Origin of the sequence: Bacillus sp. 522_BSPC (genome assembly GCF_001076885.1) — a bacterium.
GTDB lineage: Bacteria > Bacillota > Bacilli > Bacillales > Cytobacillaceae > Niallia > Niallia hominis.
Genome location: NZ_JVDT01000084.1, coordinates 57,672 through 112,880 on the forward strand (window position 1 = coordinate 57,672; position 55,209 = coordinate 112,880).

Annotated in this window: 44 protein-coding genes and 2 pseudogenes (1 of these 46 cut by a window edge); 45 read left to right on the forward strand and 1 reads right to left on the reverse strand. The window is 36.8% G+C overall.

Annotated features, from left to right (window positions below):
• The 33 genes and pseudogenes from rseP to ADJ83_RS06770 form a co-directional block, all read left to right on the forward strand.
• Window positions 1-601: the final stretch of an RIP metalloprotease RseP gene (gene rseP / locus ADJ83_RS06610; protein WP_031534548.1), read on the forward strand. 665 nt of this gene lie to the left of the window's left edge; only the last 601 of its 1,266 coding nucleotides appear in the window; its start codon lies off the left edge, out of view; its stop codon occupies window positions 599-601.
• Window positions 602-721: 120 nt separating this feature from the next.
• On the forward strand, window positions 722-2,428 hold the full coding sequence (locus ADJ83_RS06615; RefSeq protein WP_031534550.1) for a proline--tRNA ligase: 1,707 nt from the start codon (window positions 722-724) through the stop codon (window positions 2,426-2,428).
• Window positions 2,429-2,584: 156 nt separating this feature from the next.
• Window positions 2,585-5,503: pseudogene (locus tag ADJ83_RS06620) on the forward strand (PolC-type DNA polymerase III); the annotation flags it as partial.
• A 737-nt stretch (window positions 5,504-6,240) separates the two neighbouring features.
• Window positions 6,241-6,459 (forward strand): hypothetical protein, encoded by a 219-nt coding sequence (locus ADJ83_RS06625; protein ID WP_031534554.1) that lies wholly within the window; start codon window positions 6,241-6,243, stop codon window positions 6,457-6,459.
• Window positions 6,460-6,638: 179 nt separating this feature from the next.
• A pseudogene (locus ADJ83_RS06630) lies at window positions 6,639-8,042 on the forward strand (PolC-type DNA polymerase III); the annotation flags it as partial.
• A gap of 276 nt (window positions 8,043-8,318) precedes the next feature.
• The gene (gene rimP / locus ADJ83_RS06635) at window positions 8,319-8,792 is read left to right on the forward strand and encodes a ribosome maturation factor RimP (protein ID WP_192840931.1); all 474 of its coding nucleotides are present in this window, start codon (window positions 8,319-8,321) and stop codon (window positions 8,790-8,792) included.
• A 98-nt stretch (window positions 8,793-8,890) separates the two neighbouring features.
• A complete protein-coding gene (gene nusA / locus ADJ83_RS06640) occupies window positions 8,891-10,021 on the forward strand; it encodes a transcription termination factor NusA (protein ID WP_031534559.1) in 1,131 nt (376 codons plus the stop codon).
• Between the two features lie 15 nt (window positions 10,022-10,036).
• Window positions 10,037-10,321 carry an RNase P modulator RnpM gene (gene rnpM / locus ADJ83_RS06645; RefSeq protein ID WP_031534561.1) on the forward strand — a complete coding sequence of 95 codons (285 nt, stop codon included), beginning with the start codon at window positions 10,037-10,039 and terminating at the stop codon, window positions 10,319-10,321.
• Complete coding sequence (locus ADJ83_RS06650) at window positions 10,318-10,620, forward strand: YlxQ family RNA-binding protein (RefSeq protein WP_016201165.1); 303 nt, start codon at window positions 10,318-10,320, stop codon at window positions 10,618-10,620. Before rnpM ends, ADJ83_RS06650 begins: the two co-directional genes overlap by 4 nt.
• A gap of 19 nt (window positions 10,621-10,639) precedes the next feature.
• Window positions 10,640-12,811, forward strand: a complete 2,172-nt coding sequence (gene infB, locus ADJ83_RS06655; RefSeq protein ID WP_031534562.1) for a translation initiation factor IF-2 — start codon at window positions 10,640-10,642, stop codon at window positions 12,809-12,811.
• The gene (locus tag ADJ83_RS06660) at window positions 12,808-13,089 is read left to right on the forward strand and encodes a DUF503 domain-containing protein (RefSeq protein ID WP_031534563.1); all 282 of its coding nucleotides are present in this window, start codon (window positions 12,808-12,810) and stop codon (window positions 13,087-13,089) included. The genes infB and ADJ83_RS06660 overlap by 4 nt, the downstream gene beginning before the upstream one ends.
• Before the next feature lie 21 nt (window positions 13,090-13,110).
• Complete coding sequence (gene rbfA / locus ADJ83_RS06665) at window positions 13,111-13,476, forward strand: 30S ribosome-binding factor RbfA (protein ID WP_031534565.1); 366 nt, start codon at window positions 13,111-13,113, stop codon at window positions 13,474-13,476.
• A 317-nt stretch (window positions 13,477-13,793) separates the two neighbouring features.
• Entirely contained in the window at window positions 13,794-14,711 is a 918-nt protein-coding gene (truB, locus tag ADJ83_RS06670; RefSeq protein WP_031534567.1) for a tRNA pseudouridine(55) synthase TruB, read from the forward strand.
• Between the two features lie 78 nt (window positions 14,712-14,789).
• On the forward strand, window positions 14,790-15,737 hold the full coding sequence (gene ribF / locus ADJ83_RS06675) for a bifunctional riboflavin kinase/FAD synthetase (RefSeq protein ID WP_031534569.1): 948 nt from the start codon (window positions 14,790-14,792) through the stop codon (window positions 15,735-15,737).
• A 316-nt stretch (window positions 15,738-16,053) separates the two neighbouring features.
• A complete protein-coding gene (gene rpsO, locus ADJ83_RS06680) occupies window positions 16,054-16,323 on the forward strand; it encodes a 30S ribosomal protein S15 (RefSeq protein ID WP_016201171.1) in 270 nt (89 codons plus the stop codon).
• 229 nt (window positions 16,324-16,552) lie between these two features.
• Window positions 16,553-18,673 carry a polyribonucleotide nucleotidyltransferase gene (gene pnp / locus ADJ83_RS06685; protein ID WP_031534571.1) on the forward strand — a complete coding sequence of 707 codons (2,121 nt, stop codon included), beginning with the start codon at window positions 16,553-16,555 and terminating at the stop codon, window positions 18,671-18,673.
• Window positions 18,674-18,869: 196 nt separating this feature from the next.
• On the forward strand, window positions 18,870-19,826 hold the full coding sequence (locus tag ADJ83_RS06690) for a polysaccharide deacetylase family protein (protein ID WP_031534572.1): 957 nt from the start codon (window positions 18,870-18,872) through the stop codon (window positions 19,824-19,826).
• Window positions 19,827-20,170: 344 nt separating this feature from the next.
• A complete protein-coding gene (locus ADJ83_RS06695; protein ID WP_031534573.1) occupies window positions 20,171-21,409 on the forward strand; it encodes a M16 family metallopeptidase in 1,239 nt (412 codons plus the stop codon).
• Window positions 21,410-21,876: 467 nt separating this feature from the next.
• Complete coding sequence (gene dpaA / locus ADJ83_RS06700) at window positions 21,877-22,773, forward strand: dipicolinic acid synthetase subunit A (protein ID WP_031534575.1); 897 nt, start codon at window positions 21,877-21,879, stop codon at window positions 22,771-22,773.
• A 2-nt stretch (window positions 22,774-22,775) separates the two neighbouring features.
• Complete coding sequence (dpaB, locus tag ADJ83_RS06705; RefSeq protein ID WP_031534577.1) at window positions 22,776-23,372, forward strand: dipicolinate synthase subunit B; 597 nt, start codon at window positions 22,776-22,778, stop codon at window positions 23,370-23,372.
• Window positions 23,373-23,580: 208 nt separating this feature from the next.
• A complete protein-coding gene (gene asd / locus ADJ83_RS06710; RefSeq protein ID WP_031534579.1) occupies window positions 23,581-24,627 on the forward strand; it encodes an aspartate-semialdehyde dehydrogenase in 1,047 nt (348 codons plus the stop codon).
• Window positions 24,628-24,992: 365 nt separating this feature from the next.
• Window positions 24,993-26,210, forward strand: coding sequence for an aspartate kinase (gene dapG / locus ADJ83_RS06715; protein WP_031534580.1), 1,218 nt, complete (start codon window positions 24,993-24,995; stop codon window positions 26,208-26,210).
• Window positions 26,211-26,257: 47 nt separating this feature from the next.
• A complete protein-coding gene (dapA, locus tag ADJ83_RS06720) occupies window positions 26,258-27,121 on the forward strand; it encodes a 4-hydroxy-tetrahydrodipicolinate synthase (RefSeq protein WP_031534581.1) in 864 nt (287 codons plus the stop codon).
• 298 nt (window positions 27,122-27,419) lie between these two features.
• A complete protein-coding gene (locus ADJ83_RS06725; protein WP_031534583.1) occupies window positions 27,420-28,757 on the forward strand; it encodes an amino acid permease in 1,338 nt (445 codons plus the stop codon).
• Window positions 28,758-28,953: 196 nt separating this feature from the next.
• Window positions 28,954-30,627 (forward strand): ribonuclease J, encoded by a 1,674-nt coding sequence (locus ADJ83_RS06730; RefSeq protein WP_031534585.1) that lies wholly within the window; start codon window positions 28,954-28,956, stop codon window positions 30,625-30,627.
• 431 nt (window positions 30,628-31,058) lie between these two features.
• Window positions 31,059-31,796, forward strand: a complete 738-nt coding sequence (locus ADJ83_RS06735) for a ClpP family protease (RefSeq protein ID WP_031534587.1) — start codon at window positions 31,059-31,061, stop codon at window positions 31,794-31,796.
• A complete protein-coding gene (locus tag ADJ83_RS06740; RefSeq protein ID WP_031534588.1) occupies window positions 31,793-32,005 on the forward strand; it encodes a YlzJ-like family protein in 213 nt (70 codons plus the stop codon). Before ADJ83_RS06735 ends, ADJ83_RS06740 begins: the two co-directional genes overlap by 4 nt.
• A gap of 97 nt (window positions 32,006-32,102) precedes the next feature.
• Complete coding sequence (locus tag ADJ83_RS06745) at window positions 32,103-34,436, forward strand: FtsK/SpoIIIE family DNA translocase (protein ID WP_031534590.1); 2,334 nt, start codon at window positions 32,103-32,105, stop codon at window positions 34,434-34,436.
• A gap of 381 nt (window positions 34,437-34,817) precedes the next feature.
• Window positions 34,818-35,549, forward strand: coding sequence for a GntR family transcriptional regulator (locus ADJ83_RS06750; RefSeq protein WP_031534591.1), 732 nt, complete (start codon window positions 34,818-34,820; stop codon window positions 35,547-35,549).
• A gap of 61 nt (window positions 35,550-35,610) precedes the next feature.
• Window positions 35,611-36,678, forward strand: coding sequence for a BMP family lipoprotein (locus ADJ83_RS06755; protein ID WP_031534593.1), 1,068 nt, complete (start codon window positions 35,611-35,613; stop codon window positions 36,676-36,678).
• A 255-nt stretch (window positions 36,679-36,933) separates the two neighbouring features.
• Complete coding sequence (locus tag ADJ83_RS06760) at window positions 36,934-38,463, forward strand: ABC transporter ATP-binding protein (protein ID WP_031534595.1); 1,530 nt, start codon at window positions 36,934-36,936, stop codon at window positions 38,461-38,463.
• Window positions 38,463-39,521 (forward strand): ABC transporter permease, encoded by a 1,059-nt coding sequence (locus tag ADJ83_RS06765; protein ID WP_031534596.1) that lies wholly within the window; start codon window positions 38,463-38,465, stop codon window positions 39,519-39,521. Before ADJ83_RS06760 ends, ADJ83_RS06765 begins: the two co-directional genes overlap by 1 nt.
• On the forward strand, window positions 39,522-40,484 hold the full coding sequence (locus ADJ83_RS06770) for an ABC transporter permease (protein WP_031534598.1): 963 nt from the start codon (window positions 39,522-39,524) through the stop codon (window positions 40,482-40,484).
• Between the two features lie 324 nt (window positions 40,485-40,808).
• Here the strand turns inward: ADJ83_RS06770 and gpmA are convergent, their stop codons facing one another.
• The gene (gene gpmA, locus ADJ83_RS06775; RefSeq protein WP_048717276.1) at window positions 40,809-41,600 is read right to left on the reverse strand and encodes a 2,3-diphosphoglycerate-dependent phosphoglycerate mutase; all 792 of its coding nucleotides are present in this window, start codon (window positions 41,598-41,600) and stop codon (window positions 40,809-40,811) included.
• Window positions 41,601-42,214: 614 nt separating this feature from the next.
• Here gpmA and yfmF point away from each other — a divergent pair.
• The 12 genes from yfmF (at window position 42,215) to spoVS (ending at window position 54,888) form a co-directional block, all read left to right on the forward strand.
• Entirely contained in the window at window positions 42,215-43,495 is a 1,281-nt protein-coding gene (gene yfmF / locus ADJ83_RS06780; RefSeq protein ID WP_031534601.1) for an EF-P 5-aminopentanol modification-associated protein YfmF, read from the forward strand.
• Window positions 43,495-44,778 (forward strand): EF-P 5-aminopentanol modification-associated protein YfmH, encoded by a 1,284-nt coding sequence (yfmH, locus tag ADJ83_RS06785; protein WP_031534602.1) that lies wholly within the window; start codon window positions 43,495-43,497, stop codon window positions 44,776-44,778. Before yfmF ends, yfmH begins: the two co-directional genes overlap by 1 nt.
• Before the next feature lie 83 nt (window positions 44,779-44,861).
• Window positions 44,862-45,584 carry an elongation factor P 5-aminopentanone reductase gene (gene ymfI, locus ADJ83_RS06790; RefSeq protein WP_031534603.1) on the forward strand — a complete coding sequence of 241 codons (723 nt, stop codon included), beginning with the start codon at window positions 44,862-44,864 and terminating at the stop codon, window positions 45,582-45,584.
• Between the two features lie 93 nt (window positions 45,585-45,677).
• A complete protein-coding gene (locus ADJ83_RS06795) occupies window positions 45,678-45,935 on the forward strand; it encodes a DUF3243 domain-containing protein (protein ID WP_031534605.1) in 258 nt (85 codons plus the stop codon).
• 456 nt (window positions 45,936-46,391) lie between these two features.
• On the forward strand, window positions 46,392-47,183 hold the full coding sequence (locus tag ADJ83_RS06800; RefSeq protein WP_031534606.1) for a DUF3388 domain-containing protein: 792 nt from the start codon (window positions 46,392-46,394) through the stop codon (window positions 47,181-47,183).
• A gap of 19 nt (window positions 47,184-47,202) precedes the next feature.
• Entirely contained in the window at window positions 47,203-48,090 is an 888-nt protein-coding gene (locus ADJ83_RS06805) for a helix-turn-helix domain-containing protein (protein ID WP_031534607.1), read from the forward strand.
• 116 nt (window positions 48,091-48,206) lie between these two features.
• A complete protein-coding gene (pgsA, locus tag ADJ83_RS06810; RefSeq protein WP_031534609.1) occupies window positions 48,207-48,785 on the forward strand; it encodes a CDP-diacylglycerol--glycerol-3-phosphate 3-phosphatidyltransferase in 579 nt (192 codons plus the stop codon).
• 99 nt (window positions 48,786-48,884) lie between these two features.
• Window positions 48,885-50,123 (forward strand): competence/damage-inducible protein A, encoded by a 1,239-nt coding sequence (locus ADJ83_RS06815; protein WP_031534610.1) that lies wholly within the window; start codon window positions 48,885-48,887, stop codon window positions 50,121-50,123.
• Window positions 50,124-50,323: 200 nt separating this feature from the next.
• A complete protein-coding gene (recA, locus tag ADJ83_RS06820; RefSeq protein WP_031534612.1) occupies window positions 50,324-51,367 on the forward strand; it encodes a recombinase RecA in 1,044 nt (347 codons plus the stop codon).
• A gap of 572 nt (window positions 51,368-51,939) precedes the next feature.
• A complete protein-coding gene (rny, locus tag ADJ83_RS06825) occupies window positions 51,940-53,511 on the forward strand; it encodes a ribonuclease Y (protein ID WP_031534614.1) in 1,572 nt (523 codons plus the stop codon).
• 144 nt (window positions 53,512-53,655) lie between these two features.
• Window positions 53,656-54,453 (forward strand): TIGR00282 family metallophosphoesterase, encoded by a 798-nt coding sequence (locus ADJ83_RS06830; RefSeq protein WP_031534615.1) that lies wholly within the window; start codon window positions 53,656-53,658, stop codon window positions 54,451-54,453.
• Window positions 54,454-54,627: 174 nt separating this feature from the next.
• Window positions 54,628-54,888, forward strand: a complete 261-nt coding sequence (spoVS, locus tag ADJ83_RS06835; RefSeq protein ID WP_016201204.1) for a stage V sporulation protein SpoVS — start codon at window positions 54,628-54,630, stop codon at window positions 54,886-54,888.
• The last annotated feature ends 321 nt before the right edge of the window (window positions 54,889-55,209 follow it).

Sequence of the window (55,209 nt, forward strand, 5' to 3'; positions counted from 1 at the left end):
TGATAATGTAATAAGTATTGATGGCCAGTCGGTTGGATCATGGAAAGAAGTTGTTTCTATCATTCAAAAGAGTCCAGGGGAAAATTTAGAATTTCTTATTGATCGTAATGGACAAGAAATGACGATTGATGTTACACCGAAGGAAACAGAAGTAGATGGGAAAACAATTGGGCTTGTTGGTGTATACAGCCCAATGGAAAAATCCCCATTAAAATCTATTCAATATGGAGCAACACAAACCTATACATGGACGAAAGATATTATTGGAGCAGTTGGAAAACTAGTAACAGGCCAATTTTCGATTGATGCATTAGGTGGTCCTGTAGCTATTTATCAATCAACAGATACTGTTGCTCAATCAGGCGTCTATTCCTTAATGAATTGGGCGGCTGTCTTAAGCATTAACTTAGGAATTATGAATCTACTTCCATTACCTGCATTGGATGGTGGACGCCTATTATTCTTTGCAATCGAAGCAGTTCGCGGTAAACCAATTGACCGACAAAAAGAAGGGTTGGTCCATTTTATTGGATTTGCTTTACTCATGCTGTTGATGATCGTTGTCACTTGGAATGATATCCAACGATTTTTTATACAGTAGGATACTTTTCATTCCCCTTTTATAAGGGGAATGTTGTTTTGTGGAGAAAAAATCAATCTAATCTATAGCTTTCTTCACAATAATAACAAACACATAAAAATATTAGAGGTGCAAACATAGATGAAGCAAAGTAAAATGTTAATACCAACATTAAGAGAAGTACCAGCAGATGCTGATATTAAAAGCCATCAGTTATTATTAAGAGCAGGATATATTAGACAAAATGCAAGTGGTATCTATTCCTATTTGCCACTAGCAAATAAAGTAATAAAGAAAATTGAACAAATTATTCGCGAAGAAATGGATGCTGCAGGAGGAGTAGAACTTTTGATGCCTGCCTTGCAACAAGCCGAATTATGGCAGGAATCAGGCAGATGGTTTACTTATGGACCAGAATTGATGCGTCTTAAAGACCGCAATAGTCGTGAATTTGCATTAGGTGCAACCCATGAAGAAGTCATCACAAGCTTAGTTCGTGACGAAGTAAAATCGTATAAACGTCTGCCGCTTACCCTTTATCAAATCCAAACGAAATTCAGAGATGAGAAAAGACCACGTTTTGGAATCTTGCGCGGCAGAGAGTTTATTATGAAGGATGCATACAGCTTCCATTCTTCCCATGAAAGCTTAGGGGAAGTTTATGATGCGATTTTCAAAGCATATTGCAATATTTTCGAGCGTTGCGGCTTAAATTATCGTGCAGTTATCGCAGACAGTGGTGCAATGGGCGGGAAGGATACCCATGAATTCATGGTATTATCTGATGTAGGAGAAGATACTATTGCGTATTCTACGGAATCTAATTATGCTGCAAATATTGAAATGGCTCCTGTTATTAATTCCTACGAAAAAATGAACGAGCCTGCAAAAGAACTAGAAAAAGTAGAAACGAAAGAGCAGAAATCAATTGAAGAAGTTTCTTCTTTCTTAAATGTAGCAGCAGAAAAATGCATTAAATCTCTTTTATTTAAAGTAGATGAAAAGTTTGTTCTAGTATTAGTTCGTGGAGACCATGAAGTAAATGATATAAAAGTGAAAAACTTATTAGAAGCAAATAGTGTAGAATTAGCAGATCATGCAGATACGGAAGCTGTTTTAGGAAGCAAGATTGGTTCATTAGGTCCAATTAATGTAAAAGATGTAGAAGTAATTGCCGATCATGCTGTGAAAGCAATTGTTAATGGTGTTTGTGGGGCAAATGAAGAGCATTTCCACTATGTGAATGTGAATCCTGAACGTGATTTTGCGGTTGATCAATATGCAGACATCCGTTTCATTCAAGAAGGGGACCTTTCACCAGACGGAAAAGGCACAATTACTTTTGCAAAAGGGATTGAAGTAGGACATGTCTTTAAGCTTGGTACTCGATATAGCGAAGCAATGGGTGCAACATATTTAGATGAAAATGGCAGAAGCCAGGCGCTTATTATGGGCTGCTATGGAATTGGTGTATCTAGAACGATGGCAGCAATTGTAGAGCAATTTAATGATGACAGAGGAATTGTATGGCCAAATACTATAGCTCCATTCGATGTTCATTTAATCACTGTCAATACAAAAGACGAAGCACAAAATGAATTAACAGATAAATTATATGCATCATTAAAAGCAAATCGTTTTGATGTATTAGTCGATGACCGCGCTGAGCGTGCTGGTGTGAAATTTGCTGACTCTGATTTAATTGGTTTACCAATTCGAATAACAGTTGGGAAAAAAGCATCTGAAGGAATCGTAGAAGTGAAAGTGAGAAGTACAGGAGAAATGCTAGAAGTTCATGAAAGCGAGCTTGCAGCTACCATTCTTCGCTTAACACAAGTAGAAGGATAATTGAAAAAAGATAAAAAGAAAAAGATTTAGCCAATTGCTAAATCTTTTTCTTTTTGTGTATTCGATTGTATGCTAAACTGCATTAAGTAAAAGAACAGATTTTCTGTGCTATAATTATTTTTATAGAATTTAGTAAGATTGGAAGGAGCGACATAAATGAGTGATATACAGGGGAAAGTAGATCGTTTCCAGATTTTGTTGCAGCAATTGCAATTCACAGACGATCAATATATTTCCCATTTTCGCAACGCCAGCATTGAAAAAATTGTTGTCGAAAAGCGATCCAAGAAATGGCATTTTCATTTTTTGTTTGACGATATCATTCCATTTCAAGTCTATCAATTATTTACTGCAAAGTTAAGAAGTAGCTTTTCTCATATTGCTACTATTACGTATGATATTCGAGTAAGAAATGGAATCGTCACAGATGTATTAATTCGTGACTATTGGTCTGCATGTATAGAGGAAATGCAAGGAATCTCTCCACCGCTTTTAAAATTATTAAATGAGCAAGTGCCTCAATTTAATGGAAATAAGCTAACCATTCAAGTGAGAAATGAAATGGAAGGTTTAGCGATTAAACGAAAATATGCTAACTTGATTACCGATGCCTATCAATATTTTGGTTTTCCTGCAATGAGTTTAGATACAGAAATTGTACAGGAAAAATCGAATTCAGAGTATGAACAATTTTTACTAGCGAAGCAAAAAGAGGACGAGGAAAGAGGAAAGCAAGCATTATTAGACATTCAGAAGATGGAAGCTGAAAAAGAAGCCGGCGATTCTCCAATACCTAGTGGTCCATTAACAATTGGATTAACGATTAAGGATGATAGTGACTATCGCCGTATGGAAGAGATAGTGGATGAAGAAAGACGTGTGACGGTCCAAGGCTATGTCTTTTTTGCTGAAACAAAAGAGCTTCGTAGTGGACGGACACTTCTAACCTTTAAAATTACAGATTACACAAGTTCTATTCTCGTAAAAATGTTCTCTCGTGATAAAGAAGATGCAGCACTTTTCCAATTAGTCAAAAAGGGTATGTGGCTCAGAGCACGTGGAAGTATTCAAAATGATACCTTCGTTCGTGATTTAGTGATGATTGGAAATGATTTAAATGAAATAAAGGCTGTTGAACGGAAAGATACAGCAAAAGAGGATGAAAAGAGAGTAGAATTGCATCTTCATACTCCAATGAGTCAAATGGATGCAGTTTCATCTGTTGCTACACTTGTTGGGCAAGCGAAAAAATGGGGGCACAAAGCGATAGCTATCACAGACCACGCTGTTGCGCAATCATTCCCAGAAGCGTTTGGAGCTGGAAAGAAAAACGATGTCAAAATTCTTTACGGAGTAGAGATGAATCTAGTGGACGATGGTGTACCGATTGCCTATAATCCAAAGGATATCGTGCTAGATGATGCCACGTATGTGGTATTTGACGTTGAGACAACAGGACTTTCAGCCGTATATAACACGATTATTGAGCTTGCAGCAGTGAAGATTCATAATGGGGAAATCATTGATCGATTTGAGTCATTTGCAAATCCGCATCATCGCCTTTCTGCGACAACGATAAATTTAACCGGTATTACTGATGATATGGTAGAAAGTGCACCTGAAATTGATATTGTCTTACGTAAGTTTGCAGAGTGGACAGGCGATAGTATTTTGGTTGCCCATAATGCTTCGTTTGACGTTGGGTTTTTAAATGTCGGTTACCAGAAAGCGGGATTGCCAAAATCGACAAATGCGGTCATTGATACATTGGAATTAGGTAGATTCTTATATCCGGAAATGAAAAATCACCGGTTGAATACATTAGCGAAGAAATTTGATATTGAATTAACCCAGCATCACCGCGCGATATATGATGCAGAGGCGACGGGGTATCTTGCGTTGAAAATGCTGAAGGATGCTTCTGAAAAGGGAATTCTTAATCATAATCAATTAAATGATAATATGGGGCAGGGAAATGCATACCAAAGAGCTCGTCCTTATCACTGTACCGTCCTTGCACAAACCGAGGTTGGCTTAAAAAATCTATTTAAGCTCGTATCAATTGCCCATATTAATTACTTCTATCGTGTTCCCCGTATTCCGAGATCTGTGTTGGAAAAATATAGAGAAGGTTTGCTAGTAGGCTCAGCCTGCGATAAAGGGGAAGTCTTTGAAGCGATGATGCAAAAGGCTCCTGAAGAAGTAGAAGATATTGCCCCATTTTATGATTATTTAGAGGTAATGCCAAAAGAGGTTTATGCTCATTTAATCGAAATGGAGCTAGTGCAAGATGAAAAAGCATTAGAAGAAATAATCGGTAATATCGTAAAGCTAGGCGATAAATTAGACATACCTGTTGTCGCAACGGGAAATGTTCATTATCAAAATCCAAATGATAAGATTTATCGAGAAATTTTGGTTGGATCACAAGGTGGAGCGAATCCACTGAATCGCCATAAGCTTCCAGATGTACATTTTAGAACAACGAATGAAATGTTAGACTGTTTCACCTTCCTCGGCAAAGAAAAGGCAAAGGAAATAGTCGTCACAAATACAAATAAAATCGCTGATATGATTGATGTCATTAAACCAATCAAGGATGATCTTTATACACCAAAAATTGAAGGCTCTGAAGAAGAAATGCGGGAAATGAGCTATGGAATGGCAAGACGGATTTATGGGGATGAACTTCCTGAAATCGTAGAAGCCCGTTTGGAAAAAGAACTGAAGAGTATTATTGGTCATGGATTTGCCGTTATTTATTTGATTTCTCATAAACTCGTGAAAAAATCATTAGATGATGGATATTTAGTAGGTTCCCGTGGATCTGTTGGTTCTTCTTTTGTCGCCACGATGACAGAAATAACCGAGGTAAACCCACTTCCTCCTCATTATATTTGCGCAGAATGTAAATATTCGGAGTTCTTTAATGATGGTTCTGTTGGTTCTGGATTTGACTTGCCGGATAAAAATTGTCCTAACTGTGGGGCGCGGTTGAAGAAAGATGGTCATGATATTCCGTTTGAAACGTTCCTTGGATTTAAAGGGGATAAGGTACCTGATATTGATTTGAGTGCGCCACGTTATCAATTGAAAAGATTGGTCACTAGCTTTTGCTAGGAGAACTGTTAACTCAAAGTGTGGAATGATAGGGTAACGCCTTGAAACACACTCACTGAATCTGCGGCAAGCGAAGGAAATAATGTAAATAGTTAAACTCGTTTGAAGCCCGCTAAAGTCGGCTGAAGTTTACCCTAACACATAATGGTGAGGCAAGACCCTAATAGAGTTGTAAACGATAGGCCGGGTGTCTACAAAACTTCTATGGTTAGTATGGATAGAGTTATCTGGACGAATCCTCGACTGACTCTTCGTGAATGTCACTAAGTAGAAATGCTTAGGGGTCCTAATAGGACTTTCTAGTGTGGATGAGTAAACGTTAGGTTATGAAAATCCATATAGCTTTATAGGAGCTATCAAGCTAGACGGAGTTTAGAGGAAACCTACGGAAGTATGTATAGATAGAGTTAACGGAACGTGGGAAGCTTCGGAGACTTGAGGTGATTACACACCGATTGAAAGTCGTTCTTCAAAAAGCTCAGCTTGAGTATAATGAAGATTTGTCGAAGTGGCAGTAAAGCCGTAGTACCGATTGTAGGAACTGCTGATGACGACCAAATATACTGAATAGGTCCGAGGGAAAAACAGTTCTGAGGGAAGGGCTTGAGTAGTCTTTTACGATACAAATCCTACACAAGTCAGTATTCTTGTATGACTAAATAGAAACGAAAGCCTTTCTTGGAGGTGATTAGTTGGCTGACTTAATGGTTCAAAAGCTAAGAAATAACGAATATTTCAATGTTCAAGACACATTTGACCATTTGTATGCTGAAAGTAAAAATGGAAGGTATTTTAATAAGCTGTACGATTTAATCATCTCAGAAGAAAATATTCTTCTCGCTTTCCAAAACTTGAAAAGGAACACTGGAAACAGAACAACTGGTCAAACTATTATCATGTCAATACACTAGACGCCAAAGCATTAAAGAAACTCAATGCACTACGCAAGGTAGTAGGATTCCGAGCGGTAGTGATCTAATTATCGTAAATATAAAGACGATAGAGCGCCGTATGACACCGAAAGGGTCACGTACGGTGTGGGGCAGGGGAAAAGCTAGAGATGACATCAAAGGCTTACCTATTGCCATATTTTTCCGGTGAATATCAGCCAATCGCCCATAACTATACAAAAGTACTGTTTGGTGATGAGTATGTATACCGTGCAGGAACAATAGGTACTGTAGCTGATAAAACAGCATATGGTTATGTTAAGGCATATCAAAACGATAATAATTTGCAAATTCGCGGTGCGGAAATTGACCGATTAGCATCTGGCTGTACGGGTGTTAAGCGAACAACTGGACAGCATCCAGGGGGAATCATTGTTATTCCGGATTATATGGATGTTTATGACTTTACGCCGATTCAATTTCCAGCAGATGATCGAAATTCCGAATGGAAAACAACCCATTTTGATTTCCATTCTATCCATGATAATGTACTGAAGCTTGATATTCTAGGACATGATGATCCGACTGTTATCAGAATGCTTCAAGATTTAAGTGGGATTGACCCTAAGACAATTCCGACAGATGATCCAGAAGTAATGAAAATATTCAGTGGTACGGAGTCACTTGGGGTAACCCCAGAACAAATTTATTGTAAAACAGGTACATTTGGTATCCCTGAGTTTGGAACAAAATTTGTTCGACAAATGCTAGAAGATACAAAGCCGACAACGTTTTCTGAGTTAGTACAGATATCTGGTCTATCTCACGGTACAGATGTTTGGCTAGGCAATGCCCAAGAACTTATTCATAATAATATTTGTAACTTAAGTGAAGTAATAGGATGTCGTGATGACATTATGGTTTATCTAATCTATCAAGGACTGGATCCAAGTTTCGCTTTCAAAATCATGGAAAGTGTGCGTAAAGGGAAAGGTCTATCAGATGAGATGGAAGAAGAAATGAGAAAGAACGAAGTACCAGAATGGTATATTGATTCTTGCAAAAAGATAAAATATATGTTCCCGAAGGCGCATGCCGCTGCTTACGTATTAATGGCAGTAAGGATTGCTTATTTCAAAGTGCATCATGCATTGCTTTATTACGCTGCATATTTCACTGTTCGTGCCGATGATTTTGATGTTGATGCAATGGTGAAAGGCTCCCATAGTATTAAAGCAGTAATAGATGATATAAGTGCAAAAGGGTTAGACGCATCAACGAAAGAGAAGAACTTATTAACTGTAATGGAGCTAGCCTTTGAAATGGTAGAAAGGGGCTATTCCTTTAAAAAGGTTGATTTATATAAATCTAGTGCTACTGAATTTATTATTGAAGGTAATTCTCTTATTCCACCATTCAATAGTATCCCAGGATTGGGAACAAATGCTGCAATAAATATTGTGGAAGCTAGAAAAAATGGGGAGTTTTTATCAAAAGAGGATTTACAGCAACGGGGAAAAGTTTCTAAAACCATTATGCAATATCTTGACAATCACGGTTGCTTGGCAGATATGCCAGACCAAAATCAGCTTTCCTTATTCTAATAGATTTTTTAGAAGTCGGAAGAAACGTTGTAATAACGGACTTTCATTTGCATAAATGAAGCGGTTATGGTATAGTTTAATTGGAAATACTAAGGATAACTTTCGCGAATGGAGAGTGGGGCAACCCACTCTTTCCTGTTTGTATTAGGGTTTTTTCCTAAAATCAGAAGTGAATGGTATCACACTAATTTGAGAATTGAGCAACAAGTGTACATATTTTAGTTTACTAAGTTGACTCTAAAAACATAATAAGGTTCCTTGCTTAAGGAGGGAAAAATTTTGAGCAAAGTAACACAAATAGTGGAAGAAATGGCACATCCCATTTTAGATGAACTACATTTAGAATTAGTAGATGTTGAATATGTAAAAGAGGGACCAAACTGGTTTTTACGTGTTTACATTGACAAAGAAACTGGCGTGGATATTGATGAATGTGCAGTTGTTAGTGAAAAACTAAGTGAAAAGCTAGATGAAGTCGATCCGATTTCAGAGAACTACTTTTTAGAGGTTTCTTCACCTGGAGCAGAACGACCATTAAAAAAAGACAAAGATTTCGAAAAGGCAATCGGGAAAAATGTTTATATTAAAACATATGAACCAATTGAAAACGAAAAAACCTTTGAAGGAATCTTAACAGCTTTTGATGGAAAAATGGTGACAGTCGAAGTCAAAATAAAGACAAGAAAGAAAACGATTGAGATCCCATACGAAAAAGTTGCTAAAGCAAGGCTTGCAGTTACTTTTTCATAATTTATAAAGGACCTTAATTAAGAAGCTTTAAGAAAAAGCTTCGCTAACTTACGGTCATTTCATTATTGATAATAGAGAATAAAGGGGGATACACGCTCATGAGCAGTGAATTAGTTGATGCTCTAGTGTTACTTGAAAAAGAAAAAGGAATATCACGAGAAGTGATCATGGATGCAATGGAAGCGGCATTGATCTCTGCTTATCGCCGCAATTTTAACCAGGCACAAAATGTGCGAATTGATTTGAATTTAGGTGCCGGTTCTATGCGTGTATTTGCTAGAAAAGAAGTAGTAGATGAGGTATTTGATCCACGTCTGGAAATTTCTTTGGAAGATGCACAAAAAATTAATCCGAACTATGAAGTAGAAGATATTGTGGAATTAGAAGTTACACCAAAAGATTTTGGTCGTATTGCAGCGCAAACTGCAAAACAAGTAGTTACACAAAGAGTTCGTGAGGCAGAAAGAGGAATTATCTATTCCGAATTTATCGATCGCGAAGAAGACATCATGACAGGGATTGTTCAACGTCAAGATAGCAAATTTATTTATGTAAGCTTAGGAAAAATTGAAGCAATCTTGCCTACAAATGAACAAATGCCAAATGAGCATTATAAACCACATGATAGAATCAAAGTGTTCTTAACAAAAGTGGAAAAGACAACAAAAGGTCCACAAATCTTTGTTTCTAGAACACATCCAGGTTTACTAAAAAGATTATTTGAGATGGAAGTGCCAGAAATTTATGATGGCACAGTAGAAATCAAATCGGTTGCTCGTGAAGCTGGAGATCGTTCCAAAATTTCCGTTCATTCAGAAAATGAAGAAGTAGATCCAGTAGGTTCATGTGTAGGTCCTAAAGGAACTCGTGTGCAGACGATTGTAAATGAGTTAAAAGGGGAAAAGATTGATATTGTTAAGTGGTCTAGTGACCCAACAGTATTTGTCGCAAATGCATTAAGCCCTTCAAAAGTATTAGAAGTAATTGTGAATGAAGAAGACAAAGCAACTACTGTGATTGTTCCAGATTATCAATTGTCATTGGCAATTGGTAAGAGAGGCCAAAATGCACGCTTAGCAGCGAAGCTTACTGGCTGGAAAATTGATATCAAATCTGAATCGGAAGCAAGAGAAGTTGGAATTTATCCAACAGAAAATTCATTAATTAAATTTGATGATGAAGTAGAAGAAGAGGATGATTTTCGTTTAAGCACGGAAGATTTCGAGTGATAGAGGTGAATGTGTGTGAACAAACCAAGAAAAGTACCAATGCGTAAATGTGTTGCTACCGGTGAAATGAGGCCGAAAAAAGAATTAGTTCGCATCGTTCGTTCCAAAGAAGGGGATGTATCCGTCGATTTAACAGGGAAAAAATCCGGTCGTGGAGCATATCTTTCATTGGATAGAGAAGCAGTACTATTAGCCAAGAAGAAGAATATTCTTTCTAATCAGCTAGAAGTTACAGTAGATGATTCTGTCTATGAGGAGCTGTTAGAACTAATAGATAAGGAGCAAAGACAATCCAAATGAACGATAACAAGTGGATGTCATTACTTGGCTTAGCAAATCGAGCACGGAAAATAACCTCAGGTGAGGAATTGACCGTAAAAGAAATTAGAAGCGGTAATGCAAAGCTAATATTATTGTCGGAAGATGCGTCACAAAACACGACAAAGAAAATCACGGATAAGTGCCGTTCCTATAAAGTACCAGTGAAGCTTGTTTCAAATAGGGAAATCCTCGGGAAAGCAATAGGGAAAGAGCAAAGAGTGGTTGTCGCTGTTTTGGATAATGGATTTGCAAAAAAACTTTTAACGCTGCTCGATTAATTCTAGCGGGGGTGAAATGATGAGTAAAGTGCGAGTATACGAATACGCAAAACAATATAACATTTCAAGCAAGGATGTTATTGCTAAATTAAAAGAGATGAACGTAGAAGTCTCAAACCATATGACAACATTGGAAGAGGAAGCAATAAAAAAACTAGATCGTGTATATAATAAAAAGAACGAAGAAAATAAGCCAAAAACACCGGCTCAAAAAGCGGTTGCTAAAAATATCGCAGACGAGTATGAAAAAGAAAGCGATGAAATGGCTGAAAAGGGGAAAGTAAATCAATCTGTGAAAAATACTAAAGATAATAAACCAGGGTTTAATAAACCAAAAAACAATAACAACAATAATAACAAAAATAGAAATAACAATCGCAAAGGGAAGCAAAATGCTGCTCCAGTTGCTCCACCTGCTCCGAAAAAAGAAAAAGAATTACCAGAGAAAATTACATTCAGTGAGTCTTTAACTGTTGCTGAATTAGCAAAAAAATTACATCGTGAACCATCTGAAATCATCAAAAAATTATTCCTACTTGGTGTAATGGCAACGATCAACCAAGAATTAGATAAAGATGCGATCGAGTTAATCTGTACAGATTACGGGGTAGAAGTTGAAGAAGAAATTAAAATAGATACAACGGACCTAGAAGTATACTTTGCAGATGATGAAAATGCAGAATTAATAGAGCGCCCATCTGTTGTTACAATCATGGGACACGTTGACCACGGGAAAACAACATTACTTGACAGTATCCGTAATACAAAGGTAACAGCAGGAGAAGCTGGTGGTATTACCCAGCATATCGGTGCATACCAAATTGAGGAAAATGGCAAGAAAATTACGTTTCTTGATACACCAGGACACGCAGCCTTTACTACAATGCGTGCACGTGGTGCGAAAATTACAGATATCACCATTCTTGTTGTAGCTGCTGACGATGGTGTTATGCCACAGACAATCGAAGCAATCAACCATGCGAAGGCTGCTGAGGTTCCTATTATTGTGGCAGTCAATAAAATGGATAAACCAACTGCAAATCCTGATCGAGTAATGCAGGAATTAACAGAACATGGATTAGTACCAGAAGCTTGGGGTGGGGAAACTATCTTTGTTCCACTTTCCGCATTAACTGGTGAAGGTATTGATTCTTTACTGGAAATGATTTTATTAGTAAGTGAAGTAGAAGAATATAAAGCTAATCCAAATCGTAATGCAGTTGGAACTGTTATTGAAGCAGAGCTAGATAAAGGGAAAGGTTCTGTCGCAACTTTACTAGTTCAAAATGGTACATTGCGCGTAGGAGATCCAATTGTAGTTGGAAATACATTTGGTCGCGTTCGTGCAATGGTTAACGATTTAGGTAGACGTGTGAAATCAGCAGGACCATCAACACCTGTTGAAATTACTGGTTTAAACGAGGTTCCACAAGCTGGTGATCGATTTGTTGTCTTCAATGATGAGAAAACAGCAAGACAAGTCGGAGAAGCTCGTTCTACACAAGCAATTCAAGCTCAAAGATCAGAAAAAACAAGAATCAGTCTTGATAATCTGTTTGAACATATGAAACAAGGGGAAATGAAAGATATTAATATCGTTCTTAAAGCCGATGTTCAAGGTTCAGCAGAAGCATTAGCTGCCGCTCTTTATAAAATTGAAGTAGAAGGCGTAAATGTTAAAATTATTCATACTGGTGTAGGTGCCATTAATGAATCAGATATTACACTTGCAGCTGCATCTAATGCAATTGTTATCGGATTTAACGTTCGACCTGATGTTAATGCGAAAAGAGCTGCAGATGCTGAAGAAGTAGATGTACGTTTACACCGTATTATCTATAAAGTAATTGAAGAAATCGAAGCGGCAATGAAAGGGATGCTTGACCCTGAATTCCAAGAAAAAATTATTGGTCAGGCTGAAATTCGTCAAACTTTCAAGGTTTCTAAAATCGGTACGATTGCAGGTTCCTATGTAACAGACGGAAAAATTACAAGAGATAGCGGCATTCGCTTAATCCGTGACGGTGTTGTAATTTTTGAAGGCGAAATCGATGCATTAAAACGTTTTAAGGACGATGCAAAAGAAGTAGCTCAGGGTTACGAGTGTGGGATTACAATCAAAAACTTTAACGATGTTAAAGAAGGCGATATTATCGAAGCATATGTTATGGAAGAAATTGAGCGTAAATGATAATTGGTTTAATGACAGTGGAATGCATTATTTATGATGCCCACTCATTAAAAGAAAAGCGGGCGGTCCTACAAAGGATTATGACCCGCTTAAAGCAAAAATACAATATCTCTATTTCAGAGGTAGACTTTCAAGATACTTGGCAAAGAACAAAGATTGCTATCGTTACAGTTGCTTCTGCACGTGTCTCCGTTGAAGGTGTGTTGCAGCAAGCACAGCAGTTTATCGATTCTTTCCCAGAAATAGAGAGAACGGTAACAGATATAGAATGGCTTTAATAAAATGAGGTGAATTGCGCGATGAGTCTAAGACCAAATCGTGTTGGTGAACAAATGAAGAAGGAATTGGGCGAGATTATTACTCGTAAGATAAAAGATCCTCGCATCGGCTTTGTAACCGTTACAGATGTTAACGTTACAGGTGACCTTCAACAAGCAACTGTGTATATTTCCGTACTTGGCGATGAGGAACAACGTGAAAATACACTAAAAGGATTAGCAAAAGCGAAAGGTTTTATCCGTTCAGAGATTGGACAACGCATTCGTTTACGCAAAACTCCTGAGATTACTTTTGAATTTGATGAGTCGATAGATTACGGAAATAGAATTGATACATTATTGCATCAAATCGCAAAAGAAAATCCGTCTAGCAACGACGAAAGATAAGATGTAAAAATAAGTATGCTCCTATCGGACTTTTTCCATGATGGTTATGGATATGGACGATAGGAGTTTTTTTATAGAGGCTTAAATAAAGTTAACTTTCGAACAAAGCGCGTTGATTTCCGTTACAGGAACTTGCTTTCCGCGGGGAGGGATGAGAGCCTCCTCGGCTTTGCCTGCGGGTCTCTTATTTCCCTCATCTCCCGCAGGAGTCAAGTTCCCTCAATCAACTCAGAATTTTAAATGACATTACAAGTAAAGAGCAAGATCTATTTTCGCATTAATTATTTAAATTTATAAATGAATAAAGGATGAGGTATATGGAAGGGATTTTACCGTTATGGAAGCCGAAGGGGCTTACTTCGCATGATTGTGTTTTTCGTTTGCGAAAGATATTACATATGAAGAGGATTGGTCATACTGGCACACTCGATCCAGATGTAACAGGGGTATTGCCGATTTGTTTAGGAAGAGCGACGAAAGTAGCGGAATATATAACAGATGCTGGCAAAGAATACGTAGGAGAAGTAACGATAGGCTACTCTACTACTACAGAAGACCGTTCTGGAGAAAAGGTAGAGGAAAAGGAAGTAACAGAAACGATTACGAGAGAAAGAATCGAGGCAATATTACAAGAATTAACAGGGACAATTACGCAAACACCGCCAATGTATTCTGCCGTAAAAGTAAATGGAAAAAGGCTTTATGAATATGCAAGACAAGGATTAGTGATTGAACGACCTTCAAGACAAGTGACTATTTATTCTTTAGAATTAATAGAAGAATGGAAAGAATTAAAGGGTGATATCGTATCCTTTCGATTTAAAGTAAGCTGCAGTAAAGGAACATATATCAGAACGCTCGCTGTGATGATTGGAGAAAAATTAGGGTATCCTGCCCATATGTCAGACTTAAGTCGAACACGTTCTGCAACATTTACGGAAAAAGAATGTGTGACCTTTGAAGAGCTTGAAGAATATGTAGAAAAAGGGATTGTTGATAAGCTTATTTATCCGATTGAAGACGCGCTTTTACATTTGCCGAAATATGAAATAAATGATACATTAGCAATGAAGGTACGAAACGGAACGGTATTAGAAACTCCTGCTCATTTAGTAGAAGAACAGGAGCCAATTGTCATTCAAACAACAACAGGTGAAGCGTTAGCTATCTATGTTCAGCATCCAACAAAAAATGGTTTAATAAAACCGTCAAAAATATTGAAAATTTTGGAATAGTGAATAATGCGTCGTACACCTTGAAACAGTGTGACAAAAGGGATAAAGAAATTAGAGCTAGAAAAGGTGAGTAGCGTAGTGAAAATAGTTAGAATTAATCATTCAGAACGAAATAAAGAGCAAGATTATCCGCCAATTTCCATTGCGTTAGGTTCTTTTGATGGTGTACATCTTGGTCACCAAAAAGTAATCGGAGAAGCAAAAAATATAGCAGATCAAAATGGATGGAGCAGTGCTGTTATGACGTTCGATCCCCATCCTTCTATCGTGCTAGGTGGAAAAACGAAAAAAGTAGAGTATTTAACCTCTTTTGAATCCAAAGTGGAAGAATTAGCAAAATTAGGAATTGATTATTTATTCATTGTTGATTTCACTATTGAATTTGCTAGTTTGCCACCGCAAGAATTCGTAGATACGTATTTAATTGACTTAAATGTGAAGCATGTTGTAGCAGGTTTTGATTATACTTATGGCAAGAAAGCTCAAGGAACGGCTGGAACACTTTCGGAACATTCACGAGGTAAATATGAAACAACCATTATTGGAAAAGAAACCATTGGGGGAGAGAAAGTAAGTTCCACATTGATTCGTTCCCTTATTAATAATGGAGATATGGAAAAAGTTCCTTCCCTATTAGGCAGATATTATACGATAAAAGGCACTGTCATTCATGGCGATAAGCGGGGAAGAACAATCGGTTTTCCTACAGCAAACGTAAAGCAAGCAAGTGATGTTATTTTGCCACCACTTGGTGTATATGCGGTCCGATTATTAGTAAATGGAAAGTGGTATGAAGGGGTATGTAATTTAGGCACAAAACCAACCTTCACTCCAGAAGAGAAAACAGCCAGCATTGAAGTCCATATTTTCGATTTCCATCAAGACATCTATGGACATTCCGTAACAGTAGAATGGCATAAACGAATCAGAAGTGAACAAAAATTCAATGGAATCGATGAACTAGTAGCCCAAATAGAAAAAGACAAGCAAACGGCATTACAATATTTTTATGATAACGCACAATAAGAAAAAAATGAAAGTAATACGGAATATTCTAAATAGATTTGGAAATACTGGTTAAATATATTCCAACAGGTAAATAGAAAGAAACAAGTAATAGTAAGGAAACTTTTATTTGTTTCTATTAGAATCGATGTTTGGCCAGACTCTCTTTTGTGTTCTTTGCTTATTTTAAAAAATAAAAGGTTATGTCTTGATTTTTCACAAGAAAACAGGTATTCTTAAATACGTACTAAAAACAACCTTTGCTTGGCAAATCGAATCACCAACGTTTTGCTCGGTAAATGGGGATTAGTGTAATAGAAATAGGAGGTGAAACAGGATGGCAATCACTCAAGAACGTAAAAACGAACTTATCAATGAGTACAAAACGCATGAGAACGATACTGGATCTCCAGAAGTTCAAATCGCTGTCCTTACTGAGTCAATCAATAACTTAAATGAACATTTACGTACACATAAAAAGGATCATCACTCACGTCGTGGTCTTTTGAAAATGGTAGGTAGACGTCGTAATCTTTTAACTTACCTACGTAATAAAGACGTTCAACGTTACCGTGTTTTAATTAACAAACTTGGTCTACGTAGATAGTTAAAAAAGCGGGATATTTTTCCCGCTTTTTTATTGTAAATAAATGCGAATCTAACATATGGTTTCTATAGATTACATAAATTAATTTCGTTTTTTAGTTACATAAAATGTGTATACTAGTAGAAGAGAAAATTTAAAGGTAGTATTCTTTATTTTATAAAATAGTAGGTTTTAGGTAGTATTTAACCGGAAACCTCCATGAAGTGAATGAGTAGAGAGGGGTTTATGAATGGGACAAGATAAGCATGTCTATTCCATTGACTGGGCTGGAAGAAAGCTTACAGTCGAAATTGGACAATTAGCAAAACAAGCAAATGGCGCAGTACTTGTACGATATGGTGATACTGCTGTATTAAGCACAGCGACTGCTTCAAAAGAACCGAAAAACTTAGACTTCTTTCCATTAACAGTAAACTATGAAGAACGCCTATATGCAGTTGGTAAAATCCCAGGTGGCTTTATAAAAAGAGAAGGACGTCCAAGCGAAAGAGCGATTCTTGCAAGCCGTTTAATCGACAGACCGATTCGACCATTATTTGCTGATGGCTTCCGTAATGAAGTGCAAGTAGTCAGCATGGTTATGAGTGTGGATCAAGATTGTACATCTGAAATGGCAGCAATGTTTGGGTCATCACTCGCATTATCTGTTTCTGACATACCATTTGGCGGTCCAATCGCTGGTGTATATGTTGGAAGAATCGATGGCGAATTTGTAATCAATCCTACAGTAGAACAAGCAGAGAAAAGTGATATTAATCTTGCTGTTGCAGGTACAAAGGATGCAATCAACATGGTTGAGGCTGGTGCAGATGAAGTGCCAGAAGAAGTAATGCTTGAAGCAATTATGTTTGGTCATGATGAAATTAAACGTCTAATTGCTTTCCAAGAAAAAATTGCTGAAGAGATTGGCAAAGAGAAAACGGAAGTTGTTCTATACGAATTGGATAAAGACATCGAAGCAGATGTGCGCGCATTATGTGAAAACGAAATGCTAGAAGCCATTCGAGTACAAGAAAAGCATGCTCGTGAAGCAGCTATTAAAGTGGTAAAAGATTCTGTTATTGCAAAGTATGAAGCAGAAGAAACAGAAGAAGAAGAATTAAAGCAAGTGAAAGCAATTTTAGATAAATTAGTGAAAAATGAAGTTCGCCGTTTAATTACGGAAGATAAAGTTCGCCCAGACGGACGTGGATTAGAAGAAATCCGCCCACTATCTTCAGAAGTTCATTTATTACCAAGAACACATGGTTCTGGTCTGTTCACTCGTGGACAAACGCAAGCATTAAGCATTTGTACATTAGGTGCTCTAGGAGACGTACAAATCTTGGACGGTCTTGGAGTAGAAGAAGAAAAACGGTTTATGCATCACTATAATTTCCCTAACTTCAGTGTTGGTGAAACAGGACCAATGCGTGGACCTGGACGAAGAGAAATCGGCCATGGCGCACTAGGGGAAAGAGCCTTAGAACCGATCATTCCTTCTGAAAAAGACTTCCCATATACTATTCGACTTGTATCAGAAGTATTAGAATCCAATGGTTCTACTTCACAAGCTAGTATTTGTGCAAGTACGCTTGCTATGATGGATGCTGGGGTGCCAATTAAAGCACCAGTTGCAGGTATTGCAATGGGTCTGATTAAATCTAGTGAACACTACAGTATTTTAACAGACATACAAGGAATGGAAGATCATTTAGGAGATATGGACTTTAAAGTTGCTGGTACTTCTAAAGGGGTTACAGCACTTCAAATGGATATTAAAATTGATGGACTATCTCGTGAAATTTTAGAAGAGGCATTACAGCAAGCAAAAATTGGTCGTATGCAAATTTTAGAATCCATGATGGCAACAATCAATACTCCTAGAGAATCTTTATCTTCTTATGCGCCAAAAATCTTAATGATGTCTATTAACCCAGACAAAATTCGCGATGTAATTGGACCAAGTGGTAAACAAATCAATAAAATCATTGAAGAAACTGGAGTTAAAATTGATATCGAGCAAGATGGTACAGTATTCATTTCTTCTATTGATGATGAAATGAATAACAAAGCAAAACAAATTATTGAAGATATTGTTCGTGAAGTAGTTGTCGGACAAATGTATCTTGGCAAAGTAAAACGAATCGAGAAATTCGGTGCATTCGTTGAAATCTTTAACGGAAAAGACGGCCTTGTTCATATTTCTGAGCTTGCTGAAGAAAGAATTGGCAAAGTAGAAGACGTCGTAGCAATTGGTGATGAAATCCTTGTGAAAGTAACAGAAATTGATAAACAAGGAAGAGTTAACTTATCACGCAAAGCGGTTTTAAAAGAACAAAAAGAACAAGCTGAGAATGCTAAAAACTAACTAAATAACAAAAAGAAAAAGATGACTTTGATAAAAGCTGTTAATGGTTTAACAGATATTTTATCAAGTCATCTTTTTTGTGGAATGAAATGATTCATCTTGAACCAAAATAAAAAATAAGGATAAGCAATGTCCATATTTCTGCGTTCTACCTTGTCCTTGATTATCATATTGTAATAACTAGGGGGGGAAGGTGATGAAGAAAATAGTTTCACTAGTAGGGATTGTTGTTGTCTCTTGGTTTTTAGTTAATAATCCTTTAGCAGATACATATGTTAGCACCTTGCAAGAAAAATCAGTAACCGTAACAGCAAATGGTTCCTTATACACAACTATTAGTGAAAAAGCAAAAGAGTTTGAAAAAGCACCAATAGATGCAAAGTTAGATCCAGTATGGAAAGCAATTCCTGGATTAAACGGGCTAAAGGTCGATATAGATGCATCATATAAAAATATGAAAAAAGAGAAGAAATTCAATGAACAAAAATTAGTTTTCCAACAAGTGAAACCAGAAATTACTTTAGCTGATTTGCCGCCTGCTCCTATTTATAAAGGAAATCCAGACAAAGAGACAGTTAGTTTTATTATAAATGTAGCATGGGGCAATGAATTTTTGCCTGATATTCTAGCTACCTTGAAAAAACATCATGTGAAGGCTAGTTTTTTCTTAGAGGGTAGATGGGTTCAAAAAAACCCAGATCTTGCAAAAATGATTGCAGAAGCTGGGCATGAAATCGGAAATCATTCCTATACACATCCTGATATGAGTAAAATTAGTAGCAGCAAAATTCATGAGGAAATAGTTAAAACAAATGATGTGATAGAAGCAACAACAGGAGAGCAAGTCACGTTGTTAGCACCACCAAGCGGATATTTTAATAATGAAGTAGTAAAGATTGCAGATCAGCAGAAGTTGAAAACAGTAATATGGTCTGTAGATACAATCGATTGGCAAAAACCAAGCCCAGATACATTGCTTAATCGAGTTCTTGCAAAAATCCATAATGGGGCACTTATCCTCATGCACCCTACAGAAGTAACGACAAATAGTCTCGAGCGATTAATTATTGAAATTGAGAATAAAGGGTATAAAATTGATACGGTTAGTGACATGCTTAGTGAGGAGCGGGAAAGCTATAATACAAAAAAATAGTAGTTCCATCCATCTTATAGTATTCTATAAGATGAAATGTATTTTAAATGCTGTTGCTTTATTTTTATGAAGGCTTGAATTAATGGATGTGTAAGGAATAGTTTCTTCGGGAATGAAGGAAATGGGAGCGGCGCCAGTAAAGCGGAAATCAACAGGGAGCATACGAAAAGTAAAAATAACATACTTATCTTCTCTTCATACGGGAATGAAACGTTATTCATCTTTTAAACCTTCCTATGTTATGATTATAATCAAACAATGTTTTGGAAAAAATAAGAGGAATAAGATATACTAGCAGTCGCAGCTATATTTAACAACTTGGTAGAAGAACAGGAGGAACATAATTGATCAAAAGATATACTTGCCAAAATGGAGTAAGAATAGTATTGGAAAACATTCCAACCGTTCGCTCTGTAGCTATTGGCGTATGGATAGGAACAGGATCACGGAAAGAGGATGAAAAAAATAATGGTGTATCCCATTTTTTAGAGCATATGTTTTTTAAAGGAACAAAAACACGTAGTGCAAGAGAAATAGCAGAATCATTTGACAGTATTGGTGGTCAAGTAAATGCTTTTACTTCAAAGGAATATACTTGCTATTATGCAAAGGTGTTGGATACACATGCTGATATGGCATTAGAAGTGTTAGCAGACATGTATTTTAACTCAACTTTTGATGAAGAAGAGTTAAAGAAAGAGAAAAATGTTGTATATGAAGAGATTAAGATGTATGATGATACACCAGATGATATTGTCCATGATTTATTAAGTCAGGCAATCTATGATAAACATCCATTAGGCTATCCAATTTTAGGTACAGAAGAGACGCTTGCTACCTTTAATGGAGATACGTTAAGAGAATATATGTTTAATCATTATACACCAGATAATACAGTTATTTCGATTGCTGGAAATATTACAGATACATTTATTTCCCAGGTAGAGAAGTATTTTGGAACATATGAAGCGGGTAAATCAGAAATAGAAATTGTGAAACCTTCTTTCCATGCCAATAATTTTTCTCGAAAAAAGGAAACAGAGCAAGCCCATCTATGCCTAGGCTTTAATGGATTACAAGTGGGCGATGAGAAAATGTATACACTTGTTTCCTTAAACAATATTCTCGGTGGTAGTATGAGCAGTAGACTGTTCCAAGATGTTCGTGAGCAAAAAGGCTTAGCTTACTCGGTTTTCTCTTATCATTCTGCATACCAAGATAGCGGGATTGTAACAATATATGGCGGTACAGGAGCAAAACAGCTAGATGAACTATTTGATACGATTCAAAGTACGCTTGCTACCTTGAAAAAAGAAGGAATTACTGAAAAGGAGCTTCTAAATAGTAAGGAGCAATTGAAAGGTAGCTTAATGCTAAGTTTAGAGAGTACAAATAGCCGAATGAGCAGAAATGGCAAAAACGAATTATTATTAGGTAAACATCGTTCCTTGGATGATATTATTGCTGATATAGACCGAGTTACGAAAGCGGATGTCGATCAAATGGCAAAAGATATTTTCACTGACACATTCTCTGTGTCTTTAATCAGCCCAGACGGACAACTGCCAAAACCACTTCAATAAATGGCACTACATATATAAAATAAAAACTAGGAAACAGAATTTATTTCTGTATTCCTAGTTTTTTTGTGCCCCTACCTTTGAACTAGTAGATTGCTTTCTACAACGAAATGATGGCATTGTTTCGTTTTGTCCTCCATTCTATCCGCTTTTACAACTTCCCGTGGGTAACTTATTTTATGAAGGTAATGAAGAACAGAAAGATAAAGGGATGCATAAATCGAATTAGATGAGAAATTTTGAAGTAAAAAAGGCTTTTAAGTAGCGGACGCTCGAGCTAGTTCGATTAGAAACTAGGACAGGAAGGTTACGAAGCTTTCCCTTCTTAGTTAGTTGTTCTAAATAAAGAAGAAATCCTTCTTATTGAGGAATTCCTCGAAACTACTCACCTAATAATATGTAATCACATAAGATGTTGAAGTAGCGAGCTATGAAAATAGGATCTTTAAAAAAAAGAAGGTGAAATATTCATGCTGAAAGGGATGAAAATCGCGGTTATCGGCGGTGATGCAAGGCAGCTAGAAATTGTTCGCAAGTTAACCGAACAAGAGGCAATCCTTTCATTAATTGGGTTCGAGCAGTTAGACCATGCATTCACCGGAGCTACAAAAGAAAAAATCGATAACGTAGATTTTTCGAAAATAGATGCTATTATCTTACCCGTTAAAGGTACCGATTTAAATGGGCAAGTTGATACAATCTTTTCGAACGAAAAGGTTTTTTTAACAAAAGAAATACTAGAAAAAACCCCAGAGCATTGCACCGTATATTCAGGAATAACGAATGAATATTTAAATTTGCTAATTAAAGAAACAAACCGAAAACTCGTTCAATTATTTGATCGAGATGATGTAGCAATATTAAATTCCATTCCAACAGTAGAAGGTACGATTATGATGGCAATCCAACATACAGATACAACGATTCATGGTTCTAAAGTAATCGTGCTAGGGCTAGGACGTGTAGGAATGAGTGTTGCTCGAACTTTCCACGCATTAGGTGCGAAAGTAAAGGTTGCAGCTAATCAAAGTGAACATATTGCACGCATTATAGAAATGGGATTAAGCCCTGTACATTTAGATGATTTACAAATCGCGGTGGAAGAGATCGATATATGTATCAATACGATTCCCCATCTTGTCGTAACTTCTGATGTCATTGAAAAAATGCCTCTACACACTTTGGTGCTCGATTTGGCATCTAAACCAGGTGGAACGGATTTTCAATATGCAGAAAAAAGAGGGGTTAAGGCATTACTTGCACCAAGTTTACCAGGAATTGTAGCCCCGAAAACAGCAGGGAATATACTCGCAGATGTCTTAGCTCAATTACTTGCTGATCAACCGCAACAAGGAAAGGAGAAATAAGCATGAGTAGTTTACAAGGAAAAAGAATAGGATTTGGAATTTCAGGATCCCACTGCACATATGCAGAAGTAGTACCACAGGTAGAAAAATTAGTATCACTTGGCGCAGAAGTAGTACCAGTTGTCACAGGAAATGTTAAAAATACAGATACTCGTTTCGGCAAGGGGAAGGATTGGGTTAGCAAAGTAGAAGAAATAACTGGGCAGCCAATAATCGATAGCATCGTAGCAGCAGAGCCTCTTGGACCGAAAGCACCACTCGATTGTATGGTAATCGCTCCATTAACAGGAAATAGCATGAGCAAATTTGCTAATGCTATGACAGACAATGCAGTACTAATGGCAGCTAAAGCTACATTAAGAAATCAAAAACCAGTTGTGTTAGGAATATCAACAAATGATGCATTAGGATTAAACGGCATGAATCTTATGCGCTTGATGGCAACAAAGAATATTTTCTTTATCCCATTTGGTCAGGATGATCCAGAAAAAAAACCAAATTCCATGGTAGCAAGAATGTCTATGCTTGCAGAAACAATTGAAGCAGCATTAGAATATAAACAGATTCAGCCAGTAATTGTAGAGAAATATTTAGATTAACGAGTGTTTTTTTATAATCACCGATAAAACAAGGCGCTTTTTGTAATCCAATTGGAGCTCTTTAGCGCCAATCGGTGTTTTTTGAAAGAATCTGATAAAAGTTTCTTTTATTGCTGCTTGAATATGTTAAAATAGATAATATTATTTAAGGCGGTGCATGACGCTAGCCTATGATTATTAGAGAAAGCCTTTGGAAGGAGAACCATTAATGGATCAATTAAAAGGATATAACGTAGCAGTAGTTGGAGCAACAGGGGCTGTTGGTCAGCAAATGATCAAAACATTAGAAAGCAGAGATTTTCCTATTTCAACATTAACACTTTTGTCTTCAAAACGTTCAGCAGGGACAAAAGTTCTTTATAAAGATAAGGAAATAGTTGTACAAGAAGCAACTCCAGAAAGCTTTAAAGGAATCGATATTGCGCTATTCAGTGCAGGTGGCGGGGTTTCAAAGGAGCTAGCACCACATGCGGTAAGACATGGAGCAATTGTTGTTGATAATACAAGTGCATTCCGTATGGACAAAGATGTACCATTGGTAGTACCAGAAGTAAATGAAGAAGATCTTCGCAACCATAACGGAATTATTGCAAATCCGAACTGTTCTACTATTCAAATGGTCGTAGCTCTACAACCATTGAAAGAAAAATATGGATTATCTAAAGTATTAGTGTCGACATATCAAGCTGTGTCTGGATCAGGAGCAGCAGCAGTAGAGGAATTAAATAGCCAAACGCAAGCGATTCTTAACAACGAAGCATTTGAGCCAAAAATTCTTCCAGTTAAAAGTGATAAGAAACATTATCAAATTGCTTTTAATGCGGTTCCGCAAATTGATGTGTTCACTGAAAATGGATTTACTTATGAAGAAATGAAAATGATTAACGAAACAAAGAAAATCATGCATGCAGAGGACTTAAAAGTTGCGGCAACATGTGTACGTATACCAGTTGCAACAGGTCATTCTGAATCTATTTATTTTGAATTAGACAATGACCAAGTAACAGCTTCAGAAATAAAAGAGTTATTACAAGTTTCTCCTGGCATTGTGCTACAGGATGATCCGAATAATCAAATCTATCCAATGCCTGCAGATTGTGTAGGGAGCAATGATGTTTTTGTCGGACGTATTCGTCAAGATTTAGACGTGAAGAACGGATTTCATATGTGGGTAGTATCAGATAACTTATTAAAGGGTGCCGCATGGAACTCTGTTCAAATCGCGGAAAGCCTAATTAAATTAGGACTTGTATAAGTAAATTAAGAAAGGCAAGACTTAAAAAGGATTAGAATGCAGGAAAATGCCTGTAAGTAGAGTTCTAATTTTTCTACATACAGGAAGTACAAGTTTGGACACAGCAATATACGCATCGTTTCCAAAATCTTGTCTTTCTTAACAAATGAGTATTTTTAGAAGAAAGAGATCCTTTTTTTAACGAATACTACAATTAAATGGCTCAAAGCTTAACTAGAGTCAAACAACAAGGGATCCTCCTAGTAATATGATGTCTGAGGTGAATCTAATCTATAGAGTTAAGGATTTTGAGAATCCTCCAATTGTTCTAGAAAAAGGCACCCTTATATTTACACTCATTTAGAAAGTGTTCAGAGGTGTTTACTGTGAAAATAATGGTTCAAAAATTTGGTGGAACATCCGTAAGAGATGAAAAAAGCCGAATTCAAGCAAAAGATCATATTAAAGATGCATTAAGTGAAGGGTATAAAGTGGTTGTAGTTGTTTCAGCAATGGGCCGTAAAGGAGAACCATATGCAACGGACACACTATTATCATTAGTTGGCGGAGCAGAAACAAGTATCAGCAGAAGAGAAAATGATTTGCTAATGTCATGCGGCGAAATTATTTCAAGTGTTGTGTTCACACAGCTATTGCTAGAAAATCAGATTTCAGCTACAGCTTTGACAGGTGCTCAAGCTGGATTTAAAACGAATAATGATTTTACGAATGCAAGAATAATGGAAATGGACTGCAGCCGTATTCTACAAGAATTGGAAAACCATGATGTAGTCGTGGTAGCTGGCTTTCAAGGAGCAGCACTAAATGGAGATACGACAACATTAGGAAGAGGCGGAAGTGATACTTCAGCAGCCGCTTTAGGATCTGCCCTAAACGCAGAATATATTGATATATTCACAGACGTAGAAGGAATTATGACAGCTGATCCAAGAATTGCTGAAAATGCTCGACCATTATCAGTGGTCACGTATTCAGAGGTATGTAATATGGCATACCAAGGGGCAAAAGTAATACATCCGCGAGCAGTGGAAATTGCGATGCAGGCAAAGGTGCCAATTCGAATTCGTTCTACGTATTCAAAAGGTACTGGTACCCTCGTTACATCTAGTAATGCAGAGAACAGAGGTAGCGACATTAAAGAAAGACCTGTTACTGGTATTGCGCATGTAGCGAATGTAACACAGATTAAAGTATTTGCAAAAAAAGATCAGTATGATTTGCAGGCACAAGTATTTAAAGCAATGGCAAATGAAGAAATAAGTGTCGACTTTATCAACATATCACCAAACAGTGTTGTCTATACCGTAACAAATGAAATGACCAATAAAGCAATAGCTGTTCTTGAAAATATGGGCTACGAACCTGTTATGGAAAGAGAGTGTGCGAAAGTTTCAGTAGTTGGTGCTGGAATGGCCGGTGTACCAGGTGTTACATTTAAAATTGTGACGGCACTATCAAATAAAGGAATTCGAATCCTACAATCAGCTGATAGCCATGCAACGATATGGGTCCTTGTGAAGCAGGATGATTTAGTAAACGCGGTGAATGTACTACATGATGCGTTTGAGCTAGAAAAAGAATAGAATAGATATAGATACGACAAGATCGAGATGAGAATAGGAGTGGAACGATGGGTTTATTTGGTAGGGTGTCAACGGCCATGATTACACCATTTGATGCCAAGGGACATATAGATTTTCCAAAAACAACACAGTTGATTAATCATTTAATTGAAAACGGAACGGATTCTTTAGTAGTAGCTGGTACAACTGGAGAATCACCCACATTATCCAAACAAGAGAAGATTGCGTTATTTAAACATGTGGTAAAGGTAGTGGAAAAGAGAGTTCCAATTGTTGCAGGAACAGGTAGTTATAACACATATGAGTCCATCGAATTGACGAAACAAGCTGAACTTGCAGGTGTGGACGCTGTTATGGTAGTTGGACCATACTATAACAAGCCAAACCAAGAGGGATTGTTTCAGCATATTAAAGCAGTTGCAGAATCTACAAAACTACCCGTTATGATATATAATATTCCAGGTCGTTCTGTTGTTAATATTGAACCAGATACTATTATTCGATTGTCTGAAATTGAAAATATAGTAGCAGTAAAAGAAGCTAGCGGAAATTTAAATAACATCACGAAAATTATTGCGTCAACCCCAGATGATTTTTACGTTTACAGTGGCGATGACGGTTTAACATTACCGTTATTATCTGTAGGGGGAACAGGAATAATCTCTGTTGCGTCCCATATTATCGGCAAAGAAATGAAAGAAATGGTGAATTCTTTCTTAGCTGGGAATATAGAGGAAGCTTCAAAAATGCATCAGAAATTACTTCCGCTTATGTTAGCCTTATTTAAAGCACCTAACCCTGTGCCTGTAAAAACGGCGCTTCAATTAAAAGGATTTGATGTTGGTTCTGTTCGATTACCATTAGTTCCTTTAACAGAGGAAGAACGCAAAGAACTAGCAGAGTTTTTATAAGGTGTTAGTCTTTATCCGCAATTAGGATTAACATGATAAAACAGCTTGTTTTGCAAGGTTAAAAGAATGTTACTAGTCAGAAGAGTTCAGCTATCTCTTATTACTAAGAATGTACCAATGCTAAAATTGGTTCGTTCCACCGTGAGATAACTAGCTCTTCTGACTTTTTTGTTTGATTCCATAATAAGAAGAACTTGTTTCTAATTCAGTAATTGATTATGATTGGATACATAGTAAATGTTCGATTTATGGAAAAATCTTAATTGCAAGTAAATGGAAGAAGTACGGAGGAGAAAGTATGACGAATAATAAGTTACAGAAAAATTTATTGCCAAGACATATCAGTTTAATGGCAATGGGAGGAGCTATTGGTACTGGAATATTTAAAGGAAGCGGCGAAACCGTATCGATTGCTGGCCCAGGCGTTATCTTTACATACATATTTGCAGGGCTATTATTACTCGTAGTAATGGGAAGCATTGCGGAAATGGCGATTATTTATCCAAATACAAATATGAAAGGCTTTATCGGAAAAGCTTTTGGCGATCGAATGGCATTCATCATTGGCTGGATGTATTGCATTTTATGGCTTGCTGTATGCGTGATTGAGGTTGTTGTAGCCGGAAGCTTTTTACAATTTTGGTTACCAGACGTACCACTTTGGATATTAAGCATTATTTGTTCCATTATTTTAATCGCTGTAAATACAATGAATGTGAAAAATTATGGTGAATTTGAGTTTTGGTTTGCAGGAATTAAAATTGGGATGATTATTCTCTTTATTATTCTAGGAGCAGCTGTTTTATTCGGTATTATTCCATCTGGCGAAACCAATTATTTGCAAAATTACACAGAAAACGGTGGGTTTTTCCCAAATGGCTGGATGCCTGTCTTTTCAGCATTATTAATTGTTATGTTTTCCTATGGTGGCTCTGAACTTATTGGGGTTACCGTAACAGAAGCAAAAGATGCAGAGAAAATACTACCGAAAGTAATTAAAAGCTTTATCTTACGAATCATATTATTTTACACACTACCAATATTAATTATTTGTGGTCTTATTCCTTGGAATAAGCTAAATGATGCTTCTAGTCCATTTGTACAAGTGCTGACTATTTCAGGATTATCTGGCGCAGCTCATATTATGAACTTTGTCTTGATTATTGCGGTGTTATCTGCGGCAAATTCGGGTATATATGGTTGTACAAGAATGATGTATTCTCTTGCGTTAGAAGGACAAGGACCAAAGGCGTTCAGCAAGGTAAATAAAAATGGAGTTCCTTTATATAGTTTAATGCTTACAGCTATTATTTTAATTGCTGGCTCCATGATTGCGTTAGTAAAGCAAGAGGAAGTATTCGCTTTGCTTATGGCATTCCCAGGTTTTGTCGTTTCGATTGTTTGGATTACTATTTGTTTAGCCCAAGTAAAGCTTCGAAAATCTTATCCGTTTGAACCAAGCTTTAAAATTTGGGGATATCCGTACATACCTATAATTACGGTTATTTGTTTAGCTATTATTAGTATCAGTTTCCTGTTTGATGAAGCAAATCGAATTAGCATCATGGCGTGTTTAGCTTGTTTCTTTGTCGTAATCATTATTTCTATTTTTAAATTCAAGTCAAATGAGCGTTAAAAGATGATTAAGTTACTATGGAAAAGCCGATAAAATAAGGAAAAATCAAATAATGGAATTGCTTTATTTTCTGAAAAAAACATTTTTAAAAAAGAAGATTTCATAAAATTGGTTGTAAACATTTTTAAACATCAAGTATAATAAGCATAACTGATCAATGGTCGGCTTAACTCAACATAGGAGGAAACAAAAATTTATGAAGAATGAAAAAATAAAGCTCGTTGCACTCGGTGGAGTGGGCGAGAACGGAAAAAATATGTTTGTAGTCGAAGTAGATGAAGACATATTTGTAATTGATGCTGGATTAATGTATCCACAAAATGAAATGCTGGGGATTGATATCGTTATTCCGGATATATCGTATTTAAAGCAAAACAAAGACAGAGTAAAAGGGATTTTCTTAACCCATGCACATGAAGACCATATAGGAGGTTTATCTTATATATTAAGAGATTTGGACGTGCCCGTTTTTACGACGTTTTTAACAGCTGAACTAACAAAGGAAAAGATGAAAGAGCAGGATTTCAAAGGACAAGCACAATTTGAAATTATTACCTCTAAATCAGTTCTTACGTTTGCTTCATCAAAAGTGTCCTTCTTTAAGACGAATCATAGTATCCCAGATAGTATTGGTATCGTTATTCATACATCAGAAGGTGCAATCGTACATACAGGAGATTTCAAATTTGACCAGACAGCAAGTGATTTATATAAGCCCGAGTATGGTGAGATGGCAAAAATTGGAGAAGAAGGCGTTTTAGCATTATTATCTGATAGTACAAATGCAGATAAACCAGGCTATTCAACTACAGACTTTGTCGTAACGCAAAGCTTAATTGACGCCTTTTTACAAACTAACGGCCGAGTCATTGCAGCGTGTTTTGCAACAGACTTAAATCGAATTCAGCATATCATTGACGCTGCAGAGAAAACGAATCGCAAAGTTGCCATTATCGGAAAAAATTTACAAAGAGTATTGCAGATTGCGATAAAGAACCAGTATTTAGTAGTAGATGAGGAAACAATCGTTACCTATAATGAGCTTCAAGCGTATGCACAGGATCAAATGGTCATTATCACAACTGGAACAAAAGGGGAGCCAATTGAAGCCCTACAAAAAATGGTGAGAAAAAATCATAAGCAAGTGAGCATTATGCAAGGGGATACCGTGTTATTTGCAGCATCTTCTTTCTTAGGCAGTGAAGTGTTTGTCGGAAAAACAATTGATAAACTATATAGAGCTGGTGCAACACTTCTTGCAGGCTATAAAACATTTAATAGCTCCAATCATGGCAGCCAAGAAGAATTAAAATTCATGATTAATATGATGAAGCCGAAATTTTTCTTGCCAATCCATGGTGAATATCGTTTATTAAAAGCCCATGAAAAAATTGCGGTCGAATGTGGGGTTGCTCCTCAAAATATTTATCTTCCTGAACAAGGAGAGGTTCTTGAATACAAAGAAGATACACTTCGAGTGGGTGGAAAGATTTCAGCAGGCAATGTATTAATTGATGGCAGTGGTGTTGGCGATGTCGGCAATATTGTCCTAAGAGATCGTAAGCTATTGTCACAGGATGGTATCTTAACAGTTGTCGTAACTTTAAATAAGATAGAGAGAAAGATTTCTGCTGGTCCAGAAATTATTACAAGAGGATTTGTATATGTTCGCGAATCAGAGAAATTACTTGAAGAAGCGTCTGACCGAGTAAGAGATATTGTCGAAAAAAGCATCAGCAAGGACAGTTTTGACTGGACTGGTATAAAGCAAGATATAAGAGACACATTAAACCAATTCCTATATGAAAAAACAAGACGCAGACCAATGATTCTGCCGATTATTATGGAAGTAAAACCAGTTAGAAAATAAAAGTTACAGCCTCCTTTGTTAGGGGGCTGTTTTTTTGTAATGGAGGAATGGCTTAGTAAACAGATAAAGAGATGAACGCTTTAATATGGAGAGAAGAAAGAAAAAGAGGTGTTCAAAAGGCAGATGAAAACCATTATGTGGTGAGAGGTGAGATAAAATGGTGTTCATCAAGAAAATCTAACCACATAATATCGAGACATCCAGAAAAAGGCAGTGCTCATAATAGCTAAAACCCCTCCACTATTCCAAGCCCTCCCTATAAAAATACATCCATAGCAATGCTCCCCGTCTATTGATTCAAATAACCCCTTTTATAATGCTGTTCCTTCCATCATTACTATAAACCCGATTTGTCTTTTGATTTCAACCGCATGAAATAGTGTCTCTCGCTTCATACTAATATTATTATGGTTTTAGGAAGGGAGAACATCATGGTTTCAGTAAATAATAATCAGCCTGAAGAACAGCCGAAAGAGGATAAACCAACAGGTGGTTTAATGGAAAAAATCCAACAGTTGGGTCAAACCAATGTCCCACAGCTTTCTCAGGATTCCAAAATACATTGTTTAACGATTGTTGGTCAAATTGAAGGACACTTACAATTACCACCTCAAAATAAAACGACGAAATATGAGCATTTAATTCCGCAAATTGTTGCAATTGAACAGAACCCGAAAATCGAAGGGGTACTGGTTATTTTAAATACAGTTGGAGGAGATGTAGAAGCTGGGTTAGCTATTTCCGAAATGCTTGCATCTCTTTCTAAACCAACTGTTTCTCTTGTTTTAGGAGGGGGACATTCTATCGGTGTACCAATTGCTGTATCTTGTGATTATTCTTATATTGCAGAAACAGCAACGATGACCATTCATCCAATACGATTAACAGGGCTCGTTATTGGAGTTCCTCAAACATTTGAGTACTTAGATAAAATGCAAGAAAGAGTCGTTAATTTTGTTACAAAACATTCCAAAATAACCGAAGAAGATTTCAAAGATCTTATGTTTGCAAAAGGTAATTTAACAAGAGATATTGGAACAAATGTAATTGGGATAGATGCTGTTACTTCGGGGCTTATAGATGATGTTGGTGGGGTAGGAAATGCAATGAAAAAGCTCAATGAGTTAATTGATGCAAATAAAGAACAGACAGAAGGGATTATTCAATGATTATGTATACAATGATGCCAGAAGAATTGATTTTTCCAATGAGTCAAGACATATATGAAAAGCAACAAGTTATAAATTATAATGGAATACCTATATTAGTAGCAAAAAATGAAGCAAATGAATTAGAAGTGGTGAGAGTGCTTAGCACTGACCCTAGTCATTTTCTCCATATAGGCATGCAGCCCGGAACAAAAATTCCAAACATATAATCTGTTTTTTCTAAACTATGGTATAATATAGTAATCAATAAAGAAGCAGCCTAAAGGCTGCTTCTTTATTACAAATGATTATATTAGGTGATATAAAATGGCGAAAAGGAAGAGAAGAAAAAAAAGACAAAAACAAGCGCTAAAATTAACAATACAATATGAACTTGCAGCACTTGTCATTATGGCGTTGAGTTTTATCTCCATTCTACAGCTTGGTGCAGTTGGTGCAACAATGGTATCCTTTTTCCGTTTCTTCTTCGGAGAGTGGTATATGCTTTGTCTGATTGGACTAATCGTATACGGTGGTTATTTAATGTGGAAACGAGAAAAACCATATATGTTTCATACTAAATTGAATGGCATCTATTTAATTGTTGCAGCTATTTTGTTATTAAGCCATGTGACATTATTTAAACTGTTGGCCAGTCAAGGAGCTTTTACGAATCCAAGTGTAATTTATAACACATGGGAATTATTTTGGATGGAAGTAGATAAACAAGCTACGAATATTGATCTTGGTGGTGGAATGATAGGAGCCGTTTTATTTGCCCTATTCCATTATTTATTTGATACAGTAGGTACACAAATCATCAGCTTTATTGTGATTGTGATTGGCTTTATCTTATTGACAGGCAAAACTTTAAGTGGTGCCTTTAAAAAGGTATTATCAGGTATTTGGAATTTTATTCAGGATCAATGGTCGGCGTTTGTGCAGGATTTGAAAGATTGGAAAGAATCCATGCAAAAAAATAAGGAAAAACGCCAAGCGGATAAACAAGCAAAGAAAGAAAGCAATCAGCAGGAGGAAAATACGAGTCCGCAGATTATCGTGAATACTCCGCAAGAAGAAGAGCCCTACATACAAGAGCCAATTATCAACACATTTGCAGAGAGAGCATATCAAGATGAAATCATTCAGGAAGAGCCTGTTTCAAAGACGGAAGAACCGCTGGATGAAGAGGATGTTGTTGTTCCAATAACATTTACAGAACTAGAAAATAAAGATTATAAGCTTCCTCCATTAAAACTATTGAAGCTACCAAGAAAGGCAGATCAGAGTGGGGAATATGAACAAATCCATGCAAATGCTGCTAAACTAGAAAGAACCTTTCATAGTTTTGGTGTAAAAGCAAGAGTGACAGAGGTTCATTTAGGTCCCGCTGTAACAAAGTATGAAGTTCATCCAAGTGAAGGGGTAAAAGTAAGTAAAATTGTCAATTTAAGTGATGATTTAGCATTAGCATTAGCAGCAAAGGATATTCGGATTGAAGCGCCGATTCCTGGGAAATCAGCAATCGGGATAGAAGTGCCAAATTCAGAAGTTGCTGTCGTTTCCCTTAGAGAAGTGTTGGAATCTAGTAAAAATGATAAGCCAGATTCCAAGCTGTTGATTGCATTTGGACGGGATATAACAGGTGAAGCAGTATGTGCAGAATTAAATAAGATGCCTCATTTACTTGTTGCCGGAGCAACGGGAAGCGGAAAATCAGTCTGCATTAATGGAATCATTACAAGCATTTTAATGAGAGCAAAGCCTCATGAAGTAAAATTGATGATGATTGACCCAAAAATGGTGGAATTGAATGTGTATAATGGGGTGCCTCATTTGCTTGCACCTGTTGTGACAAATCCGAAAAAAGCATCGCAAGCATTGATGAAGGTAGTAAGTGAGATGGAAAGAAGATATGATTTATTCTCCCATACGGGCACAAGAAATATTGAAGGCTATAATGAATATATAAAACGCATTAATGCAGAAGAACAGGAAAAGCAGCCACTTCTTCCATTTATTGTTGTGATTGTGGACGAGCTTGCTGACTTAATGATGGTAGCATCGTCTGATGTAGAAGATGCCATTACGAGACTTGCTCAGATGGCTCGTGCAGCGGGTATCCATCTTATTATTGCAACACAACGTCCTTCTGTTGATGTCATCACAGGTGTTATCAAAGCGAATATACCATCTCGAATTGCGTTCGCCGTATCCTCTCAAACAGACTCACGCACGATTTTAGATATGGGTGGAGCAGAAAAGCTATTAGGAAGGGGAGATATGTTATTTTTCCCTTATGGGGCTAGTAAACCGGTTAGGGTGCAAGGTGCTTTCCTATCAGATGAGGAAGTAGAGGAAGTAGTTGACTTTGTAATTGGACAGCAGAAAGCACAATATCAAGAAGAAATGATTCCTGATGAAATTGTCGAAGTTACAGGGGCAGTTGAAGATGAATTGTATAATGATGCGGTGGAATTAATCGTTGAAATGCAAACAGCTTCTGTCAGTATGCTACAAAGAAGATTCCGTATCGGCTATACAAGAGCGGCAAGATTAATTGATGAGATGGAAGCTCGCGGAGTAGTAGGACCATATGAAGGTAGTAAACCGAGAAACGTCCTTATCCCAAAGGGGTCGGAAGAAATGAACATCCAGTAAAGAACAAGCTAAATTAGTATGGATTAAATAAAATCCTAGCAGTTTTAGTATGAAAATTTTTGTTTAAATTAGATAGAAAATAATCATATTTAAGAAGAGAACCTGAAATAGTATAGCCTATTTCAGGTTCTCTTTTTATCGTATATTCGGAACAATCCTTCGAGTGGCGGAAGAAAAAGAGGAGAAATGCCTGGAATTTTTACAGGAATATACAAATGAAACCGATTGATTTCCGAACAATCCCTCATTTCTGTTTTTTTTCGACGAAATTCTTAAAAGTCTATTTATTTATTAGTCAAAAAGTGTTATAGTATTTTCGATTAGTAGGAATGATTGAACATCAGAGGTCTGATGTCTTAGAAATGTTTGGAGGAACATCATATGCTAATTAAATCGGATACGAGACATTTATATTTGCAAGTGGTTGATCGTCTAAAGAAAGATATTCAGAAGGGAATATTCAAAGAAAAAGAAAAATTCCCCTCAGAATTCGAGCTTGCAAAGACTCTAGGTGTAAGTCGTGCCACTTTAAGAGAGGCATTACGTACATTAGAAGAAGAAAATGTGATTGTCAGAAGACATGGCGTTGGCACTTTTGTTAACAGTAAACCATTGTTTAATTCTGGCATCGAACAATTGAATAGTGTCACGAATATGATTAAGCAGGCAGGAATGAATCCAGGCACCATATTTCTAAGTTCAAACACGATGTTTGCCACTGAAGAAGATACGACACGCTTCTCTACTGTGCAAGAGGAAGAACTACTCGTTATTGAAAGAGTTCGAACAGCTAATGGCGAACCGGTTGTTTATTGTATTGATAAATTGCCACAGAAAATCTTACCTGAACGTTTTTCATACGATCAAGAATCGATCTTTCAATTCTTGGAATCGGATAGTCAAAGACATATTACATACGCTGTTGCACAAATCGAACCAATTGGATATCACGAGAAAATATCTCCCATTCTGCAATGTGAGCCCGAAACTGCTCTGCTTGTTCTAAAGCAGATGCACTATGATGAGAAGGATGAACCGATTCTTTATTCAGTAAATTACTTTCGATCAGATAAGTTTAGCTTTCAAGTATTAAGAAAACGAATTTATTCGTAAAGGCTGGACAAACTAATCACAAACGTTCTTTAAATTACAAAAAATCTAGGGGGTACAAGCTTTGAAGAAGCGTAAATTTGGCTTAGCACTATCTTTAGTATTAGCTGCTGGTACTGTATTAAGTGCTTGTGGAAGTAATGACAAAGGTAACGACAATGCAGCAGAGGATGATAAAGAGAAAGACTCATTTCAAGTTGCAATGGTAACAGATGTCGGTGGAGTTGATGATAAATCATTCAACCAATCTGCTTGGGAAGGTTTACAAGCGTTTGGTGAAGACAATGGTCTTTCAAAAGGTAATGGTATTGATTACCTACAATCACAGTCAGATGCAGATTATGCTACTAATTTAAATAGCTTAACTCGCCAAGGTAATGATTTAGTATTTGGTATTGGATTTATGATGGAAGGTGCAATTTCAGAAATTGCTCAACAACAAACAGATGCTCATTTTGCAATCGTTGACGCTGTAGTAGATCAACCAAATGTAGCAAGTATTACATTTAAAGAGCAAGAAGCTGCTTTCTTAGCTGGTGTAGCAGCTGCCCATGCAACAGAGTCGAAGAAAATCGGTTTTATCGGTGGGGTTGAAGGAGAAGTTATCGGTCGCTTCGAAGCTGGATTTGTTGATGGAGTTAAAGCAGTAGACCCTGATATTGAAGTAGATGTACAATATGCTGGTGCTTTTGATAAACCTGAAATTGGTAAAACAATTGCAAGTAAAATGTACTCTTCTGGTGCAGATGTAGTATTCCATGCTTCAGGTGGTACTGGTGCTGGATTATTCTCTGAAGCACGTGATTTAAAAGAAAAAGATCCTGAAAAATACATCTGGGCAATCGGAGTTGACTCTGATCAATCAGCTGAAGGTGCTGTTGGGGATCATAACATTGTGTTAACTTCAGCATTAAAAGGTGTTTCAACTGCAGTACAAGATATCTCTACAAAAGCAAAAGAAGGTAATTTCCCTGGTGGCGAAACTACTGTTTACGGCTTAAAAGAAGATGGTGTTGGACTTGCAGCAATCAATGAAGAAGTAGAAAACAAAGCAGAAATCGATGCAGCTGTTGAAGAATGGACTGCAAAAATTAAAAACGGTGAGTACACTGTTCCTGATACTGTTGAGTAAATAGCATATGCTAATTTTCCAGGAATAAGTGGTTTGCATTGCAAACACTTATTCCTTTTTTACGACAAAAAATAGAATTTTAACTAAAGAGTAGAAGTATTATTCTAGTCTTTATTAAAAATTTTATAGGATGAAATTATCGTGGTATAAAATTACATAATTTCTTTGTGGATGGTTTTAGAACATTATTTCTTTGACATCATACGTATTTTTTAGCTTTATAATTTGTAAGGCAAGTAAGAAGGAGTGGATTAGATGGAATATGTAATCGAGATGTTAAATATTCGAAAAGAATTCCCTGGTATTGTTGCAAACAACAATATCACCCTTCAAGTTAAAAAAGGTGAGATTCACGCGCTTTTAGGGGAAAATGGTGCAGGAAAATCTACGCTTATGAACGTACTTTTTGGGTTATATCAACCAGAAAAAGGCGAAATTCGTGCGCGTGGGAAAGTCGTTAATATTTCAAATCCGAATATTGCTAATGATTTAGGAATTGGAATGGTCCATCAGCATTTTATGTTGATTGATACCTTTACAGTAACGGAAAACATTATTTTAGGAAAAGAAACAGTTAGCAAAGGAAAAATCGATCTAAAAAAAGCAGAAAAAGAAGTGCAGGAAATCTCTGAGCGATATGGCCTAGCGGTAGATCCGAAAGCAAAAGTTGCCAATATTTCTGTAGGGATGCAACAAAGAGTAGAGATTTTAAAAACTTTATATCGCGGTGCAGAAATTTTAATTTTTGATGAACCGACAGCTGTTTTAACACCACAGGAAATTACAGAATTAATTGGCATTTTCCGCAAGTTAATTGAAGAAGGAAAGTCCATTATCTTAATTACTCATAAATTAAAAGAAATTATGGAAGTTTGTGACCGAGTGACCGTTATCAGAAAAGGGGAAGGTATCGGCACATATAATGTTAAAGATACAAACCCAAATGAGCTTGCAAATTTAATGGTTGGTCGTGAAGTTTCCTTTAAAACAGAAAAGAAAGCCCCAAATCCGAAAGATACGGTATTAAAAATTTCTGATTTAACGGTGAAAGACAATCGTGGTGTTCATGTAGTGAATTCTCTCAACCTAGATGTAAAAGCAGGGGAGATTGTCGGAATTGCTGGAGTAGACGGAAATGGTCAGTCTGAATTGATTGAGGCAATTACTGGTTTAATGAAAAAAAATAATGGCAGCATCACCCTTAACGGTAAGGATATTAGTGTCCTAACACCACGTAAAATAACGGAAAGTGGCATTGGCCATATCCCGCAAGATAGACATAAACATGGTTTAGTACTTGATTTTTCGATTGGCCAAAATATGGCATTGCAAACGTATTATAAAAGACCATTTTCTAATTATGGCTTCTTGAATCAAACAGAAATGGAGAAAAAAGCAAGTGAATTAATTGAAGAATTTGATGTGAGAACACCAAGTATTCACACACCTGCAAGAGCTCTTTCTGGCGGAAATCAGCAAAAAGCGATAATTGGTAGAGAAGTAGATCGTGATCCTGATTTGCTTATAGCAGCTCAGCCAACGAGAGGACTGGATGTTGGTGCGATTGAATTTATCCATAAACGTTTAATTGAACAACGAGATAAAGGAAAGGCAGTCTTGTTAATTTCTTTCGAATTAGATGAAATTTTAAATGTGAGTGATCGAATCGCAGTTATTTTCGACGGGGAAATCATTGCAACTGTGGATCCAAAAACAACAACAGAACAAGAATTAGGGCTATTAATGGCAGGATCGAAAGCTAAAAAAGTGGGTGTGGAGAAATAATGTCTAATACAATAAAGAAAATTAGCATTCCAATTATTTCCGTATTATTAGGGGTTATTGTTGGTACAATTATAATGCTTGCAACAGGATACAATCCTGTTGAAGCATATACTGCACTTTGGAATGGTGCATTTGGAGAAATCTATTTCACTGGGGAAGTTGTTCGTCAAATTACACCATTGATTCTTGCAGGTCTTGCCGTTGCTTTCGCTTTTCGTACCGGACTATTTAATATTGGGGTAGAAGGACAATTAATCGTTGGCTGGCTTGCTGCAGTTTGGGTAGGAGTTGCGTTTGATTTACCAAAAATCATTCACTTGCCACTTGCTGTATTAGCGGCAGCTGCTGCTGGAGCACTTTGGGCATTTGTGCCAGGCTTCTTAAAGGCAAGATTTAGAGTACATGAAGTTATCGTAAGTATTATGATGAACTATGTTGCTTTACATGTATCCAATTATTTAATTCGAAATGTATTAACAGACAAGGCAGACCGTACAGAAACGATTCCGCCATCAGCTAGCTTGCGCTCTGAGTTTTTAGCAAGCATAACAGACTATTCTCGCCTTCACTGGGGAATTTTAATTGCAGTCGGCTGTGTTATTCTTATGTGGGTTATTTTAGAAAAGACGGTAAAAGGTTATGAATTAAAAGCAGTTGGCTTTAACCAAAATGCATCTCAGTATGCGGGAATGAACGTAAACCGCAACATTATTTTATCCATGGTTATCTCTGGTGCTTTTGCAGGTCTTGCAGGAGCAATGGAAGGCTTAGGAACCTTTGAATATGTAAGTAATAAAGGTGGATTTACAGGCGTTGGATTTGATGGAATTGCCGTTGCATTGCTTGGGGCAAATGGGCCACTGGGAATCTTGCTTGCTGCATGCTTGTTTGGTTTCTTAAAAGTAGGAGCATTAAATATGCCGCTTGAAGCTGGAGTTCCAAATGAGATGGTAGATATCATTATTGCTTTAATCGTATTCTTTGTTGCTTCAAGCTACATGATTCGCTTATTCTTGGACAGATTAAGTAAAAATAAAAGTAAAAAGGGGGAGAAGTAAATGGGATTAATGGATGTTTTATTAATTGTCATACCCTCTTCGCTATTGTTTGCTGCTCCACTAATATTTACTGCACTCGGCGGTAACTTTTCCGAACGAGCTGGAGTTGTAAATATTGGATTAGAAGGTTTAATGGTTATGGGGGCTTTCTCTTCCATTGTTTTTAACTTAACATTTGCAGATAGCCTTGGTGCTTGGACACCTTGGATTTCATTGCTTGTTGCAATGGTTGTTGGTGCGATTTTCTCTGTATTACATGCTGTAGCAAGTATCACATTCCGTGCCGATCAAACTGTTTCTGGTGTAGCGATTAACTTGCTTGCTGCTGGACTTGCTATGTTTTTAGTAAAATTAATCTATGATGGAAAAGGACAAACAGGTACCATTCGTTATAGCTTTAAAAAAATTGATATTCCGATATTAAAGGATATCCCTGTGATAGGTGATTTATTTTTCTCTAACACGTATTGGACTTCTTACTTAGCAATTATAGTTGCAATTATTGCATGGTATGTGATGTATAAAACGCCGTTTGGTTTGCGTTTACGTTCTGTTGGGGAACATCCTATGGCAGCAGATACGATGGGAATTAACGTAATAAAAATGCGCTATATCGCAGTTATTCTGTCAGGTGCTTTTGGCGGAGTTGGCGGTGGGGTATTTGCCCAGTCTATTACGAATGATTTTACACACGCTACAATTAGTGGACAAGGGTTCATGGCGCTTGCTGCCCTTATTTTCGGAAAATGGAATCCACTAGGTGCAATGGGAGCTGCGATTTTCTTTGGCTTTGCTCAAAGCTTAAGTATTGTTGGAAGCAGCTTACCATTCTTAGAAAGCATTCCAAATGTATATCTATTAATTGCACCTTACGTACTAACAATAATAGCTTTAACTGGCTTTATCGGTCGCGCAGATGCACCGAAAGCTTCAGGTGTACCTTATATTAAAGGTAGTAGATAATATGAATTTTTAGGAAATGAGAAGAGGCTGGGGCGTAGGTACTCCAGCCCAAGTTATAGCCAAACAATTACACGAAACCTTCGTATAATTGTTTGGCTTTTTTTGAAAATAATGTTCCATGAAGTTGCTATTACGCGCAGCTAAAATACACTATTTCTGGTATGACCGCTCGCTTTGCATGGGGAGAGCGCCGAGTCTCTTCACAGTTCACTGAGGGAATGAAAACCACTTTTGATAATTATTCGCTCTTACAGATCTTCTATTTAGTTATTTTCCATTCTCGTTCCTATTCTCGGAAAAAAATCCTTTCTAACCTATGATTTCTTATTCCTCATGTGTATTAATCGCTTTCGTCTTTATTTCTTTATCTAATAATTCAATTGGAATATGTTTTGGAATGACGTTGGCTGGAACTTCCCCGTTCATATCTAAATAATAATGATGAATAGGCTTAAGGGTGCTATCATCTAGTTCATAAACCAATGGAATGCTTGTTGGGATGTTCAAAGAGGCGATGCCATCTGATGAAACATTGTCTAAATACTGAATAATAGCCCGAATAGTATTGCCATGTGCAGCAATGATAACTTTTTTGTTTCTCTTTAACATTGGGGCGATTTCTTGATCCCAGTAGGTTAAAACTCGTTTTTCCGTATCGGCAAGATTTTCTGTTAACGGAAATTCTCCTTCTTTTAGCTGCCCATAGCGAGGATCATTGATTGTGTATCGAGGATCTTCTTTACTGAGAGCAGGTGGCCGAACATCCATGGACCTTCTCCACAGCTGTACTTGATCTTCGCCGAATTTCTCCGCTGTCTCTGCTTTATTAAGCCCTTGTAAAGCGCCATAATGGCGTTCATTTAACTTCCATGTTTTATGGACGGGAATCCACATACTGTCCATTTCATCAAGGATAATCCATAGGGTGCGGATAGCCCTTTTTAAATAGGAAGTAAAGGCAGTATCAAAGTAAAAGCCATTCCTTTTTAAAATCATCCCCGCTTCTCTTGCTTCTGTTAATCCCGTTCCGGATAGCTCGACATCAGTCCATCCGGTAAAACGGTTCTCTACATTCCAAACACTTTCCCTGTGGCGAATTAAAACAAGTTTTGGCATCATCATTTCTCCTTTTCATCTTATTCGCTTCCTTTATTTTTTTCCTATTTTTGAATAAATAATCTTTTGAACTTGTTCGTGGCATAAAATAAATGGGATTATATTCATTTTTGGTTGAAATAGACGTAATCCAAATGATATGTTGAATATACAATATTGCATAAACGTTATTAGCAGGGAAAAAATAGAATGGTTGATTTTACTAATGGAGAAGGACAGGTCTTTATTATTAAGTTTGAAAAAGATTCTAGAGGGAATTATACGTACCTTGGTATGAACTATAAATGTGCTGCGGAACTCTGTAAGCACAACCTAAACAGCTTTTAGTAGATGAGCAGAACACCACTTTTTAATTTTTATCCGATTAACAAAAAATCAGGTCGTTTAGGTCATTTTTTGGTGCAGCCGTTTCATGAGTCTTTTTGGTGTCAGAAGAGAAAGTATTTTTATGTGGTGTTTAAACTATACGATAAAGCAGGAAATGAAATAAGTGAAATAGAATCATAAGTGGAAGGAAAATTAACGAATCCATCCTTTATAAGAATAACCTTATAAATAGAGTAAATACTAGTAAGTAGTGTATGACTAGCGCAAGTATACGTAGGAGGTATGTTATGAGTGTAGCATCGGAAAAAATCACGAAGTATGGAGGCTTTCAATTACATACAGTAAAGACAGAAAAATTTAAAACAAACAATATTGTGGTGAAATGGCGAACCCCCATAACAAAAGAAAATGTAACACACCGGGCACTTCTTCCATATGTGATGCAAAATAGTACCGAGAAATATCCCACAACAGCAAAGCTTCGTTCCTATATCGAAGAGTTATATGGAGCGACCTTTTTTATCGATCTTGCTAAAAAAGGCGAATATCACATTGTTTCGTTTTCATTAGAAATTGTGAATGAAAAATTTTTATCAGATCCGACTCCTTTATTAAAAAAAGGATTGGAATTTTTAGCGGAGGTTATTTTTCATCCGAATGTCACAGACAATGGTTTTGATCAAAATGTTATAGAAAATGAGAAGCGTGCTTTAAAGCAAAGAATTCAATCAATCTATGATGATAAAATGCGTTATTCTAATCAACGTGTGATTGATGTAATGTGTGAAAACGAACCGTATGCACTAAGCGTATATGGAGAAAAAGAAGAGGTGGATAGCATTACACCACAATCCCTTTATTCCTATTATCAAAAGGCACTCGCAGAGGATCAAATAGATTTGTATATGGTGGGGGATCTAAATGAAGAAGAGGTTGCTTCCTATATCGAAGAGTTATTTCCGTTTAAGGAAAGAACCGCAAAGTCCATTGACCGCAGAACCCCTCATGAAACAAGAGAAATGAAGGAGGTACGCGAGGTTCAGGATATTAAACAAGGGAAATTAAATATGGGATTCCGTACTCAGATTGTCTATGGGGACCCTGAATATTTTGCGCTGCAAGTACTAAATGGCATATATGGAGGCTTCTCACATTCAAAATTGTTTATTAATGTCAGAGAAAAAGAAAGCCTCGCTTATTATGCAGCAAGTCGTCTCGAAAGCCATAAAGGTCTATTGCTAGTTATGTCAGGGATTGATAATCAAAACTACGAGAAAGCAGTGAAAATTATTAAAGAACAATTGGATCTCATGAAAAAAGGAGAGTTTTCTGATCAGGAAATCATGCAGACAAAAGCAGTGATTCATAATCAAATGCTGGAAACATTAGATACCTCCCGTGGGATGATTGAGTTGTTCTATCACAATAGTGTAAGTGACAAATATATCGAAATGGGCGAATGGCTGCAGCAGATGAGTAAAGTTTCTAAAGAAGAAATTATCGAAGCTGCCAAGAAAATCGAATTGGATACTGTTTATTTCTTAACCGGATCGGAGGGGAATGCATAATGGAAAAAATAGAATTTGCTCAATTGCAAGAAGAGTTATATTATGAAAAATTAGCGAATGGTCTAAAAGTGTATATTTTACCGAAAAAGGGCTTTAATAAAACATTTTGTACATTTACAACAAACTATGGTTCGGTAGATAATACTTTTGTTCCCCTTGATGGTTCTGATTTCACACAAGTCCCTGATGGAATTGCTCATTTCTTAGAGCATAAGCTTTTTGAAAAAGAAGATGGAGATGTTTTTCAAGATTTCAGCAAGCAGGGAGCAAGTGCGAATGCATTTACTTCTTTTACAAGAACGGCCTATTTATTCTCAAGCACATCCAATGTTGCCAATAATTTAGAAACATTGATAAACTTTGTGCAAGAGCCTTATTTTACGGAAAAAACAGTGGAAAAGGAAAAAGGAATAATCGGGCAAGAAATTACGATGTATGATGATAATCCAGATTGGCGCTTGTATTTTGGATTAATTGGAAATATGTTTGTCAATCATCCAGTGAAAATTGACATTGCTGGAACGATTGAATCGATTTCCCATATAACGAAAGATATGCTTTATGAGTGCTATAATACATTTTATCACCCAAGCAATATGCTTCTTTTCATCGTGGGACCAGTTGATCCAGAAGAATATATGGCCCAAATAAAAGAAAATCAAAACCAAAAAGACTACACGAATCACAGTGAAATAAAACGTAAATTTGCGGAAGAACCAAAACATGTAAATAAGGAAAAGCAAGTGTTGAAAATGAATGTCCATACGTCTAAATGCCTTGTTGGAATTAAAGGGATTGACGTAGAGCAATCAGGGAAAGAAATGATGAAACAAGAGTGGAGTATTAATTTATTACTCGATTTTCTTTTTAGTGAAAGCTCAGAGAATTATCAAAACCTTTTCCAAAGTGGTTTAATTGATGATACTTTTGCTTATGATTATACGCAGGAGCATGGCTTTGGGTTTGCGATGATTGGTGGAGATACAAGTGATCCTGATGAGTTGGAAGCTTCCATCAAAGATATCCTCATGAAAGCGAAAACAGGTGATTTTACAAGCGAGACATTAGAAAGAACAAAGAAAAAGAAAATTGGTTCATTCTTGCGTGCGATTAATTCACCAGAATATATTGCGAACCAATTTACACGCTATGCATTTAATGAGATGAATTTATTTGATGTAGTGCCTACTGTGGAGGAAATCACAGTAGAAGATATTAAAAACGCGGCGACTAAATTATTGGAGGAAGACAGAATCACGACATGCCAAGTAGTGCCGAAATAATGGGAATGCAGACACAAAGGATGGCTTGCTTTGTGTCTGTTGCTGTTTAGATAAATAAGGGTGTATATGGAGTGAAAAAAGGAATGGGGCAATGGATTTTAGTTACGGGCGCATCTGGTGGAATAGGACAAGCAATAGCGAAACAGTTGGCTGAAGAAGGGTATTCCCTTTATTTACATTTTCATCAAAATCAACCTGCAATGGATAAGTTACTTGCAGCGTTATCAGGATATGGGGGAGAATATGTTCCCATTCGAGCAGATTTAAAACAACCAGACGCTTATAAGAAAATGGTCGGAAATATTTTTACAATCGATGGCATTGTTCATGCGAGCGGCATTAGTACATATGGGTTATTTACAGATTTACAGGATAAAGAAATGATGGATTTATGGAGTGTCCACGTTCAATCGATGATGTGTATAACAAGAGAGCTATTACCAAAAATGCTTTCAAAGCAAAGTGGAAATATTATCGTAATAACAAGTATATGGGGGCAGGTAGGGGCTGCGATGGAAGTGGCTTATTCCGCTGTAAAAGGAGCACAAATAAGCTTTGTGAAGGCGTTAAGCAAGGAGCTTGCCTACAATGGTATTCGGGTAAATGCAGTTGCGCCTGGCGCCATTGAAACAAATATGCTTCAGTCATTTTCGCCAGAGGAAATGCAAATAATCGAAGAAGAAATCCCAATGGGAAGAGTAGGAAGGCCGAAAGAGGTGGCAGAATGCATATCATTCTTATTATCAGAGAAATCCTCCTATATGACAGGACAAGTTCTTTCCCTAAATGGAGGATGGCATATGTAATACTTTTTCCAATTGCTTTTCATGCATATTATTTCAGGAACTATCCAAAATAATGATGTAATGCACACTTAAGCAATGAAAGGAGTATTTCATATGTCTATCTTAGAAAATTGGGATCAATGGAAAGACTTTTTAGCAGATCGTCTTCATCATGCTGAAAACGAGGGAATGAACCAAGCGGTAATAGGAGATCTTGCTTTTCAAATAGGAGATTACCTATCCAATCAAGTTCAACCCAAAAACGAACAAGAAAAAATTCTATCTGATCTATGGTCAGTTGCAGATGAACAAGAACAACATGCAATCGCTAATATGATGGTAAAACTAGTTCATAATAACGGAACAAAATAATGTTTGTAAAAGCTCGATAAATAGAGGAATATTTATCGAGCTTTTTCTGTTGGGGATAGGAGGTAGATGGTGTTTGCTGAATTAGTGACCGTCTCTGAAGCCCGAGAGCAAGGAAAGTAGGGTGGAAGGTAACAGAGAGAGCGTCTCTAAGCCTGAAAGCAAGAAAAAGTAGCACACAAGGCAACAGAGAAATCCAGTCTAAACCACCAATAAAAATACAACCATTCCCCAAAGCAAAAGCACCTATAAAGGGCAACCATCATCACAACCGTGCAAGAAGAAAGTATCGCCACTAAACCTCAAATAAAGCACCATTTTTCTAGAAAACAGCTTTTCTGCAAAAAGTCTATCTTTTTTTCTATTTTTATCCCTTTTTTCTTGATTATTTATACTATTCCTATATGATAGAAATTAAAAGACTAGAAATTTTCACTTGATATTTGTAGGAGGATTTTTTTGGAACAGAAGGAATGGTATTTAGAATACGAAATTCAAAAAAACCGACCTGGTCTATTAGGGGATATCTCCTCTTTACTAGGGATGCTTTCTATCAATATTATTACGATTAATGGGGTAGACGATGGACGACGCGGCTTATTAATGTTAGCGAAAAATAAGGAACAAATAAAAAGGTTAGAATCTATTCTCTATACTATGGACACAATAAAAGTAATCAAGCTTAGAGAACCTTCTTTAAGAGATAAACTTGCGGTGAGACATGGTCGGTATATTCAAAGAGATGCGGATGATAAAAAGACATTTCGATTTGTTCGCTATGAGCTTGGATTGTTAGTAGATTTTATGGCTGAATTATTTAAAACAGAAGGTCATAAACTAATCGGCATTAGAGGAATGCCACGTGTAGGCAAAACCGAATCTATTGTTGCGGCCAGCGTTTGTGCAAATAAAAGATGGCTTTTAGTAAGCTCCACCTTGTTAAAGCAGACAATCCGCCATTCCTTAATGCAAGGAGAATATAATGAAAACAATTTATTTATCATTGATGGAATTGTATCTTCTAAGCAAATCAATGAGCGACATTGGGCCGTAATTCGAGAAGTGATGCGCCTGCCCTGTATCAAAGTGGTAGAACATCCCGATGCCTTTGTACATAATACAGAATACACTTTAGACGATTTTGATTATATTATTGAACTAAGACATGAGCAGGGTGAGGAGATTCTTTATGACGTTCATAAAAAGAATGCTCTTGCCATAGAAAGTGAATTCGAGGGTTTTGATTTTTAGTAAGTTGGAAGGTGTTATCTTGAGTGAATTAGGAAATCGATTAAAGGAAGCTAGAGAAGCAAAAGGACTAACATTAGAGCAATTACAGGAGATTACAAAAATCCAAGTCCGTTATTTAGTTGGCATTGAAGAAGGTAATTATAGTATGATGCCAGGTAAATTTTATACACGGGCATTTATCAAACAATACGCTGAAGCGGTCGATTTGGTGCCAGAAGAATTATTTGAAGAATATAAAGAGGAAGTACCGACAACGGCAAATGATGAGTTACCGCAAAATTTATCGAGAGTGAACTCAAGGAGATCGTTAGACGGAGCAAGTTCCAAGGTACTTGATATCCTGCCAACTATACTTATAGCTATATTGGTTTTAGCTGTCGCCTTTTTGTTCTGGTATTTTGTGTATGCAAAAGATTCCGATCCAGAAAAACAGTCTAGTAATGATACGGAACAAAATTCTGTTTATATGAAATCAGATGCATTAAATGAAAAAGAACAAGAAAAAGCAACAGAAGAGAATGCAAATAAAGATGAAGAGAAAGTAGTAGAGGAAGAAGAGAAAAAGGTAGAAGAGGAAGAAAAACCAAAACAAGAGATTACTAAAAAAGAAACAGAGGGAAGAACCACTACTTATGAGGTAGAAAATGCGGAAAAGTTTGTTGTGAAGCTTGTTTCCACTGGAAAAGTTTGGGTCGATATCCAAAATGGGAAGAACTATTCGTTTTTCCAAGGTATTCTTGAAAAAGATGGATCTGATACCAAAGAAGTAGATCTATCAAAAGAGACTGAAGCTAATATCATTATCGGAAATAGTCAGGTAGATGTTTTTGTCAATGATGAGAAATTAGAGTTAGGTGATTCTTCCTCTAGACAAGATCTTGTCATTAAATACGTAAAAGAAGAATAGTCATCCATTCGATGACTATTTTTTCGCTATTCTAACGTATTTAGGTTATAATACTAATGGTTTTAATTTATTTTTATGGAAGTGGCGATGATCGTCATGGTAATGGAGGATGTAAGATGAATTTACCAAATAAGATTACGGTAGCAAGAATTTTATTAATCCCTGTCTTTCTAGTAATTATGCTAGTAGATTTTTCTTGGGGAGAGCTAACACTTTTAGGAGTTACCTTACCGAGGACACATTTTATCGGTGCCTTGATTTTTATTATTGCATCCACAACGGATTGGATTGATGGACACTTTGCAAGAAAATATAATCTAGTAACTGACTTAGGGAAGTTCCTAGATCCTTTAGCAGATAAATTATTAGTTTCTTCTGCACTAATTGTTTTAGTAGGGTTAGATATGGCGCCTGCGTGGATTACTATTGTTATCATCAGTAGAGAATTTGCGGTAACTGGCTTGCGATTAGTACTTGCTGGTGGCGGCGAAGTTGTCGCAGCAAATATGCTAGGAAAAATTAAAACATGGGCGCAAATTGTTGCGATATCAGCACTTTTACTACATAACATGATTTTCGAGCTTGTTTCACTGCCATTTGATATCCTTGCACTATGGGTTGCCTTGATTTTTACAATCTGGTCTGGCTGGGATTATTTTGCAAAAAACAAACAAGCTTTTGTTTCATCCAAATAAAATAGAGGAATAAAAATGAGGACATCGATTTTACAAGCGAATATTGCTTTATTAATGATGTCCTTTCTTTATGAGCGACAAAAAGGGGGAGCACAAGAGATGAATGCAGAAATTATCGCGGTTGGCTCAGAATTATTGCTTGGACAAATTGCCAATACAAATGCCCAATTTATTTCCAAGCATTTAGCCGACTTAGGAGTAAATGTTTATTATCATACCGTTGTGGGAGATAATGCTGCTCGTTTAAAGGAGGCGATTAAAATTGCAGAAAGTAGAGCGCAATTGCTTATTTTTTCAGGAGGACTTGGGCCGACAAAGGACGACTTGACAAAAGAAACGATTGCAAATCATCTAGGAAAAGAGCTAGTCTTTGATAAAGCTGCACTTCAATCAATTGAAGACTATTTTATAAAGACAAAACGGACAATGACCGAAAATAATAAAAAACAAGCGTTAGTTTTAGAAGGGTGTGAGGTTCTTCCAAATGACCATGGAATGGCTCCTGGTATGTTTCTGAAAAAAGACAATCATTTTTATATGCTATTACCTGGACCACCAAAAGAAATCCAGCCAATGTTTGTAAAATATGGATTTCCAGCGGTACAAGAGCAAATGACAAGTAAAGATGTCATCATTTCGCGTGTGCTTCGCTTTTTTGGTATTGGGGAGTCTTTATTAGAAACAAAAATTGAAGATTTAATTGATGCACAGACAAACCCGACGATTGCACCACTTGCAGGCGATGGGGAAGTGACATTGCGTATTACGTGTAAGCATGATTCAGTGGAAGAAGCAGATAAATTAATTGCAAAGACAGAAGAGGAAATATTCTCTCGAGTAGGCGAATTCTTCTATGGATATGATGACACAACGTTAATGAACGAACTCGCACACGTATTATTAAAGAAAAACTTGACTCTTGCTGCTGCAGAAAGCTTAACTGGTGGCTTATTTCAACAAGAGGTTACGAGCATTCCTGGTGCCGGAAACATTTTCCAAGGAGGAGTTGTCTGTTATACAAATGAGGTGAAGAATCAAATCCTTCATGTAAAAGAGGCAACCATACAAGAACATGGCGTTGTTAGTGAACAATGTGCAAAAGAGCTAGCGGAAAATGTTGCAAGCTTATTAAATGCTGATATTGGCATAAGCTTTACAGGTGTTGCTGGTCCAGATGAACTCGAGGGAAATCCAGTTGGTACCGTTTTTATCGGGATAGCCAAAAAAGGGGAGCCGACAAAAGTGGAAGCTCTAGTGCTAAGTGGTACTAGAGCTGGTAACCGAATTAGAAGTGTAAAATATGGTCAATATTTTTTATTGAAAATGTTGCAGCAATAGACTAAATAGACGGAAGTAAGGGTTTCTTGCTTGCGTCTTACTAGAATAGTGCTTCTCCCACTAGAAATAAAAAAACGAATGAATGTTCGATTTTTGCTGTACAAATGAAAAGAAAAAAGGTATATTAAGTATATAATCTTTTAAACAACGAATGAATCATGTTAGTTAGATTCATTTTTTATATAAGGAGGAGAACGTATTTGAGTGATCGTCAAGCTGCATTAGAAATGGCGTTAAAACAAATAGAGAAACAATTCGGTAAAGGTAGTATTATGAAGCTGGGAGAACAAGCTGATAGAGTCATTTCTACTAGTCCAAGTGGATCATTAGCTTTAGATGCAGCCCTAGGTGTTGGTGGATATCCAAGAGGTCGTATTGTTGAGATATATGGTCCTGAAAGTTCAGGTAAAACAACAGTAGCGCTACATGCTATTGCTGAGGTTCAGGCAAATGGCGGACAAGCAGCATTTATTGATGCAGAGCATGCATTAGATCCAGTATATGCACAAAAGCTTGGCGTTAATATCGATGAATTATTACTTTCTCAACCAGATACTGGGGAGCAAGCGCTAGAAATTGCAGAGGCTTTAGTTCGAAGTGGTGCAGTTGATATATTAGTAATTGACTCTGTAGCTGCACTTGTACCAAAAGCAGAGATTGAAGGAGAAATGGGAGATTCACATGTTGGACTTCAAGCACGCTTAATGTCACAAGCCCTTCGTAAATTATCTGGAGCAATTAATAAGTCAAAAACAATTGCTATTTTTATCAACCAAATTCGTGAAAAAGTCGGAGTTATGTTCGGAAACCCTGAAACAACTCCTGGCGGACGTGCTTTGAAATTCTATTCATCTGTTCGTCTAGAAGTTCGTCGTGCTGAAACGTTAAAACAAGGGACAGACATGGTAGGAAACAAAACAAAAATCAAAGTGGTTAAAAATAAAGTAGCACCACCTTTCAAAGTGGCAGAAGTAGATATCATGTATGGAGAAGGTATCTCTAAAGAAGGCGAGATTATTGATCTTGGATCAGATCTTGATATTGTTCAAAAGAGTGGCGCTTGGTATTCCTATAATGATGAAAGATTAGGACAAGGCCGTGAAAATGCAAAACAATTCTTGAAAGAAAACAAAGAAATGCGTCTAGAAATTCAAAAGAAAATACGTGATCATTACGGGCTAGATAAAGAAGTAACACTAAAACCTGAAAATGACGACCAAGAACAATTTGAATTAATCGATTAATTGTTTACCAAAAGATGGTATAGTGGCATATCCACTTTGCCATCTTTTTTTGATTGATTATGAATAAAGTGACGATTAGACTAGCTAATAGAATCTATCGTTTATTCAATGATATTTTATTATAGTTTCAGGCTGCGGGCGATAGCAACAAACTTTACGAAAACAGCCTAATTTTAATGAGATTTCTAGAGAAAAACAAACAGAATAAAAGACTCAATTAGGTTTAACAACCCTATTTTCTGACCATAATACGGATGATAGGTTAGAATATGATAATCTATTATGTTTAATAGGGAGAAATTTCATACATATATAGGAATAATAGAGCAATTGTTAGAGAAAAAGGCTAACAAGATAGCCAATGAGAAATAGGTTAATCCTACTAGTTCAAAGTCTTGACAATAAATTGGTACAACTATACAATTGAATTGTATATTTTACATTTTTATAAGTATGAAAACCTAGAAAACGATAAAATGACTAGGGAAAATTTCGATTGAAAAAAGGAACATTAAGCCAATACTTTTAAAATCGTAACAAACACAATTTGATAGCAAGAGGAGGTGAAAATGATGGATCCACTATTAAAGATCATCTCCATTTTGCTTATTCTAATCGTTATTGCCGTTGTTGGCTTTGTTGTATATTTTATTCGAAAGTCCAATGCTAATGCAAAAATTAGCAATGCAACAATGACTGCTGAACAAATTATTGAAAATGCAAAGCGTGAAGCAGACGCATTGAAAAAAGAAGCTTTGTTAGAAGCAAAGGATGAGATTCACAAGCTTCGTAGTGAAGCAGAACTAGAAGTTCGTGATCGAAGAAATGAACTACAAAAACAAGAAAATCGTTTATTGCAAAAAGAGGAAAATCTTGATCGCAAGGGAGAAGCGTTAGACAAACGTGAATCAGTTTTAGAAAAGAGGGACGATTCTCTTAATAAAAGACAACAGCATATGGAAGAGATGGAAAGCAAAGTGGACGAGATGGTTCGCAAGCAGCAAACAGAACTAGAGCGCATTTCTGGCTTGACTCGAGAAGAGGCAAAGTCCATCATTTTAGACCGTACAGAGCAAGAAGTTGCTCATGATATTGCGGTAATGATCAAAGAAAGTGATACTAGAGCAAAAGAAGAAGCAGATAAAAAGGCTAAAGAAATTCTGTCACTTGCAATCCAACGTTGTGCGGCCGATCATGTTGCAGAGACTACAGTTTCCGTTGTAAACCTTCCAAATGATGAAATGAAAGGGCGAATTATCGGTCGTGAAGGTCGAAATATTCGAACACTTGAAACATTAACAGGAATTGATTTAATTATTGATGATACACCAGAAGCAGTTATTCTCTCTGGTTTTGATCCAATAAGACGTGAAACTGCAAGACTTGCGTTAGATAAGCTCGTTCAGGATGGGCGTATCCATCCAGCTCGTATCGAAGAAATGGTTGATAAAGCGCGCCGGGAAGTGGATGAACATATTCGTGAAATCGGGGAACAAACTACGTTTGAAGTCGGAGTTCATGGATTACATCCAGATTTAATTAAGATTCTTGGACGTTTAAAATTCCGTACAAGCTATGGACAAAATGTATTAAAGCACAGTATGGAAGTGGCTCAATTATCAGGAATTTTAGCTGCTGAACTTGGGGAAGATCAAACCCTTGCCCGCAGAGCTGGACTACTACATGACATTGGGAAAGCTATTGACCATGAAGTAGAAGGAAGCCATGTGGAAATTGGTGTCGAGCTTGCTACCAAGTATAAAGAGCATTCTGTTGTAATCAATAGTATTGCATCCCATCATGGTGATACAGAACCAACTTCAATTATCGCTGTACTAGTAGCAGCAGCTGACGCACTTTCAGCTGCAAGGCCAGGAGCACGAAGAGAAACATTAGAAAATTATATTCGCCGACTTGAGAAATTAGAAGAGATTTCTGAATCTTATGATGGAGTAGAGAAATCATTCGCAATCCAAGCAGGACGTGAGATTCGAATCATGGTGAAACCAGATCTTGTGGATGATTTAGAGTCACATCGATTAGCTCGCGATATTCGTAAGAAAATCGAGGAGGAATTAGATTATCCAGGTCATATAAAAGTAACGGTCATTCGTGAAACAAGAGCGGTTGAATATGCAAAATAAGAAACGGTGCGATTGCACCGTTTTTTTTATCTCCAAAAATGAAGGGCATACTAAAACGTTCCTTAAGGAAAATGGCGTTAGGAGCGAAAGGAATTATATGATACACTGTTACATAGTGAAAAGTAGAAAGTAGGAAATAAAAATATGCATATTTTATTTATTGGGGATGTTGTCGGTTCAATGGGCCGAGACATGATTAAAGAGTACGTACCAAAGCTAAAGGATAAATACAGACCACAGTTAACGATTATCAATGGAGAGAATGCTGCTGGCGGAAAAGGTATTACAGAGAAAATTTATCGCAGCTTTCTGGAAATCGGTGCTCAAGCGATAACAATGGGGAACCATACATGGGATAATCGCGAGATATTTGAGTTTATTGATAAGGCGAAATATTTAGTGCGTCCCGCTAACTTTCCAGAAAATAACCCTGGTAAAGGGATGGTTTTTGTTAAAATTAATGATATGGAAGTAGCTGTTATTAATTTACAAGGTCGTACCTTCATGAATCCAAGTGATGATCCATTTATCGTAATTGATAGCTTAGTGAAGGAAGCGAAAAAGCGTACAAATATAATTTTTGTTGATTTTCACGGAGAAGCAACAAGTGAAAAGCAAGCAATGGGTTGGTATTTAGATGGAAAGGTTACAGCGGTGGTTGGAACACATACACATGTGCAAACAGCTGATAATCGCATTCTTCCAAATGGGACTGCATTTATGGCAGATGTGGGCATGACAGGTCCTTATGATGCTATTCTTGGTATGCAAAAAGAATTGGTGCTAAATCGCTTTTTAACGAATTTGCCAACACGCTTTGAGCCGCCAAAAAGTGGGAGAGCTCAGCTGAGCGGATGTCTGATTGAAGTAGATAAGAAGACAGGTAAAGCAAAGAAAATTGAGCGCATTTTAATTAATGAGGACCACCCCTTTTATTCCTAACAGAATGTAGCTCTTCCTTTTTCCCTGAAAATCAAATATTTTCTAAGTTTTTATGTCCAAGCTGGAATATGTGTATTAAACTTGGAATATAGTAACATTGGAATGATATATATCCTGATATGTTCATTAATCTTAATGAAACATGCGGGGGGGTTAAACAAGGAGGAGCTAGAAATGGAGATATTAAAGGTTTCAGCAAAGTCTAGTCCCAATTCTGTAGCTGGTGCGCTTGCAGGTGTTCTACGAGAAAGAGGTGGAGCGGAAATCCAGGCAATTGGTGCAGGTGCATTAAATCAAGCGGTTAAAGCAGTTGCTATCGCAAGAGGGTTTGTAGCACCTAGCGGAGTGGATTTAATCTGTATCCCTGCCTTCACTGATATTGTAATTGACGGTGAGGAAAGAACGGCCATCAAGCTCATTGTGGAGCCTAGATAAAGAGAAAATAAGATTATAGGAAAAAAAGAAAGGAAAGCGTGATGCTCATGCTTTCCCCGATTTATCCCTTCTTATGGTTGGTGAATTTGCTCGAGCAGCTTGAATCCTTTTAGGGAGATTTTAATTTAGAATGAAATAGAGCAAACCTTCAAAAAGAAGGGGGGTGTCTTATCGATTAGGTTTCGTTCCACAGCAGCAAGAGTTAAGTTAGAGAATAGACATTCTTTTTAACGAATCTCTTAAAAGCTGTGCTTTTTGTAACCGAATGAATGAGACATCCTTTCTTTTTTATTATGGCTGTGATTCATCAGGTTTGCCTCT

Coding starts and splice junctions, on each gene's coding strand:
- ADJ83_RS06830 (WP_031534615.1), top strand. CDS start 53,656: ATGCATATTTTATTTATTGGGGATGTTGTCGGTTCAATGGGCCGAGAC.
- ADJ83_RS06735 (WP_031534587.1), top strand. CDS start 31,059: ATGGTTTCAGTAAATAATAATCAGCCTGAAGAACAGCCGAAAGAGGAT.
- ADJ83_RS06745 (WP_031534590.1), top strand. CDS start 32,103: ATGGCGAAAAGGAAGAGAAGAAAAAAAAGACAAAAACAAGCGCTAAAA.
- pnp (WP_031534571.1), top strand. CDS start 16,553: ATGGGACAAGATAAGCATGTCTATTCCATTGACTGGGCTGGAAGAAAG.
- dpaA (WP_031534575.1), top strand. CDS start 21,877: ATGCTGAAAGGGATGAAAATCGCGGTTATCGGCGGTGATGCAAGGCAG.
- ADJ83_RS06690 (WP_031534572.1), top strand. CDS start 18,870: ATGAAGAAAATAGTTTCACTAGTAGGGATTGTTGTTGTCTCTTGGTTT.
- ADJ83_RS06615 (WP_031534550.1), top strand. CDS start 722: ATGAAGCAAAGTAAAATGTTAATACCAACATTAAGAGAAGTACCAGCA.
- yfmF (WP_031534601.1), top strand. CDS start 42,215: ATGAGTGTAGCATCGGAAAAAATCACGAAGTATGGAGGCTTTCAATTA.
- ADJ83_RS06730 (WP_031534585.1), top strand. CDS start 28,954: ATGAAGAATGAAAAAATAAAGCTCGTTGCACTCGGTGGAGTGGGCGAG.
- dpaB (WP_031534577.1), top strand. CDS start 22,776: ATGAGTAGTTTACAAGGAAAAAGAATAGGATTTGGAATTTCAGGATCC.
- ADJ83_RS06740 (WP_031534588.1), top strand. CDS start 31,793: ATGATTATGTATACAATGATGCCAGAAGAATTGATTTTTCCAATGAGT.
- truB (WP_031534567.1), top strand. CDS start 13,794: ATGGAAGGGATTTTACCGTTATGGAAGCCGAAGGGGCTTACTTCGCAT.
- pgsA (WP_031534609.1), top strand. CDS start 48,207: ATGAATTTACCAAATAAGATTACGGTAGCAAGAATTTTATTAATCCCT.
- asd (WP_031534579.1), top strand. CDS start 23,581: ATGGATCAATTAAAAGGATATAACGTAGCAGTAGTTGGAGCAACAGGG.
- ymfI (WP_031534603.1), top strand. CDS start 44,862: ATGGGGCAATGGATTTTAGTTACGGGCGCATCTGGTGGAATAGGACAA.
- gpmA (WP_048717276.1), bottom strand. CDS start 41,600: ATGCCAAAACTTGTTTTAATTCGCCACAGGGAAAGTGTTTGGAATGTA.
- spoVS (WP_016201204.1), top strand. CDS start 54,628: ATGGAGATATTAAAGGTTTCAGCAAAGTCTAGTCCCAATTCTGTAGCT.
- rbfA (WP_031534565.1), top strand. CDS start 13,111: ATGAGTCTAAGACCAAATCGTGTTGGTGAACAAATGAAGAAGGAATTG.
- ADJ83_RS06795 (WP_031534605.1), top strand. CDS start 45,678: ATGTCTATCTTAGAAAATTGGGATCAATGGAAAGACTTTTTAGCAGAT.
- ADJ83_RS06815 (WP_031534610.1), top strand. CDS start 48,885: ATGAATGCAGAAATTATCGCGGTTGGCTCAGAATTATTGCTTGGACAA.
- ADJ83_RS06750 (WP_031534591.1), top strand. CDS start 34,818: ATGCTAATTAAATCGGATACGAGACATTTATATTTGCAAGTGGTTGAT.
- ADJ83_RS06650 (WP_016201165.1), top strand. CDS start 10,318: ATGAACGATAACAAGTGGATGTCATTACTTGGCTTAGCAAATCGAGCA.
- dapA (WP_031534581.1), top strand. CDS start 26,258: ATGGGTTTATTTGGTAGGGTGTCAACGGCCATGATTACACCATTTGAT.
- ADJ83_RS06660 (WP_031534563.1), top strand. CDS start 12,808: ATGATAATTGGTTTAATGACAGTGGAATGCATTATTTATGATGCCCAC.
- ADJ83_RS06765 (WP_031534596.1), top strand. CDS start 38,463: ATGTCTAATACAATAAAGAAAATTAGCATTCCAATTATTTCCGTATTA.
- nusA (WP_031534559.1), top strand. CDS start 8,891: ATGAGCAGTGAATTAGTTGATGCTCTAGTGTTACTTGAAAAAGAAAAA.
- rpsO (WP_016201171.1), top strand. CDS start 16,054: ATGGCAATCACTCAAGAACGTAAAAACGAACTTATCAATGAGTACAAA.
- rny (WP_031534614.1), top strand. CDS start 51,940: ATGGATCCACTATTAAAGATCATCTCCATTTTGCTTATTCTAATCGTT.
- ADJ83_RS06770 (WP_031534598.1), top strand. CDS start 39,522: ATGGGATTAATGGATGTTTTATTAATTGTCATACCCTCTTCGCTATTG.
- yfmH (WP_031534602.1), top strand. CDS start 43,495: ATGGAAAAAATAGAATTTGCTCAATTGCAAGAAGAGTTATATTATGAA.
- ADJ83_RS06725 (WP_031534583.1), top strand. CDS start 27,420: ATGACGAATAATAAGTTACAGAAAAATTTATTGCCAAGACATATCAGT.
- ADJ83_RS06760 (WP_031534595.1), top strand. CDS start 36,934: ATGGAATATGTAATCGAGATGTTAAATATTCGAAAAGAATTCCCTGGT.
- infB (WP_031534562.1), top strand. CDS start 10,640: ATGAGTAAAGTGCGAGTATACGAATACGCAAAACAATATAACATTTCA.